At 53.8% G+C, this 47,270-nt stretch carries 38 protein-coding genes (1 of these 38 cut by a window edge); 17 read left to right on the plus strand and 21 right to left on the minus strand.

What is annotated here, in order from left to right; translation table 11 throughout:
• On the minus strand, positions 1-496 hold the 5' portion of the coding sequence (locus OHL21_RS13705; RefSeq protein WP_263417846.1) for an RNA polymerase sigma factor. Its footprint begins 212 nt before the window's first position; the window shows 496 of its 708 coding nt (coding positions 1-496); the start codon lies at positions 494-496; its stop codon lies beyond the left edge, outside the window.
• A 157-nt stretch (positions 497-653) separates the two neighbouring features.
• On the opposite strand from OHL21_RS13705, the gene OHL21_RS24485 reads away from it, so the two are divergent.
• Positions 654-869, plus strand: coding sequence for a helix-turn-helix domain-containing protein (locus OHL21_RS24485; protein WP_399258430.1), 216 nt, complete (start codon positions 654-656; stop codon positions 867-869).
• Positions 870-935: 66 nt separating this feature from the next.
• Here OHL21_RS24485 and mobF read toward each other — a convergent pair whose 3' ends face one another.
• The 7 genes from mobF to OHL21_RS13740 form a co-directional block, all read right to left on the minus strand.
• Entirely contained in the window at positions 936-3,677 is a 2,742-nt protein-coding gene (mobF, locus tag OHL21_RS13710) for a MobF family relaxase (RefSeq protein WP_263417847.1), read from the minus strand.
• A 617-nt stretch (positions 3,678-4,294) separates the two neighbouring features.
• Positions 4,295-4,636, minus strand: a complete 342-nt coding sequence (locus tag OHL21_RS13715) for a hypothetical protein (protein ID WP_263417848.1) — start codon at positions 4,634-4,636, stop codon at positions 4,295-4,297.
• Between the two features lie 86 nt (positions 4,637-4,722).
• Entirely contained in the window at positions 4,723-6,615 is a 1,893-nt protein-coding gene (locus OHL21_RS13720) for a type IV secretion system DNA-binding domain-containing protein (protein ID WP_263417849.1), read from the minus strand.
• Positions 6,616-6,692: 77 nt separating this feature from the next.
• A complete protein-coding gene (locus tag OHL21_RS13725; protein WP_263417850.1) occupies positions 6,693-7,118 on the minus strand; it encodes a plasmid mobilization protein in 426 nt (141 codons plus the stop codon).
• Between the two features lie 751 nt (positions 7,119-7,869).
• A complete protein-coding gene (locus OHL21_RS13730) occupies positions 7,870-8,151 on the minus strand; it encodes a hypothetical protein (protein ID WP_263417851.1) in 282 nt (93 codons plus the stop codon).
• A 13-nt stretch (positions 8,152-8,164) separates the two neighbouring features.
• Complete coding sequence (locus OHL21_RS13735) at positions 8,165-12,169, minus strand: RHS repeat-associated core domain-containing protein (RefSeq protein ID WP_263417852.1); 4,005 nt, start codon at positions 12,167-12,169, stop codon at positions 8,165-8,167.
• Between the two features lie 1,613 nt (positions 12,170-13,782).
• On the minus strand, positions 13,783-14,658 hold the full coding sequence (locus OHL21_RS13740; RefSeq protein ID WP_263417853.1) for a hypothetical protein: 876 nt from the start codon (positions 14,656-14,658) through the stop codon (positions 13,783-13,785).
• Positions 14,659-15,264: 606 nt separating this feature from the next.
• On the opposite strand from OHL21_RS13740, the gene OHL21_RS13745 reads away from it, so the two are divergent.
• The 8 genes from OHL21_RS13745 (at position 15,265) to OHL21_RS13780 (ending at position 24,789) form a co-directional block, all read left to right on the plus strand.
• Positions 15,265-15,531 carry a hypothetical protein gene (locus OHL21_RS13745; RefSeq protein ID WP_263417854.1) on the plus strand — a complete coding sequence of 89 codons (267 nt, stop codon included), beginning with the start codon at positions 15,265-15,267 and terminating at the stop codon, positions 15,529-15,531.
• Positions 15,532-15,538: 7 nt separating this feature from the next.
• Positions 15,539-15,859 (plus strand): hypothetical protein, encoded by a 321-nt coding sequence (locus OHL21_RS13750; RefSeq protein ID WP_263417855.1) that lies wholly within the window; start codon positions 15,539-15,541, stop codon positions 15,857-15,859.
• Between the two features lie 824 nt (positions 15,860-16,683).
• Positions 16,684-18,018, plus strand: a complete 1,335-nt coding sequence (locus OHL21_RS13755; RefSeq protein ID WP_263417856.1) for a metallophosphoesterase family protein — start codon at positions 16,684-16,686, stop codon at positions 18,016-18,018.
• Positions 18,019-18,021: 3 nt separating this feature from the next.
• On the plus strand, positions 18,022-19,086 hold the full coding sequence (locus tag OHL21_RS13760) for a GTPase-associated system all-helical protein GASH (RefSeq protein ID WP_263417857.1): 1,065 nt from the start codon (positions 18,022-18,024) through the stop codon (positions 19,084-19,086).
• A gap of 9 nt (positions 19,087-19,095) precedes the next feature.
• Positions 19,096-20,163 carry a TRAFAC clade GTPase domain-containing protein gene (locus tag OHL21_RS13765; protein WP_263417858.1) on the plus strand — a complete coding sequence of 356 codons (1,068 nt, stop codon included), beginning with the start codon at positions 19,096-19,098 and terminating at the stop codon, positions 20,161-20,163.
• Positions 20,160-21,005 carry a TRAFAC clade GTPase domain-containing protein gene (locus tag OHL21_RS13770; protein ID WP_263417859.1) on the plus strand — a complete coding sequence of 282 codons (846 nt, stop codon included), beginning with the start codon at positions 20,160-20,162 and terminating at the stop codon, positions 21,003-21,005. Before OHL21_RS13765 ends, OHL21_RS13770 begins: the two co-directional genes overlap by 4 nt.
• A gap of 5 nt (positions 21,006-21,010) precedes the next feature.
• On the plus strand, positions 21,011-23,041 hold the full coding sequence (locus OHL21_RS13775) for a GAP1-N1 domain-containing protein (RefSeq protein ID WP_263417860.1): 2,031 nt from the start codon (positions 21,011-21,013) through the stop codon (positions 23,039-23,041).
• Positions 23,042-23,805: 764 nt separating this feature from the next.
• Positions 23,806-24,789, plus strand: coding sequence for a YiiX/YebB-like N1pC/P60 family cysteine hydrolase (locus OHL21_RS13780; RefSeq protein WP_263417861.1), 984 nt, complete (start codon positions 23,806-23,808; stop codon positions 24,787-24,789).
• Positions 24,790-25,401: 612 nt separating this feature from the next.
• Here OHL21_RS13780 and OHL21_RS13785 read toward each other — a convergent pair.
• Entirely contained in the window at positions 25,402-25,587 is a 186-nt protein-coding gene (locus OHL21_RS13785; RefSeq protein WP_263417862.1) for a hypothetical protein, read from the minus strand.
• A gap of 978 nt (positions 25,588-26,565) precedes the next feature.
• On the opposite strand from OHL21_RS13785, the gene OHL21_RS13790 reads away from it, so the two are divergent.
• Positions 26,566-27,765: a helix-turn-helix transcriptional regulator gene (locus OHL21_RS13790; RefSeq protein WP_263417863.1), complete on the plus strand. Its 1,200-nt coding sequence runs from the start codon at positions 26,566-26,568 to the stop codon at positions 27,763-27,765.
• Between the two features lie 159 nt (positions 27,766-27,924).
• Here OHL21_RS13790 and OHL21_RS13795 read toward each other — a convergent pair whose 3' ends face one another.
• Both OHL21_RS13795 and OHL21_RS13800 read right to left on the minus strand, forming a co-directional pair.
• The gene (locus OHL21_RS13795) at positions 27,925-28,548 is read right to left on the minus strand and encodes a hypothetical protein (RefSeq protein ID WP_263417864.1); all 624 of its coding nucleotides are present in this window, start codon (positions 28,546-28,548) and stop codon (positions 27,925-27,927) included.
• Positions 28,549-28,578: 30 nt separating this feature from the next.
• The gene (locus tag OHL21_RS13800) at positions 28,579-30,654 is read right to left on the minus strand and encodes a P-loop ATPase, Sll1717 family (protein ID WP_263417865.1); all 2,076 of its coding nucleotides are present in this window, start codon (positions 30,652-30,654) and stop codon (positions 28,579-28,581) included.
• Between the two features lie 591 nt (positions 30,655-31,245).
• On the opposite strand from OHL21_RS13800, the gene OHL21_RS13805 reads away from it, so the two are divergent.
• A complete protein-coding gene (locus tag OHL21_RS13805) occupies positions 31,246-31,953 on the plus strand; it encodes a hypothetical protein (RefSeq protein WP_263417866.1) in 708 nt (235 codons plus the stop codon).
• Between the two features lie 335 nt (positions 31,954-32,288).
• Here OHL21_RS13805 and OHL21_RS13810 read toward each other — a convergent pair whose 3' ends face one another.
• The 3 genes from OHL21_RS13810 to OHL21_RS13820 form a co-directional block, all read right to left on the minus strand.
• Entirely contained in the window at positions 32,289-34,247 is a 1,959-nt protein-coding gene (locus tag OHL21_RS13810) for a DUF4238 domain-containing protein (RefSeq protein WP_263417867.1), read from the minus strand.
• A 201-nt stretch (positions 34,248-34,448) separates the two neighbouring features.
• Positions 34,449-34,673, minus strand: a complete 225-nt coding sequence (locus OHL21_RS13815) for a hypothetical protein (RefSeq protein WP_263417868.1) — start codon at positions 34,671-34,673, stop codon at positions 34,449-34,451.
• 397 nt (positions 34,674-35,070) lie between these two features.
• Complete coding sequence (locus tag OHL21_RS13820; RefSeq protein ID WP_263417869.1) at positions 35,071-36,489, minus strand: tyrosine-type recombinase/integrase; 1,419 nt, start codon at positions 36,487-36,489, stop codon at positions 35,071-35,073.
• Positions 36,490-36,821: 332 nt separating this feature from the next.
• Between OHL21_RS13820 and OHL21_RS13825 the strand changes: the two genes are divergently transcribed.
• The gene (locus OHL21_RS13825; RefSeq protein WP_263417870.1) at positions 36,822-38,531 is read left to right on the plus strand and encodes an alpha/beta hydrolase-fold protein; all 1,710 of its coding nucleotides are present in this window, start codon (positions 36,822-36,824) and stop codon (positions 38,529-38,531) included.
• A 69-nt stretch (positions 38,532-38,600) separates the two neighbouring features.
• Here OHL21_RS13825 and OHL21_RS13830 read toward each other — a convergent pair whose 3' ends face one another.
• Positions 38,601-39,593, minus strand: coding sequence for an aldo/keto reductase (locus OHL21_RS13830; protein ID WP_263417871.1), 993 nt, complete (start codon positions 39,591-39,593; stop codon positions 38,601-38,603).
• Between the two features lie 278 nt (positions 39,594-39,871).
• Between OHL21_RS13830 and OHL21_RS13835 the strand changes: the two genes are divergently transcribed.
• Positions 39,872-40,075 (plus strand): cold-shock protein, encoded by a 204-nt coding sequence (locus OHL21_RS13835; RefSeq protein ID WP_263417872.1) that lies wholly within the window; start codon positions 39,872-39,874, stop codon positions 40,073-40,075.
• 107 nt (positions 40,076-40,182) lie between these two features.
• On the plus strand, positions 40,183-40,452 hold the full coding sequence (locus OHL21_RS13840; protein ID WP_263417873.1) for a hypothetical protein: 270 nt from the start codon (positions 40,183-40,185) through the stop codon (positions 40,450-40,452).
• Between the two features lie 170 nt (positions 40,453-40,622).
• Here OHL21_RS13840 and OHL21_RS13845 read toward each other — a convergent pair whose 3' ends face one another.
• From OHL21_RS13845 to OHL21_RS13855, 3 genes are all read right to left on the minus strand, one after another.
• Positions 40,623-41,129: a carboxypeptidase-like regulatory domain-containing protein gene (locus tag OHL21_RS13845; protein WP_263417874.1), complete on the minus strand. Its 507-nt coding sequence runs from the start codon at positions 41,127-41,129 to the stop codon at positions 40,623-40,625.
• On the minus strand, positions 41,072-41,776 hold the full coding sequence (locus OHL21_RS13850; RefSeq protein ID WP_263417875.1) for a carboxypeptidase-like regulatory domain-containing protein: 705 nt from the start codon (positions 41,774-41,776) through the stop codon (positions 41,072-41,074). The genes OHL21_RS13845 and OHL21_RS13850 overlap by 58 nt, the downstream gene beginning before the upstream one ends.
• Before the next feature lie 155 nt (positions 41,777-41,931).
• Positions 41,932-43,170, minus strand: a complete 1,239-nt coding sequence (locus OHL21_RS13855) for a peptidase associated/transthyretin-like domain-containing protein (RefSeq protein ID WP_263417876.1) — start codon at positions 43,168-43,170, stop codon at positions 41,932-41,934.
• Between the two features lie 112 nt (positions 43,171-43,282).
• Between OHL21_RS13855 and OHL21_RS13860 the strand changes: the two genes are divergently transcribed.
• Positions 43,283-43,573: a Dabb family protein gene (locus tag OHL21_RS13860; protein ID WP_263417877.1), complete on the plus strand. Its 291-nt coding sequence runs from the start codon at positions 43,283-43,285 to the stop codon at positions 43,571-43,573.
• Between the two features lie 177 nt (positions 43,574-43,750).
• On the opposite strand, the gene OHL21_RS13865 is transcribed toward OHL21_RS13860, so the two are convergent.
• Both OHL21_RS13865 and OHL21_RS13870 read right to left on the minus strand, forming a co-directional pair.
• Positions 43,751-44,485, minus strand: a complete 735-nt coding sequence (locus OHL21_RS13865; RefSeq protein ID WP_263417878.1) for a PIG-L deacetylase family protein — start codon at positions 44,483-44,485, stop codon at positions 43,751-43,753.
• Positions 44,476-45,273 carry a ribonuclease HII gene (locus tag OHL21_RS13870; RefSeq protein WP_263417879.1) on the minus strand — a complete coding sequence of 266 codons (798 nt, stop codon included), beginning with the start codon at positions 45,271-45,273 and terminating at the stop codon, positions 44,476-44,478. Before OHL21_RS13870 ends, OHL21_RS13865 begins: the two co-directional genes overlap by 10 nt.
• A gap of 146 nt (positions 45,274-45,419) precedes the next feature.
• Between OHL21_RS13870 and OHL21_RS13875 the strand changes: the two genes are divergently transcribed.
• Positions 45,420-46,352, plus strand: coding sequence for a hypothetical protein (locus OHL21_RS13875; RefSeq protein ID WP_263417880.1), 933 nt, complete (start codon positions 45,420-45,422; stop codon positions 46,350-46,352).
• A 76-nt stretch (positions 46,353-46,428) separates the two neighbouring features.
• Here OHL21_RS13875 and rplS read toward each other — a convergent pair whose 3' ends face one another.
• Entirely contained in the window at positions 46,429-46,782 is a 354-nt protein-coding gene (gene rplS, locus OHL21_RS13880) for a 50S ribosomal protein L19 (RefSeq protein WP_147649411.1), read from the minus strand.
• A gap of 48 nt (positions 46,783-46,830) precedes the next feature.
• Here rplS and OHL21_RS13885 point away from each other — a divergent pair.
• A partial coding sequence (locus OHL21_RS13885) for a hypothetical protein (RefSeq protein ID WP_263417881.1) occupies positions 46,831-47,270 on the plus strand: 440 nt, incomplete at its 3' end.

Here is a 47,270-nt window from a genome sequence, read left to right on the forward strand (position 1 = left end):
GGGCATGACCGTCAACCGTGTCACCAAGATTGGGGCAAGGGTTCACAAATGTCCTGTCTTCAAGGAGCTCCTGCCGGTCGTAATAACACCGCGACTGCAAGTAGCGGCGTCTGTCGATGGCGCGGTGGTATGCCATCTGGATAATCCAGGACGCTGCCGTTCCCTTACTGCAATCGAATCGTGAGGCCTTCTGAAAAATGTAAATGAATATATCCTGACGCAAATCTTCAGCTTCAGATTCATCCTTTAGAATTCGCCGCGCAACGTTATAGACCGCTCGTCCATGCCTTCTTAGCAGCAGAGCAAGTGCGGCTCTCGCGCCGTTAGCCATCTGACCAACAAGAGCTTCGTCTGACATTTCGTCGGAGACTGGCGATTCTCTTTCGCTCGTGAGAGGCACACTTCCTACGGCTGCGCTTTCGTCCGAACGAACGCTCTTTGCCTGAGCGATTCCCACCATCGACCCCGAGAAGTATGCGGCATCTTTTGGAATCACAATGTCCTCGTTTCACCAACAACTGCATGGAGTAGGCGATTTGAATCGGTTTCGAGCCATCGTGCTTCCCATCGAAGGAACACGTGATGGCAATAGGGACCGCACGAGTTATCCGATAGGCTAACTTAGCCTTTAGCATAACCTCAAAACTAGAGAGGTGGCAATTGATGTTTCCATCCGACTCGGAAGAAGAATTCGAGAACTGCGGGATAAGCGCGGCTGGAGTCAGGCGTACCTATCGGAGCTTTCTGGGATTGGCAAAATCTACATAAGTCAGCTAGAAAACGGCCACAAAACACCCTCAATCCGAACAGTAGAGACGCTCGCGATCAGTTTCGAAATGACGATATCGGACTTCACCAAAGGCGTGTGAGTAGGAGCCTCCCGCATGAGGCATGCCCAAGATGATCCCAGTGTCTTCGCATAAATCGTCATGCGGCTACATTGAAATGCCGTGGCCGTATTCCTTTTGCTGCCTAGCCTCCGGCTGCGCCGCCAAGCCATTTTCCAAGTTGACTTTAGGCGTATGGGCGCTCTGGTGTGAAACTTCGTGGCCGAGCGCGGCGGGTAGTTTTTCGCGGTCGTTGGTAAATATTTGCGCGTCGTGCGCTCCTCGTGAAACGGCCACATAGGCCATGCGGTTATTAAGCAGGTCTTTGGCTCCGAGCTCGGTATCAACGTGGACTAGCACTCGCTCTGCGGTCTGTCCCTGGCTGGAGTGGCTGGTGACCGCATAACCATGATCTAGATGTGGATTGCGTACCGGGTCGATCTCCATGGAGCGACCACCGTCCATCCGTAAGCTCATCCGGCCTTCGTTGATCCGCTCTACTGTGCCCATTTCGCGGTTGGCGATCTTTAGATCGTTGTCAGGCGCAGTGAACTGGATGCGATCCCCTACGGAGAACGCCCGCTCCTCCTCGCGGTAGACCGACACACCCTGCTGGCGGCGCGGATCATAGCTCTGATTCCGGCCATCGAATAACGAAACCGTGATCCGGTTGCGCGCAGCATCGATGCAGATCACGCGAGCGTATTCGCCTTTCCGGATTCCGGTTTCCTTCGAGCCTCGGCTGTAACGCAAAACATCGCCGACCTCATACTTTTCTGCCCAGGTGCGGGCGGCTCCGGTAAGGTCCTGGCGCGGCACCAGCGTCCGCATCCGGTGTTCTTCTAGGTTCACAATGCCACGCTGTTGCAGCTCGGCATGGATACGGCCATTGATCTCCGTGCGGGAGCGGTTGTCAGGCGAGACCACCAACGTGCTCTCGGAAGTCTTTGCATACTCCTTCGCGATGGCGCCGATCCGCTCCTCGCGGCCTTTGAACTCATGCACGCGGCCCTGCTCGTCTAGCTTCTTGACCGCAGCGCCAACCTCTCCACGCGCGAGTTGCTCAACCACATGGCGCAGTTCCGGATCTTTCTGGCGCACAATCTGATCGAGCGAGATAGTCTTCATCCCCGCCTGCTGCAACTGCGCAAACGGCCTTCCGGCCTGTACCGCTTCATGCTGCCTGCGATCGCCCACCAGCAGAACCCGGTCGTTGGGATGCAGGCGAGTTAGGAACTCGTGCATCTGCTTGGTGGAAGCCAGGGAAGATTCGTCTAGCACGTACAGACGTCTCTCGCCGGTGTCAGGCTTCTGCCCACGCGCCAAATGCATTTGCAAGGTGGAAGTCTCAATTCCGGCTTCGCCCAGCTTCTGCGCTGATCGAGACGTAGGCGCGAAACCCTCCAAGGTATAGCCCTCACGTTCTGCGCCTTCGCGCACAACCGCGAGCGTCGTGGTCTTACCCGCGCCGGCAACGCCGTCCATGCCTACGATCTTCTCCCGCGCCGCAAAGATCTCCTCCACGGCCTGACGCTGGGAAGTATTCAGTTCGGGATGGCAGTCAATCGTATCGAACCGCTCGCGGCCCTCCAGCAGCATAGGACGGTTCTGTTCATTGCTCCGATGAAGGATGCTGACGATCTCTTTTTCCGTGCGGATCATCTCAGCGGTGGTGATCTCCGGGCCACGCACGGATTCCGGGGCCTGTCGAAACTCGCCGGACTCGAACCTCCGCTCGATCTCTCGCCGCACTTGGCTGTACGTTACTTCACCCATGCCACGCTGTAGGGCGGTTTCATAGAGAGCGCGCCGGTCCTGAACAGCAGACTTCTCGAACAGGTGATCGCGGGCGTACGTCACTGCCCGCTGAGCTGCGTTCTCCGGCTCATAACTTTGGCGCTGCTCATGTGCCTTAGCCTGAGCAATAACACGATCCGCCTGATCACCATACTGCGCAGCCAGTTCACGATGCTGTCGCAGTACCTCGTCAGGCGACAGCAGTTCCTTGCTGTCACGCGTGTGATGTGCCGCCACCTGTGCGGCTCCTGCTCCATCGAGTCCCTGCTCGCGGAGATGATCCTTGATTTGTTCGCGGCGCGGGCTTGAGGCTTCGAGATACTCCTTCGTATAGCCTTTGATCTCCGGCTGCCCGTACTTACCTGGTTCAATCTCGTAGCCCAGCCTCTGCAACCGAGACGCCAGTTCCGCTCGGTAGATCGATGTGGCGTAGTGTTGCGAGGCGTACAGCTCGTGGGATTGAACGGAGCGTGTCTGTCCATTGTCGCGCTCGGTGACATTGAAGATGACCGCGTGGGTGTGGAGTTGCGGTGCGGCGTAGCCGTCCACGGGCCGGGCGGTATCGTGTTCGAAGGTCGCGGCAACAAACCTGCCCGTCGTCTCCGGTGCATGGACGTTCCCAATCCGCGCCTGGGTGTACCGCTCCAGTTCCTCCAGAGCTACGCGCACACTCTCGCGGTGCGCAACCCGAACACGATTATCCCCACCCACAAGCGCAGTCAAAGAAACTGACTTCGGAGCAGAGAAAGTTGCATCCCATCCAGCACGGTGCTCGACGCTCGTGACTTCTTTACCGTTCTTGCCCTCGTAAGTCCGGGACACTTGATGGCGCACAAGTTGCGCCTCGGTGAACGGATGTTGGCCTTCGGTCAACCTCGCGAAGTGCTCAGAACCGACCTCACCTTGCAGTCCCCACTGATTGGCAAGCTTACCCAACCACTCGCTGTGCCCCTGCTGGTCCCGGCTCCAGTAGTTCTGCCGCTCGGACGCAAACTCTCGCTCATGGTACGTGCGTACCTGTCCGGCTGACAGCGGCTTGGAGAGCGTCAGCATAGTGAGAAAGCCTCGCCCGAATCACGTTTCTACGTCCCAACAAGAAGCTAGCTGGACAAGTATCGACGAAGCGAGGGCCTTTTTCGAACAAGAATGCGGAAACCAGGCCAATCGCTCGTTGCTACGTTGCGAGGCCGGTTTGCGTCCCAGTTCTGAAACTCTTCACGTTGAGGCGATTGAAGGCTTTCTGCCACATCGCAGATTTCGACATGCCAGCGCATCATATTGTTGGCCCATGCGAGCCGTGCTAAGTTTTGTCTGCGGGGATTGCGCGCCTTCATTAACGTAGCTCCTACTTCAGAGATTTCGAGGGGGGGAAATTTTGGACATCAGGCACTATCGCTGCCCGTCCAGAGAAGGCAATAGGCACCTCAAGGATTAAATGAGGTGCTTGGGTGTATGCCTTTTCCATAAGGAAGTCGAGAGCTTTCGAGACTTCAGTATCTGAAGCCTCGATCGAAAGCTCGTGAACGCTCCAGGCCTCCAACAGGCGTTTGGTTTCGAGTGGCGCTAAGGCGACCTCAACCGCACCTGCTTGTTCAGAGAAGAGCAATGCCGTTGCCGCCCCGAATCTGGGCAGCCGGGATTTTCCCGAAGGTCCGGCTGGAGGAAGCTCGTTATCCTCCGAGCCCGGTACTACCGCTTGATCCCTCGGTAGGAGAGTCCCACGGTTTGCGACGCGCATCAACTCCGGAAAAGGGCACATCCCATTGTCCATCCAGATTTAGGAGTTCTACACCATACTTATCGATCTCATAAGCACATGCTTCCTCCTCGGTTTCCATTTCCAGACCTCGGAACCGCTCTGCAAGCTGAGCGATCATCAAGGAAAGCTCCGATGGGTCCAGTGACTCCCGGAAGGAATGTACCATTTGCAAGACCGAAGCAGCTGCTTGAGACGCATTGCGCTCTTTTTGCTGCAAAATGCTCCGAAGTTCTTCTTTGCGTTCTTCTGTCATAAGCACCTTCAAGATAGTTGATGAGCCCGCTAATAACTTCTGATCGTTGCATAAATGCCTCTGCAAAAAACAAGTCCGCACTTAATTCATTCGATTCCCTTACTTTCATCCCAACTGAACCCCTCCCGCTTCCCGATAGGAGGCACTTCCTCCAGAGGCAAAACCGCCTGCGCCGGCTTCTTCTTTGTCTCTGGGGCCTTCACAGTAGCCGCAGTCTTCACTTCATCCACTTTGCGCGGCAGAGGCTGTTCTCTAATCCGTTCCAGGAACTCCGGCTCTTTGTTGTGTTTCTTTGCCAGCCGGAACCTTGCTTGGATAACCTGATTCTCCAACTTGATAAAACCTGTGAGCGGCAGGAGTCCCGCGATCTCGGACGCCATGACGAGCGGCTTGGTAGCAATCTCCATCGCAAAGCTCTTCCTGGAACCAAATATCCGCATGCTTCGAGACTCTTTCAAGCGCTCAACCTCGATCTCGCCGATAGCTTCGGAGACCCATTTGGCCGCACGCGGCTCGGAGGTCTTCAAAAAGATCTTCGTCGCAGGCTGGGAGAGCATGGCTTCTGCATCCTGGCCGTAACGCTTCTCCATTTGGCTGCGTCCCTGCACGGCTAGGACGACAGGATTTCCGTACTTGCGATTCTCGGTCACAGCGGTATGGAGTTGCGGCAGCTTGTTCAAGCTGGCCAACTCATCCAGCACAAACCAGACAGGCTTTACCGCAGGGTCTTCGCAGTAGCCCATCATGCGCAAGACGAACAAATCGAGCCATACCGAATGCAGCGGCAGCACCTTCTCCCGGTAGGCAGCAGAAGAGGTTAGGAAGACCCAGCGTTTACGCTCCTTATACCATTCCGCCGTCGCAAAGGTCGGCCTCGTGTGCTCCCACTCGGGCAACAGCTCCAGGCTGTCGGCCACCATGTTCAGGCTGGAGAGCACCCCCGCCCGCTGCGCAGGAGCGCCCGGATCGAGCAATGCCGCCAGTGGCGTTCCCTTGACTGCGGCCTCTATATAAGAAGGGTCAGCCATCATTCGTAGGATGTCCCTTGGCTGCAGCCTGTTCCTCAGCAAATGGGCCAACACCCGGCGCGGTGCATCAGTGAAAAACGCCTTCTCATATTCCTTTTCCGGCAGCATCGCTACGGCGATGGTGGTGGCCGTTTCGGGCCGGTCAATCTCCTTTCCCAAGCTCCAGTACGGGCATCGCCGGTCAAGCGGATTCAGAATCAGATCGCCTCGCTTTGGGTTGTAAAACTCACCTACGAAGTCCATTGCCGGGTCGTACACAATGGCACTCTCGCCGCGGTCTTCAACCTGGCGAAGCAGTTGCCGGATGGCGGAACTTTTGCCGGAGCCAGTGTCCCCCATCAGCAGGATGTGGCTGGCGTCCAGCCGGCGCGGGATGCGGAAACCACGAGCCGGAAGGAATCTGCCAAGTGTACCCTCGCGCTCCATCTGAAAGCGGATACCGCCATCTCGAGAGCTGCGCCGCGCCGCCATCAGTTGGGGGCCCTTGGTGCGGCGTCCATGGCGTTGTTCCTGCTGCTGGCTGACCCGAAGTTTATGGCCAAAGAAGAGCCATAGGCCATACAGAAACAACACTGCTGCCGTCAGATAAAGAATGGGCCGAAGGTAGATCAGCCATGGGCTGTCGCCGTCATAAACCGTCTCCCGCAGGTATGCTTCCAACTCCCTCGCACGAACCTTGCCGGGCGGCATCATCATCACACCGCGCCAGCCTTCTGCGAGCGCTTTCGGACTGAGAGCGATGGGATGTTGCGCATCCGGTCCCTTCACCGCATCATCGGGCAACAATGGTGCCGGCTTCCGTCCCGGAGCCGTTTTCTCGACGTAGCGAACGGTAGTCAGTGTTCCTGGGTAACGGCTCAACGTAGAGCAGGCGGCATAGGTTCCGAGGTAGTGGATCTGGACCGGATTCATGGTCCAGTTGAGCCAAAGCATACCCGGAAGAATCAGCAAAAATGGACCTACGGCGAAGAGCAAAATTAGCCAAAGAAACCATCGGCCCCGGCTGGGAAAACCCATCGGTTCCGCGCTCACTTCTGTCCTCCGGTTTCATCCTCCCCGGCGAGGAAATCGGTGAGCAGCTTCCGGGCGTCTGCCAGCTTCCGAGCCTCTGCCTTATCGCGGATTTTGACGACGGATTCCGGGAGCAGGTACTTGCCTTCGGCCTGCGCCGTGGCCGAGGCGTGGAAGAGATTTAGGAGGATGTACCGGAGCGCCAGGACCTCGGAAAGCATCAGTTCCGTTGGGTCGGCAGGCCTCGCCCGCGCGGCATTCAGGGCAAGTTCGCGCAGCCACACCGCGAGCGTTTTGCCGCTCTTTTCGGCAGCCGCCTCGACCTCCCGCAATTCCTCAGGAGTAATCCGTGTGGCGATGGTTTTGGTGCGGAAGCCAGGTTTCTCCTGTGTACTTTCAGGAGGACTGGAAACAGTCGATGTGCCGTTGACGAGTGTGCTCATCGTTGAACCTCGCCTTAGAAACAGCTTGCCCCCGTCCGTGCGACACGTCAATCTCCCGATTTCACCAAAACGACTGAAGCTTCTGCGAAATCAACGTGTTTACGCCGATGCAGATTCTTCGTTTACGCAGAGCGCCCTAAGCGCTCCCATCAAAGCGAACCATTCCGTGCAAAGCGGAACGCAACAGATTCTAAAGCTGTTTACCGGCGTAAACAGGAAGACCGCCGCGCGGGATTCCTGCAGATCCCAATTGGGGGTGACGTGTCGCAGCCACTTCCGATGCCGTAGGCAGCGTGCTCTTCAAACGCAGTAGCAACCAAACTGGACGGACACGATGTAGACCACACGAAGCCGGTAAGATGTAGCGAATGAAAGAGCCGTGCGGTGAGGGCCGAGCGAGCCATACCAGGTCCGAGTCATGCAGCACGGTCGCAAGGATGTGATCGGTGGGTCCAGGATCTGCGTGGGAACGGTGAAAAGCCGTAGGCCCATGGCGCCGTGATCTCCCCACCCGCAGCATAGGCTTGTACAGTCCGAGATGCGTAGATTACCAGGCTGATGAGAGCGGCGCTGGCAGATGTATCAGGGTGGCCGTTACCGGTCCGGCAGAGGCTTTATACTCCACCCCGATAGGCCGCCAAAAGGCGGCCTATAACGACAGACGCACAAGATGTTCTTTGGGTAAATAGCCGCCCCTTCGGAAAACTCGATGCGGGCCAGACCCCCCATACAAGCGGGAAATTTATTGTCATCAGACAATTGCACTCATTCTGGAAACGCAGTCATCGTCAACCCCCATAAGGGCATGAAGTTTGCCAATTTCTGCTAAAACATCACTCGATATTGGACGACGGACCTCGAAGAGGTAATCGCAGAGTGCATGCATCGCGATCTCAAATTCGTATTCCCTTATGTTTTCATCGAAATATGCTCTGGCCTGCTCCGCTTCTGGGTTGGTAGAAAAGAGGAAGCGCAATGCTGTTAGCCGCCCCCTCAATTCTTCATAGCGCGTCGATTGATCTGCGTGATTCATAGAGTTCTCTATCCTAGGGATTCCGTGGAACATTCGTTGGATATGCTGCCCAAGGTTCGCCGTTTCTTATAATCACACGGACGTCGACTCCATCACGCGTTCCAGTTACGACCGTATCTCGCCCCTGTGTCACACGTGGCGCATTCGGGTCAGTGGCAATATCCTCTATCACTTCTTCGATTTTGGCATCGCTCCATTCAGCGGGGAATTCACTCTTTCCGGGCATACCTGTACCCGCTCGGTGACCTCCACCTGTAGCGTCTCCGTCCAGAATGTGCTTCATTCGTCTAGCTGGGATGAGACCTGCTCCCCCATAAATAAACTTTAGGGCGTCAACCTTCCCCAATTGTTTACTTGGAGGCATTTGTGGCATCTGCTGATGCGGTTTCGCGGGTGTTACACGTTCGAACACCCATTGCCGAATGGTTTGCCTAACAGTCGGAATATCTGGAAGCGAATAACAAGTTCCCGCGATAAGCGTATTGGTGCTGGCGTCCCATCTATCGTTAGTACAAAGCGTTTCATGGCCGTCCTCGTCAACTCTCGATAGTGGGTTATTCCACACGTAGCCGTAAAGGTTCAATGATTGAGGATTGTCCAATTTGGAAAAGGGGATCGCATCCTGCCATTCCGACCAATCCGGGCTCATCCACCGTCCCATCGTTGGGCTGTAGTACCTGGCCCCGAAGTAGTCCAGCCCTGATTCAACGTCCCTTTCTTTGCCGGTAAATTTGTAGTGATTTGCGGAAGCTACCGGATTGATCTCCTGCCCATAGGGCTGGAACTCTGAGGTCTGAGTCGGCCAGCCTTCCACAGTCAGAGCCATACTGGTGGATCCGAGATGATCGGCCAAGTAGTGCGTTGTTGAAACGCTGGGATAGGTCGCCGTGTTGAAGCCCTGCAGGTTCCTTATGTTCCAGAAGTTGTTGGTAATCGCATTTCCTGACTGCACACCCTGCCAGATCTGCCATCCAGGCTGCCCCTGGCCACTCTGGTAGATCGGCAACACACTTCCATCTGCCCGCAGAATGGCCGCATTGTTGACCAAGACGATCGAGCGGCTTCCATTGGTGATGGAATTCGTCTCTCCGTCAACCACCACGCAGGCTCCCGTAAGAGTGTGTCCAGCCCAGGAATCGAGTGGAACTACACGGGTAAGCCAGGCGCCCGAAGTATCGTGCCAGCTATTGGTCAAGTCGCCATCGAGGGCATGCAAAGCCCAACTCGTGGAATTCCCATTGGAGTCGAAGAGGCACATCCCGCCGCGGGCATTGAACTGCTCCTGCTGCCAGACCAAACGGTCACCGGTACGGATGACTGCGTAGGATTGGCCGGTGTTCGGGTTAGTCCCTCCGGGGATCGAGATGGGAAGCGTCATGCCGATCCAGGAGACACCGTGGGGATCGAAGTCTCCACCTACCTGGATCTCGTTCTCGAAGGTATCCGCTTTGGCCACCTTCTTGCCATTGGCATAGATGTAGTCGGACCAGGAGCCGTCGCTATGCTTCTCCGAGAGCGGCTGCCCGTTCATATACACATACTCAGTCCAATCGCCACCGGCGTCCTTGTGGACGCGATTCCCTTCTGTGTCGTATTGATATCCCGCCAGAGAGGTGCTGCCGGAGTTGATCTGCGAGACCCGACTCTCAGCGTCATAGCTGTACTGGTGCAACGTGCCCCAGGCGGCTAACCCGTCGCACAGTTGATTGCCCGCGTCATCGAAGGCGGTCTGTGTAGCGGCGCAGGGCAGGCTGTTCACCCGGTTGTCACTGCCAAAGGTCATCGTGGCAGTGCCGTTCACCGAAGGAGAGCTGTTGCCGAAGCTGTCGATACTGAAATTCGTCGTAAAAGCGCCGTCGGACCGGCTAGCGTAGGTCAGCCGGTTGAGGCAGTCATACTGGAAGGTCTGCGTGTGGTAAGCGTTCAGCCCATCCACAATCGACCAGATGTTGCCGTTGTTCCCGGCAGTCATACACGTCCCCGTTGTAGAGGGGGCGAAGCTGTACTGCCGGTCCATCAAATTCTGGCTGAAACCGGAGGCCTGGATACGTGTTGTCTGTAACCGGCTGTTATAGCTGAAGCTCTGGCCCGCGTTGCCAACCTTCCAGGAACTGACTGCACCTGCGGGCGTATAGCAGATCGATGTACTGCTGGAGCAGTCTCCCTTAACGTAGGTGTAGGGGAAATCGACATTCGTGGGAGAGAAGGAGTTAAAGTTGGTTGCGTTTGCTACCCACCCCGTCATCGTGGCCGACTTTAGCCTTCCCGCCGAATCGAAACTTTGGGTGACGACGCGGCCACTTGGGTAGCCGATCGTGACCGGATTTCCGGCGAGGTCGTAGCGGTAGTGAATGCCATGTCCAGGCTGGTTCTGATCGGATGGAAGTTTTCCACCGATATCCCTTATACGGCCCATCTCGTCATAGGAGAAAACCCGGTCGGTCTGGTGGACGGCTCCGATCAGCGTCTCGGTTAGCCGGCCGATGCCATTCGAAGGAGTTCCCGCCCAGGTTGAGCTTTGATCGTAATAGAAGTAAGCCCACGGAGTTCCGTCTGTATACTCCTTCCGTGTCAAACGATTCAATGCGTCATAAAAGAAGTTTGTCCGAACGCCGCGAGCATCGGTCATGTAGAGAAGATTGCCGTTTGCGTCGTAACCATCCGCCGTGCAGCCTGACTCGGTGCCGTCTCCATGGCCGTAGCAGATCACGCCCGTTTCAGGATTGTGAGACCAGAGAAGGCGGGAAAATGAATCATATTTGAAACTCCGCGTCCGGCTTGTCTCAGCGGATTTTCCATGCTGCGTCACAGACGTGAGATTAGCTAAACCGTCATAGCCATATTCGGTATGAAGATTTGCGCCATCCGGGTCTTCATAGACATCCGTAAGACGACCCAGAGAATCCACGATCCGTTTCGTCTTGCGTTGCGATTCATCAACGATCACCGTACTGCTACCGTCGAAAGTCGTATCAATCTCAGAGCTATCCGGGTTGACCCGCTTGACTGTACGTCCCAGAACGTCGTACTGAAAAGAAGTCCATATAGCCGAGGCGGCGCCAGCCGCAGTGTGAGGGTTGGAGACTTGCTGTATTTGCCCCTCGGTGTTGTACTGCGTATTTTGATACGAGTCAGCCGATTCCGAACCTATCTGAATCGTTCTTCCCAGTCCGTCAATAAGCTCTGATTGAACATTCGCGCCGGAACTGGCAGGACACGCTGTAGAGGTAGACGGCACCGTCAACCCAGCGTTCATTGCAGAATAGGTCTTGATGGTTTTCGCATCTGGGTAGCAATAAACCGTAGTCGCACCAGATGCAGAACCAAGGTTGGGCGCTTTTACGCTCCACAAGCGGCCCGCGCTGTCATAGCTGTAGCTTGTCACCTGCTGATTCTGATCAGTGTACGATTGCAGGGCTCCGGTATTACCGTCATATTGATAATTTTCGATGTGAGTAATTGTCCCCGTTGTAGGGGACTGGATCTTTTGGGGGTAGAGTCCCGTACCGTCATATGTAACGGTCGTCGAGTTTAGATTGGAGTCTTTAATCTCTACCGGCATGCCGGCAGTGTTGTACTTAATTGATGTTACGAATGATGTATTTGCGGTGTCGAGCCATCGCTTAATGGATGTCTGGTTGCCAAGGACGCCCTGAGGGCTTCCGTTATTGTCGTCGTATGTATATTCCGTCTTCCCAACGACATTCCCTTCGGCATCCAGGACTTGCGTGTCGGCCACAAGATCGAGTTGATTCACGTTGTAGTACGACTGATGAGTTGAACTCCAATAATTCGTGACATTAGCCTTCAATAAATTGCTCGCGGAATCGCGGACGTCTTCTTCCTGCACTTGCCCCAAGTACACGGTTGGGTTCCATCCGGACACGGCGGTGCAGCCCGTTGGAGTTCCATTGGGTGTGCATACCAATTCGGCCGCGGTATAGAACGGTTGATAGTGGAGTTCATCGATGACAGAGGATGCACCCTTCAGCGTGGTAGTTACTCGACTAGCGAGCACATTGAAGGCGCCCTCTTCACCATAAGGCTGATTCGACTGGTATTCTGTACCAACTGTTTTGAGAACGGTCCCACTCTGGCACGTTCCTTGACAATATTTAGTTTCCACCTCGTAAAGAGGGGCGTTTGAGTAGGCGTTGGCAGGTCGAACAGATTGGAAAGTGTGTTTTATTTCATCGCCTGAGCCGTTGAAGTGTTCCAGCGTCGTGAACGAACTCGATGTTGGCGAAGCGTAGGAGTACGTGGTACTTGAGACGTTGCCCATCCCATCGTCTACGGTTCGAGAAGTTATGGCGTGAAAGACCGATGGCGATCCATAACCTGGATAGCGAACGATATTGCCATAACCGTAGCTGATTTTCCCGCCTGCTGGGGTCCTGATCTCCTTGATAGACCCGTAGGAGATTGGCACGCCCGTCTGGGCGACGTAAGATTGCAAGTCGGTACATTGACAATCGTAAGCGTCGTAAACAAATCCCCAATAAGTGCCATCGGGCAGCTTGATCGATTGAATTGCAAAACCGCCGGCTATCGTATTAATGGCACCGGTCAACGACCACGATCCCCCTCCAACTGGGACGTCCATAGGATTCACAAAATAGTTGCCAGACCAAGGCCAGACGCCGGTATTTGTCGGATCTTCATCTCCATAGAGTCCGGTGTGATATACCAGCTCCTTGGTATAGCAAATCAGATATTGAACTGGCTGTCCGTTGGGACCCGGTACACTCCATGGCACCGAAAATAGCGGGCTTTGACCAGTCACTCCGAGATTGGGGCACCCAGAGGTATCTGGAGGGGTTGTTCCATAAGCATACTGGTCAAATGCCCATTCAATGGCCGACTCAGGACTCGTAATCGATCTCCCCACTGAATCCTGAAAGGAGATGATGCCATTTGAGGCGGTGCTTTGGGTTATCTGATTCCCCTCGGGATCAGATGCATAAAAAGAATCGCCGTAGGCTTGAACCGAATATCTATTTCCGTGCTTGTCATAGACGACACGCAAACCATTGACTGAGGTATATGGGTTCGAAGGATTTGCATCAGTAACAAATGTATAGCCCTTACCTTCTGCATCGTGAAGGAGGCTCCAATTAGCAGAGTCTGGAAGCATAGGCACTTGGTGTCCAGTCGGATCGGTAAGGAGAAAATGTCGTCTTCCTTTCTGCACCGCCACGCCACAGTCGAATGGACCATTTCCGTCGCCAAAAAAATTGGCCAAGCAATCCGAGACAAAGGTGTCATACCGATCATCAGCTTGCAAGCTTGAGGGGGCCAAGCTCGAACTAATTCCAGGACCAAACTGGGCCAACTGCATATAGATAAAGCATCGTCCGCTGTCAATGTCACACGTCTCTTTTTCTTCAAATGCATTGCTATTCAGGTTGATCGCAAAAGAGAGGGGCTCCAGCTTTCCCTTTTGTTGATAAGAAAGCAATGGGATCGACGCGACCAGAGAACCATTTGATAGATCAACATGGTCAAAGTTCCCACCAGCATAACTGGCCGACGGTCGTATCCCAAGGGAGGCGTTTGACTGGTTAAACTGCGAGAATGACGTTCCTAAGACTGCGAAAAGGAGTGCGATTATGTAAAGAACCTTCGACTTCATTACTTGAGCTCCTCTTCGAACTTGGTCTTGTTGTATTCGGCGTTCGGAGTAAAAGAGATCAAGACTTGTTTTTGGGCAGGAAATCCTGGAGGCCCGGCATATACGACCGATGGTATTTTCAAGCCTTGGATCCCTTGCCAATCCGAGAAGTCGTATTTCCGCCAAGAAATTGAAGTCGACTGTGAGAAGCTGGGAGGTCGAAGGCTTACAGACAGAGGAAGGTGGGTTTCCGTCGAAATCGTCCAGAGCTGTTCCAGTACATATGGATCGCCGCTTTTGCGATGCCAATAGATGTCAACACATTGCCTAGCGCTGGCCTCACATTGTGATGCAGCCTCTTCACGCACAAGATAGTTCTCATTCTGCAAAACAATTTGCGCAGCAACGGAGGGGAGGTGCGTCGCGATTACGCGTGCTTGATCAAGTTCTGCGATATTAGCAGGCGCATCTCCACCTTGAAACGACCGCTGCGACGAACTGTCATGATCTTTAGGGGAATTCGACTGTCCTTTTATCCCTCTTAAATATTTGGTGTTGCCTGTATGCCAGTCATCGGTTAGCAGGAAATCCTTGGCGCTGTCTCCACTTCCTACGCGAAAATGGACTTCGGAACTCTTCACGTGTTGCCAGGCAGATTCCCCGCCGGTATATACGATCACCTCTTTTAGGGCCTTTTGTGCAGCCGGATCAGAAGTGGTGTCAGGCGGCAAAACTGCTTTGCCAGCAAGAGCTTTCGGGGGCCGTGGCGGGAAAACAATCACGTTTTGAGTCTGTCCACTAACGATTGATTGAGAGCAGAACGAAAGCAGGAATAAGGCAAGTGCGCTACAAGGCTTCAAGGTACATCTCCACTGATTGAAGACACGGAGGTTCATTAGTTCCAAAGCTCAAAAAGGGCGGTGGAACCACGGCGGAAAACAAACTTGTGTTGAAACTAGGCCATTCTTACAGAGCCCTTTTTCCCTGTCGAGTACCCAAGATTATTAGAAAAGTGGTTAACATCTTCAAATCCACTTCTCCATCCTTGCATCTTGCGGTGGAGTGTCGTAGGCGCCAACCCGATGCGCAAGCATCGTTGTTCTTCAACCGTAGTAGCAACCAGATTGGAGGGCCACGATGTAGACCGCATCAAGCCGGCAGGATGTAGCGGATGCAAGAGCCGTACGGTGAAGGCGTAGCGAGCCACACCGGCCCCGAGTCTTGCGGCCATGGTTGCAAAGCCATGAACGAAGCGTAGACAGGGGGAGTCACGGGCCAGGTTATCGAGCCGCGAAATACCCCGAACTTCAGGACGCCGACGCGTTGACACGACGCGGAAGGCAACTTCGGTGGAGCGCTAATGCGAGCTTCACTGGGGTCCTGCGCGGTCTGTGACCCTGGCACGTAGGGACACATCTTGCACGGAAGTTGGGAGGTCCCGGGTTCACCCGAGAGCGGCCAGCGCTCGCGGGACGCATCGGGAAGTTCAAGAACAGGAGCCGATGATGAACGAACACGGGAAGTCGGACAGACCCATAGTACCGGGGAAGTCTCCGAACAAAGCCAGAGTCTTGACGGCGGAGGAGATGGAGGGAAGGGGTCTGGCCAAGGGGAATCTGGGCCAGCAAAACGCGTCCCGGACTCAGGGCCGGGTTGACGTGCCAAGTGCGCTGGCGCAGATACGACAGACAGCAAGATCGAACAAGGATGTGAAGTTCACCGCTCTGATGCATCACATCTATCGGATCGACACTCTGCGGTTCGCCTAACTTCCAGTTGAAGAGGCAGGCGGCAGCCGGTGTAGACGGAGAGACGTGGCGGCACTACGGCGGTATGCACGACCCTGTTCCGGAAGTCGGTGAGTGGTTGAAGTCCGTTGTGGGTGGGCATATCCGATACTTCGGAGTGCCGGGCAACCGGTATGCCCTGGCCCACTTCCGCCTCACGGTCAGTCGCCTCTGGCACCACGTTCTCCAACGGCGGAGTCAAAAGGGACGCGTTCCGTGGGAGCGGATGCAACGGCTCATCCGCAAATGGCTCCCTCCGGCCCATATCTATCACCCTTATCCTTCACGCCGTCTGCGCGTCACCACCTGAGGCAAGAGCCGGATGCGGGAAATCCGCCCGTCCGGATCTGTGCGGGGGGTACGGCGTAAGCCGTATCCCTACCGCGACGAACCCGTAAACCCGATGCCGCAGGCAGCGTGCTCTTCGAGGGGCAGCAACAACTGGAGGGACATGACGTGTATCAAGCCGACATGAGGTAGCGGATGCAAGGGCGGTACGGTGAAGGCCTAGCGACCACACTGGCTCCGATGTTTTGCGGGCATGACCGCAACGTCAGATACGAAGCGTAAACAGGAGCAATTACGGGCCGTGAGATTGAGCTGCGAAAATACCCCGAACTTCAGGACGCCGAGGTGTCGACACGACGCGGAAGGCAACATCCTGCGGAGCGTTTTCCGCAAGCTCCAATGGAGTCCTCGCAGTCTTTAACCCTGGCACGTAACGACGGTCTTTGACCGACCGCCGCGTCGGGCCAATCCGCGAGAAGAAAGGATCGAGTTGCGGCGGGAGATGCATCGTCCTGTGTCGGAAATCGGTCCATATCCATAGCGCGCCGCTATCCGAGGCGAGCACCAATCCGGAAAACCTGCTTTGTCCCGATCTGTGTGGACATTAAAGGCAGGCTATTGCGAAAGCACAATCGCCTCGATAGAGCCGGGTAGCTCGTATCAAACTTGATACCAGGCAGCGAAGGACGAAGTTAGTTCAGGCTCACACATAAAGCATGTCGAATCAGGCAATTGGCATGCTACAATCTCTGTTCGTCAGCACCACAATCAAAAATATCGTTATGCCTAGATTGTCTAGCGACTGCCCCCTTTGCTCGTAATTCCAGACCAGATCGAGGATTTACTGTGATTACGCTGCTCCACCTTTCGGATATCCACTTTTCCCAACGCGACGACACATCACAGTTCGATCTCGATCAACAAATTCGACGTGCCTTGCTCGACGATCTTGAAGCTAGACCGGCGGATGGTGCAAATTATGATGCCGTTCTGATCACAGGTGATATAGCGTTTAGTGGCAAACTAGCGGACTATACGAAAGCCATTCAGTGGCTTGATGAGCTGTTTTCACGGACGGCTATCCCGGCTGCCAACGTCTATGTGATTCCTGGCAATCATGACGTGGATCGAGACTACGTCGCGCCGGACCTTCCCCTCTGGGAATCACATGTAAAGTTTCGACAAAATGCCGACCCTGTGAAGTGGCGCGACCTGATCTCGAAGCAACTCAAAAAAGATCCCTTACACAGCATGCTCGCGCCATTGAATGCATTTAATGACTTTGCCCAGCGCTATGACTGCAGAACTACTCCCGAGCAACTTGCATGGGAAAAATTGCTACCCAAAAAGTTCGATGACGGGAAAATGCTGCGCATTCATGGTCTCAATTCTGCTCTCATTTCAGACGGAGGAGATGCACCTGGCGGTCTCCTTGTGTCCGATTTTCAAACTTCCCACTTGAAACATACCGACGGTGTTGTCGATGTGGCATTATGCCATCATCCCCCCGATTGGCTCATGGATAAAGCCACGATTCGTGACGCGCTACGGACATTCGCTCCAGTTGCCCTTTTCGGACACGAGCACAGCACACGCATCGCTGCGGACAAGAAGCACGTGCAACTTTTTGCCGGGGCCGTTCAGCCTTCCCGCCGCGATCCAGACTGGCTTCCGACCTACCATATCGTTCAGTTGCACACCTTTGAAGAAAGTGATGGGCCACGACTCAAGATCCGAATTCATACACGCGAATTCAATAAGCAGAACTTTCAGTTTCGAGCCAGGCGCAATGACGAGGACCAGGCCGTCGATGAACACTTAATCAAACTCTATGATCGTCCGCGAAATAATGCTGTTGTAGTAGCCGCTCTACCGACGGTCGCTGCATCTCATGCGATCCCAGAGCCAGAACCCACGGAGGACACAATGCCTACAAATATTGATAGTGCGAAACGTGACCTCATTGTTCACTTCTTCAAGTTGCCAACACCAGATCGCTATGCCTCGGCAAACGAAGCCGGTTTACTCCGCGATGGTGACGACGCCCTTCAACCACAGGTCATGTGGTCGCAGGTCTTTCAGAGAGCGACCGAAGAACCCAATGGTCTTGCCAAATTCTGGACCGCGGTAGCGGTGAGAGACGCTGAACTCCAAGGTAGTCCAAATCCTTTCGAAGAGTAATCTATGCACGCACATTTGATTGACTGGTACCGTAATGTTCACATTCAACCTGATCCAAAGATCGTAGAGAAACGTTGGGACACCGCAGCCAAATACTCAAAGCGGGTCACAAAGGCATCGTTATGCGCGCTCCTTCGGTTGTTCCTCTTCAGTCAGACCGACCATAACGATAAAACCTTTTTTCAAGAGGCGCTCCTGGAAATAGATCCTGAGTTCCCAGTTGCGAACAACGAGCATGAGCTGCGCTTGATGGCCGGTGTCGTTATGGTGACCGCGTTCAAAGCAAAAGACGCAGTTGCTATCGGTTTCGCATTGGGATTGAAAGCGACCCTGGCCTTGAAAAGGGATCTAGACATCGCTCAACCCGCAATCCTCAAAGAGGCAGAGCATTTTTTGATGGTGGAAGCTGAAGCCAAGCGTCCTGATCGCTTTGGCGACGTCGGATCTGAGGAAGTACTGCTTGATCGATTGAAGAAGTTGAATTCAGCCACAGATGAAACTTTCACGGCCGCACAATCTGCCTTTTACAAGGAACTAATCAAAACGATCAAACAAGGCCGCCAAGCGACCAACTCCCAGCTTTTGCAACTCTCAGAGGAAACTGCTCTGCTCTGGTGGATCGTCAACGAATACAGCGACCGATTGAAGACGAGCACCGCGCTCCTCTCAAAACTCGAGTACGCCATCGCGGCCGCCATCGAAGCTGCGGAAAGAACACAAATCTTACCTCCATCAAATTCAATGAACGCACTTTTAGCGCGTTCATTGAAACATTGTGTCGACACCTCCGATGAACCGCAATCATTCCGACAATTGCTTGAGGCAACAAAGGAAAGATGGCAAGCAATAACAATTAGCCCACCGAACCCTCCTGAGACGAAAGGGCTGCTTCCCATCAGCACTGCGCTATCAAAGGTTGCCGAATTCGATAATGTCGCGGGCGCCGTTCAGGTTCTCTCACACCTTTGTCCAGGCCTGAATGTCGAGACCCCGATATCAGCTACTGAGGTAGCACAAGCGGCGTATGCAGAAATTACATTTTTGAAAGCTTTGTCCCTATTAGGCTGAGGTTAGCAAATGAAAGGTTGCAAGTTAGCTCTCTGTGGATTCGGAATCGACGGCAAATGTATCGAAGGCAGAGGCAGCGCATGCCCGAACCTGATAAACACACTTGAAGATACATCCGATGAGGTGACTGACCGGGCCGCGCTCGCATCGAATGGCGACGACGTGACAGAAATTGTCGCGGACAACGCCAACACCGGTCTATCCGAAACCGAAGTTCTTCATCACGGTACAGCGCTTGAGATTATCGACGCCAGAGAAGTTACTAGCCGGTCGCGCGCCATTTTAGTTTCAATTGCCGGAATGGTTGAGAGTGGCAAGACATCGCTCTTGGCTCGATTTCATCAGCAGTTTCAGATGGGCTCAGTTGGAGACTATGAATTCGCCGGAAGCCTAAGCCTTATGAGATTTGAGGAGCTGAATTGGCGAGCTACCGTGGAAAGCGGAGCTCACGCCCCATCAATGGAGCATACCTCGAGACGCTACGATAACAGCTGCCTCCACGTTGCGGTGAGCCACAAAGATGGCAATCAACCACACATTGACTTGTTACTGAATGATATTTCGGGCGACACTTATCCGGACGCAATCTCCGCACTCACGGTTTGCGAAAATTTGATGTGCACGCGACGCGCAGATCACTTGGCCGTTGTTGTTGATGGTGGTGCGATGGTCGATCGAACTCGTAGGCACGACCATGCCTCAAAGGCGCTGAACTTTGTGAACCGTCTTTTACAGACTGGGCAAATTGGTCCTCAGACAATTCTCCACCTAATAATTACTAAAGAGGACGAACTAAAGGCCGCGCCGAGGGACTCCGCTTGCCATCAGGCGGTCCATCACCTTGAAGAAAGCTTTGAACGCGACTTCAGTCACAGAGTCGGTGGTCTCCACAAATGGAGAGTCGCCGCCCGTCCAATGGATGGAACTTTGCCAACGGTAGATATAATCACCAGACTTTTTTCAACGTTTGTTAGCACCACCCAGCGATACCCTATGCCAACCCCGCTCCCGTCCTCAACTGTCTATGGAGAGAGAGATTTCTCGAGATATGGGCTTATACACGGAGACTCCGAATGAGTGAGGCGGATTACAATCTCCTAATTGTTGGGCTTCCGGATGCGGGGAAGACGTCATATATTCATGCGGTTGATGATTTACTTCAACACCCGCACACGCCGGATTCGTTACGCAGCCATGCCTTAGCTCCCGACCGCAGCTACCTTGAGCGGGATAAGGCTGACTTTCGTAGCGGCAAGAAGCTATTGCATACAGAGAGAAACCTGCAGGGTCCCGTTCCAGAACTCTGGTTCGAAGACCCCTCAACTGGCAAGAGAGGTAAATTGTTCCTCCCTGATGTGAGTGGGGAAGTATTTCAAGATCAATGGGTCGACAGGAAATGGGCCAAAAGCTACAGTGACAGTCTCCAAAAGTTGTCCGGAATACTGCTTTTTCTTCGCGCAGACCTACCCGCTTCGAATCAAGAATTGTTAGGTGAACTGGCAGCCCTTCCGGAAGTCGAGAGGACAGCCAAGCCGTTTGACCCCCGAAAGGCGTCTGCACAGGTGCAACTAGTAGACGTGCTTCAATTTATTGCTGAGCATAGTGCACTGCCGACATACCCATTGAAGCTCTGTGTGATGATCTCGGCATGGGATACTGTTTACCATCCGGGAAATATGCAGCCAAAGATTCCGTCGTCGTTTCTCGCAAGGGAATGGCCGTTACTCGACCAGTACCTTAAGACAAATCGTAGAAAATTCGAGTCCAGAATTTTTGGAGTTTCAGCTCTCGGAGGAACCCCAAAAGAACTGGAGGAACATTTGGGAGAACTGCCGCCTCAGCAACGCGTAAAAATTGTTTTTGGTGACATCGAATCCAAAGATCTAACTGCCCCGCTACGTTGGCTGCTCGGAGTCTAGATCGGATGGCTCCCAAGATCACATTTCACCAAGCGTTGTTCGGTTATGATTCCGGTCATCACCTTCTGGCTTCTTCCCTTAGTTTGTCTGCTGACGTCAAGCATCTTTTGGCAGTCGCGACCGACCTGTCTGGATCATCACCAAGTTCTGGATTTGAATTCAGCTACACGGGCATCCCCTTGGCGGGGTCAAAGTACTTCGCCTTATTTTGCACTTGGCAAGCTCACGAAATGCCTAGACCTGGGAGCGTCTGGAGCCAGGTGCTCTTCATAGAGCTGGGGGATTTGGCGCAGCTCGAAGATCTAGGCGTACTTCGCACTCTATTTCGTCGCCCTGTCGATCAAAACTTCGAGCTATATCGCCATCCCATTACTTTCTCATCTCACATTCGTAGCGAAAGAAAGCTTTTCGGGAATGGCCTCATCGCGGCACCACGCGTTTTGGACGCTCTATATAAGACGCCACATCGTTCGGTCGTAATTTTGGATACCGAGGAGACTTCCGCGGAGGAATTGATATTCACGCTGTGGTCGCAACAATGGCCGAAGCTACGCCGCAACTTTAGATTTTCTACTGGTTCCTTCGCTGACCGGGGGGCTCCGAAGTCGGCGTTCGACCTTCAAGTCGCGCCCATAATGAGTCGCCGGCTTTGGCAACGAGAAGACCAACACCTGGTTCTCGATCTATCGGACAAATCTGATCAGCACTCCGATCCTTCTTCAACTGGCGGTTGGATCCAACTCGCACTACAGGATTTGGTTTCTCCTGGTCGGACAGGTCTTCGCGACTTCCTTATTGTTTTCGGCTCCGACATAGAGCAGCCCAGAGCTGCTTTCGCAAAGCTAGCCTCAATTTATGATTCGCTCCGAACCGGTTCGAACACCAGCTGGAGAAGGAGCCTAGAGCTTATTGCGGAACTCTTTCCAAATGCCACCGAAGCTATTCGCCTGAAAGAATCGGCTTGCGAGATCTCTTTAGAAGACGAGTCAGAGCTATCGATCAATCATGCGCTTTCGACGGTATTGTTCCTTGTCACTTCTCCCGAAGCGGGTCCTTTCTCAAATGTGACAGTCAACCTCGAACACCTTGTGGAATTCCTCTGGAGCCACCGGAGGCAAGACGTCTTAACGCTTCTCTCTGAATCAATGCGGCGACCCGAAACGGCGCTAGCAGCTTCATTTGCGGAGTCGGTTGCTAGGGTCGTGCATTCGAGTGATTTAGCACTTATCGGCGATAGACAGCCGGAGCTCTTGAATCTCATGTTGAGATTGAATCCTCAACTTGCGTTCGATGAGCAATTGTGGAGCAGCTCGCCAGAAGTGCAATGGCGTGCCTTTGAGGTGCTTGACGCAATCCGGATGAGGCCTGAAGAGTGGGCGAGACTCATCGGGACGATGAGGCCCGGCTTCACGGCTATTCCTGCGCGAACCCTAGTTCAGAGGGCCAACTCATTCGCTCTCCAAGGTATATTCGAATGGCTTTCGAAACCGGACAACGGAGAATGGTTACCCACAGAACAATGGCGAGATGCTTTGTCTGAAGCCGCAGCTGATCAACTTCAGACCACGGAATTCCTCTCCCCACTTAGACTTGCCTTTTGTGCATGGCTGGCTCCGCCAGATATCGCACGAGCCCTTCTGCGAAGTTCGCGGCCAGATATTCAATTGCTGGCTAAACAAGCTCTTGAAGAATTGCCCACGTGGTTACGGTCGCACACAGCGTTTCTGCTTGTGACGCTCGGACTTACATCGACAGAGGAGTCAGGTGTGGAGTGCATAGTGCGATCCTTTTTTGATGTGCACGAACAACTTGCGCGAGGGCAGTATTCTGGCGAATCATGGCGTCTTTTGGCGCCATGTCTGCCCGATTTGGGCTTTTGGAAGGAATGGGATCGTTGCAAGAAACTGCGCAAAGCGGTGCGGGAATTACCCGATGGTTATCGACAACTCGTCGCAAATGCGCTACTTGAATCCTCTCAGTCTCCCGAACAGGAGAAGCTGGCCATCAGAATTTCCAAGAGGCATCTAAAGAAGTAGTGAACGATTCTCTAATGTTGTGGCATCCAACCCGTGGTCGATTAGTTTCGGCAGGGCTCGCTGCGGCCAAGCAGACCTGCAACTGCGGTATCCATCACATCAAACTGACAATGATCAGCGTCTAGCTTGTCTTTCGTAGCATTATGGGGGTCTCTCCCGGCAGCTGTTCATTGAATGACCTGACGCAAATATAGGGGACCACACGTGACGCTCAAATGTCGTAATAAAACCGCATGCCATTGCCTATAGTCGGTTCTACCGATTGTCTGGCGTTTCATTGCCTTCCACGTTGTAACAAAATCTGGAAACACGCTGACATACAAAACGTGCTAATCTTTTCGCCTAGCCCAAGCATTGAGAGTCTAGCCGCCCAACCGACTTCTCAGAGGAGAACTGGATGTCCATTACGAGTAGAGTCATCGCGTCGGGAGAGCTTTTCCTGGCAACCACAGATTTCGGCGACAATGAAGGAAATTGGAGAGATGCGCATACGCCCATAAATCCGGATCACATTTACGGCGGCAACTTGTTACCGAGCTCCTACTTCGTGACTACTCAAAATGTGGTGTTTACGGGGGCAATGTCAGCCGTATTCAAAGGTAATGAACTGGAAGAGGTTTTCCATGACATACGGCTTATACCTTATCGGTGATTTAGCGGTTTCTGCATCGGACTCATATAAGTGTCCTCGCCCCTCCAACTCACATCCGTTGGCGTTCTGTTCCAAGGATTCAATGTAAATCAACGTGCAATAAAAGCTGAACATGAATATTTTCGAGCCATCAAAATTGAATGTGGGAGATATCATCTTTACTCGTGATAAATCCTCTTCTAGCAGTTGGATGATTCGTATGGGAACGATTTCTGAATATTCACACGCAATTCTTTATGTAGGCGGTTCTTCCTTTATTGATTCTGATACCGATGGCGTTCACAGCAACAATCTTCAGCGGCTCATATTCAAAGGACACAAAGATGCGATTGTCAGACGTTACCGGAGTCCCCTCGCTTCTTCCAAACTAAAGAGCATCTGTGACGATGCCCGAGCGCAAATCGGTCAGAGATACTCGAAGCGAGAAGCCATTCAAACAGCTTTACCTGAAATGAATTGCAATGCATCCGAAAGGCAATTTTGTTCGCGGCTGGTTGCTCAAGCCTATGGACGATCCGGAATTGCTCTTGTCGAGAACGCTGATTTTTGCACTCCCAAGCAGCTCTTCGATTCACCCCTGCTCATAGATGTTCCCGACTCCACACGAAAAGCCTCAGAGATTGAAGTTAAATTCGCTTTGGATCAGTCGCGTAATCCGTTGAAGCGGCAGGAGGAGATAACAAATGCACTCCTCGCGGATATCCGAAGAGTATCGAACACGCAAATCTCTACGGTCTCTGAGGTGCTGTACTTGGCCGCCTCAAACCCAGTCCTAGATCCCTTGATTGCCGGTCTCCTTCAGAGTTCCGGCTATCTCACTATGTGGGAGTGGGATATGGCCCTCAATCCACACTGGTATGACGTCGAGGCTTACAACTCACATATTCCAATAGGCGGACAGTGGTCTCAGGCCGAATTAATGCTGCCATCCGCGCACGATGCACTGAATCGCCACCGCAACAATCTAAACGCAATATCTGAAGTAAACGGGAGTGATCGATCCCAAACAGGGGAACTGTTCGCCGAGCTTGAGCGAACCCTCTGCAGAATCACAATGCAGCGTATCGAGGTTTTAGAAGCCTTTTACCGACCGTAGTGGCCTTCTACAGTCCACATACTAGTTCGCAACCGTGGCCGTTGCCAGGTCCTCAGAGGAAGAATAGATTCTCCAGGAGGTTTATACGTTCACGTCCCTCCCAGCCCGAGGACTTAAAGGATCGAGCGACTTGCTGGGGCGCAAGCCGGCAGGATCTCGAAAGCAACTTTCTTCAAACGGGTAAGGTTGGTACTGCTAAGCGCAGAACCGATGTGACCCTTGGGTCAAGCTTCAGTAACAAACTGTTCCAGCCGATCCAAGAACGAAAAGCAATCGTTCTTCTCGTGTATGCGTGCATTCTGAAGCGAGTGCCGGTCAACCCGGACTGTTCCTAAGCCCCGACGTATTGGATAGATGTAGGCATCATCACCCGTCCGTGCCCCCATCGCCTCTGAGGCTTTCGCCACGGCAATGACCAGACAGACCCGATCATGGCCGTTGTCATCCGGTATGGATACACGTATACCGAAGTTGACTTTGGTTGAGTGTACGATAACGTCGAATGAAGTCCGACGAAAAGTGCTGGAATAGCCCAAAGCAAACGAGACTTCCGCAAAGGATTCCTCCATCGTTACATTGTGTGGGAGGAGGGAGAGTTGCTGCATTGACCTTCTATCTCTTGGACGGCTTCCCACGAGCGCCGAAGTAGACAGTCGTGCAGTTCGCCACAGTTGCTATTGCCGCGTTGGTCTGGCCTGGGTTCTGATAAAGTGCTGTATGGTCGTAGGGCGTGTCGTCATCTGCTTCAGCCGACCACCCATAGTCTACGTCGGCCATATAGTTGTGCTCGTTTCTCATCTGAATTTCCCAGTTACATTTGCCGTTGTATGGACCGCTAGAAAAGCGCCTACGCCAGCTGATTTGGTTGTCAGAAATAGAAGCCTGCCAACCTGTCCAAGCAGAAGAGGGTTGTGCAGCTACACGGGTTGGAGTTGAGATAAATGCAACTCCCAAGAGAAGAAGGCAGAGTGAAGCACAAAAGAACAACCGAGAAATTTTCATGGAAACCTCCGACGCGATCTTATGTAAAGTTGAGCTCAGCCCGTTCTAAAAGAGCTTAGGTTTTGAAGAGACATCTTCGCATGTCGCCGTGTAGCTTGACCACGTGCGGTCGCCAGTAACCCATACAGAGTGGACCAAGTGTCCAGTTACACGGCTAATCGTTTCTGTTTCTTGGAAGCCCCAGCCGGGATTTGATGGGTCTGTGCACTTCTGCGTGACACGATATTCAGCCTCTGTGACGGCAATCTTAGTCACACAGTTATCCTTTATTCCTTCTTTGAAATGATCCAAAGACCCATTCTTAACGTCAATCAGAATCTCCGATTCCCCAGTGGTCCAGTTGTTTCCAGTACAGTACAAGCGGATCGGCTTCTGCTCAGTGTCCAGCCTTGAAGATGATGCTGGGGACTGACTGGGTGTTGAGGTCGTCCTCCTGGGACCCGATTGCTGCGCGGCCGCATGCAATGCAGCCGCCAGGAAGGCCATGGCATATAAATGCTTCATTAACACCTTCATCTCTTATCCTTTTCTAAAGCCGGTGTGAAGATTGCGGTGTCTTACCGCCATCGCGAAACTGAAAATGGTTGTCAACGCACTTCTGAGCAAGCTGCCGGCAATTCTGACGGCCTTGAGAACTCCGCGTCGGCTGATAGTTAAATTAGGGTGCTGCCCGCACGGCGGCATCTCCCATTTGGGAGATATCTGTGGGACAATGAAGTCCTCCCCAATGGGTTTACCGCAATTTGCGTGATTTCCTGGTAGTCGAGGAACGCTTTGGTCAACGGCTCCGACTTGTCGCGCCTTCTGCTTCTCCTCTATGAAGGAGTATCAACGCCTGCCCGGATGCAGGTTTTCCTCCAGTCGCTGGTCAGTACTGTAGGAGCGAAAGGGGCGGTTCTCCGCGAGCATCTCTACAGCGCAGACGCCAAACTTCATGTCGATACGGTGGACCTTTCAGCAACAGTCGGGTACTCAGAAGAGTCGCTGCAAATCTATCGGGATTACTACTACAAAAACGACATCTACCTGAACAAGGTTCTTGAGAACTTCCGTGCTGCCGATTGCGGTTCGAGTCAGGTGCTTCTCCCTATGTCTGAACTGCGCCGGAGTGAACTCTTCGCGGGCTATATGACTCCATTCGATATCGGCCCAATGATGTGGGCAAAATTGGAAGAGCGGCACGGATATCATTCGTCCATCGGTATCGTCCGGAACAGGAATGGCAGTTTCTTCGATGAGCCCGAGCTTCAACTGCTTACAGCGTTGTCGCCTCACCTTCGCCAGGCATTCAGACTGAACAAAACGCTCAACGAGCTCAATGCTTCAAATGTCATGCTGTCTCAATGTTTGGATGAGTCAGAAATTGCGATCTGTATGCTCCGACAGGATGGCACTGTTCTCCGAATGACGGAAGGAGCACAAAGCCTTTTAGAAAAGCAGGACGGAATTTGGGTTTGCAACAAACGTCTTGAAGTGGCGGTCTCATCAGAGCGATCGGCATTGAACCGTCTGATCGCATCCGCAACAGAAACAGGGGTTAGCAGAGGCGGTGAGCATCCAATATCAATCGAATCAAATGCAGCGGGAGGTCGCAAAATAACCAGTTGGGCAGGAGGAGCGGGAGGTGCGCTTCTTGTTTCCAGAAAACCTCCTGCACGTTCACTCCAAGTTCTCGTTACTCCATTCTGTACAGGGTCGCGCTTGAGCGAGCCTGAGGCGGCTGCGCTTGTTAGCCTATCAGACCCGCAAGCCGTCCTTAAGTCACGAGCTGCCATTCTTCGTGCTCTCTACCGACTCACCCCAACAGAGGCACGAATCGCTGACCTGCTGTTTCAGGGATTGGAAGTTCGCGAAGTTGCTGACAAATTAGGCAATACTCTGGAGACGACTCGATTTCACATAAAGCGCATTCTCTCAAAGACCGGAACCAGTCGCCAGATTGAATTGTTCCGGTTGATGTTTTCGCTACGGTAAAAGCTTCTATTAATTGGGCGCTACGATCACCAAGCAACAGGAGTGCTTTTGCCTCCATTCTGATCGGCGATAACCATGACGATCTCTGTCTTTGACGTACGTACTCCGAGATTTGTGCTGTTGCTACAGCGAGAGCCGCCACATAATTCTTTGTATAAGTTAGATTTTGCAGTGGTATCCCAGCCAGATTGCAAAGCTAAGGCAGAAGACTCCACCGCAAAATGCAGCTGACTGACAAGCGAAGAATCTCCAGGTCCAGCGGCCAAAAGTGTCTGCCTTTTGCGCCATTGCGTGGTGATTCTCCTTGTTTCCGTTGCAGCGGGCAAGGGCAGCTCTGCGGGTAGTGGAGAAATCAACGCAGCGTGTTATGTTGGCCGCGATGCCAGTCATTATTGAGAAGCCAAGCAGCAGGAGAGATGAATGAAACAGATAGTGCCCCCAATGCCTTAGAACAAACGTAGAGCCCATCATTGTCTTTACCGCAAAGGCGAGTGTCGCACCGGCAAAGGTCAAGATCAAGTTGATGGTATAGCCGAGTTGCGTCAACGCAAATTCCTGCCACCGTTCAAATGCCTTTCGATCATTATCGTCAGTCTCGTCTGTGAATCTGGTTGTCACCATAATGAACACGTTGCCTTTCGAGGTGTGGTTACTAGTTTCTGCAAGCCCCATAATGGGGGCCAAGAAATAAAGGGCAATGCCAATTTTCGATGCTGCAAGCGTGATGCGGCGAGCCTCAGAGATCAGGACGTATGGGTGTAACCGAGCTGGCTGTGATTCCATGAGCCTGCCAATTCGGCGAAACACCATTTCTCAAGAGATCATGCGCTCGGTGTTATCAAATAGATCCTGAAGATGCTGCTCGCTATGCTTGCCATTCAATGCTTGGCGTAGAAATGTCTTTATGTCTGACTCTCTCAGAAGCAGAACCAGACCTTTCGACTTTTCGAAAACCCGTCTCACGTGGTCATACGTATGAGTGTTAAATGGGGATTGCGCGCGCGTTAGCATGATGAGGAAGCGACCTGCCTGGTTACCAATGTAGTAGTTGGCCTGGTGAAAATCATCCGAATGTAAGTCGTCGTAATTCTTGCATTCCCAAAGAATCTGCGTAGCAGCATACTTTTCTCGTACGATTGCCCAAAATCCTACTGCAGCGCGATTCGAAGCGATCCAGTCTCGAATTCCGGTGTTGTCGCCGTTCCTTACCCTCGGTTGGACATTCGATAGCGATCGGAAGAAGCATAGCTTAATCATCTCGCCCATGAGATTTTCAAATTGTCTCGCCGAATCGCGTCCGCGCGGCAGCGTCTGCAATTCCTCTGTGAGCTCTTGTAGCTTTGCGCGGTAGGTGATCACTGAGAATGACTCAGGCACGTCATAAATCAGGCCGGAAGTCTTGAGCGCCACAGATTCACTTAAGGAAGTGATCACCGTCTTTTGGAGGGACAAGCCATCAACATACGAAGGATGTATAACAATTCCGGAGTCGCTCCGAAGAGCGATCGAGCCGGGATTGTCTGCTTCAGACGCCTTGTACCGCGTAGGGCTTCCAGGTTGCCTCAGACCGACGAATCCAATGTTGTAGAGCAGTTGGACGAAGAGGTCAGGCTGCGTATAGTTATAAATCCAAGTCTTGCAGGCCGTTTGTACCTCCGAGTCCACTAGGAGCTTCTTGATGAAGTCTTCGATACTGCCTATGGTGTATTCCGTCCCTAATCCATAAAAGCGTCCCAACACCATGCTCAAGCTGGGATAGTTGTCGGCGTACTCGTCGGAGAGTTCTTTGAGCCTGTTCTCTGAAAAAGACCGCTGCGCCTCCTGAAGGTCATCAGGTTCGATCTGGCTGCGTTGATGGGATTGCGCAAGACTTAATGCAGTTGAAACGTATAGCAGAATGTCTCGCGGACGGTATTGGCAATAGCCGAACACGCGATTCTGGCTTTCGTTTACATCTCCCGCGAAGAAAGATTTCCAGGTGGATCCATCAAGTGCAAACTTCGATATCAGGCCTTCGTTCAAGCGCTTTTCTACAAGTTCCCGCAACAGTTCTTTTGTCCAATCGAGCGTCACGATAGAGGTTTCAAGGCGAGAGAACTCGCTGTCTAGTTCCCGGACGCGATCGAATACGTTTTCTCGAAGAAACACCATAGGTCTGATTGCTTCTGTAGCCGAACGTATCTCCACGCACGCGTGCATTAGAGCCATCACGAGAATCACTGCACTATCAGAATCATCCCATTCATCATCTAGACGATCAATAAGGATGTATTGCTGTAAACGTGGTCTGCTGTCGTACTCTGCAGCCACCTCTTGAAGCAGTTTCGCGGGACGATTTCGAAACCTCAGCCATTCTTTGTTATTGTCCTTGCCGAGATAATCAAAACCTTCTTCTACCAGGGTCAGTAATCGTAAATCGAACTCGTACTGTTCTATAAGAGGGCGCTCACGGGTGATATCGCTTCCGTCTGCCGCACGAAATGTAAAGTGGCCCTGCTTTTTCCATGAGAAAACAGTCTCATCAACAATTGCGCGGACAAAGCTTGAGACCAGAGTATTGAAGGGCTTCTGCCTAACCCGGCGATCCCAGTCTTTCGATACAAACGCGTCTGCCGAGGAAAGCAGTTTCGGAATGAGAAGTAGGGCATTCTTCTCAAACTTGTTTCTCAGGTAGTAGGTGATCGCGGTTTTGCCCGTTCCTCGTCGTCCAACAAAGAAGCTTTTGCCCGCCGACTGATCGAGAGCGGCCCTTATAGCCGGTGTCTCGACAAAGAGCTTCGGGTTGGCTCGAATGAGATCGTGCTCAGCGAACGATTGCCCTACTTTGGCCTTCGCAAACGCTTGACGGGATATACGCAGGTGCTGGTCTGACGTGCTTTCTTTAGCCATCGGTCGATCTATTCGAGGAGTGCCCGTTGGGCGGGCCCTCCCTGCAATACAAGTCATAACCGCCAAGACACGACGCCCAGCGGGGCTACAGTCCAAGCGTAGAGTTGATGCCACCGCTCGACGATTCGAGCGCATGCGTCATCTGTGTGCCACTCAGGCTCAGCTTGTGTTGGCCATTCCCATTATGGATGTGGGATCAATGATGCGTTCGTACCGCAAGGTCGTCAACCATTTTCCTAGATCTGAGCGGGATCGAACGCTACAGTCATTGTTGCGGAAATGCTTGTGGCCGTATTTTCAGCAACTTAGCCGAACAGGATAAAGGTTTTCCAAGCTGTTTGACCCGCTCGGAACCTTATTCTTCCCCTAAGAAGATCTCGCCAGCCCGGACCGCAACGCGGTACGAGAGCACTAGCGATTCATTTCGTGCTTGACTGAAGAGGGGATAGATCTACGGCAAAGCGAAACAAAAGCGGCGAAACAGGACAGAAGCCAATCGCCAAGTGTGCACTCTGTCATCGGATTGCAGAGCTTCAAAGAAGCCATTTGATACCCCAAGGGGTTTACAAGGCGCTACATGTACCTGGTCACGTGGTCCGCAATCCCATTTTGGTTACCGCCGAGACAACTGTAGAGACGAGCCAGCAGGTACGTGATTACCTCTTATGCCAACGCTGTGAGGTACGCTTTCAACAAAATGGCGAGGACTGGTTGATGAGGAACGGGCCATTTCGAAGAGATGGACGTTTTCCGCTGCGTGATGCTCTCCAACAATCTACGCCAGGAGAAACAATACCAATCGGCGTACTGTATACGGCTCCATTTGACCCAGGGTTCGATGTGCACAAGCTCATCTACTTCGGCGCCAGTGTTTTCTGGCGCTCGTCTGTTCATCACTGGAATGACTCAAAAAAATTGATGACGCCCGCGAAGCTCGCTGATGACCTAGAAGAAGATCTACGTTTGTATTTATTGGACAAGGCGGCATTTCCCAGCAGTGTTCTATTCCTGCTCAGTATCACGGCATCGAAGCCCCTTCAGCACTTCAATCATCCCGGTCCAATGACACCTAATACGCCTGCTAAGACTGATATCACGGGCGTTGCTTTCAACATCCCTGGTATTCAGTTCCGGATGTTTACCGGAGGTTTTCCTAGCCATATGAGAGCGAATTCCGCAGCCGTCCCTCCCCACAAAGTTCTTCTCACCGACAGAGTTGAGCAAGAGATTCATTCACGTGCGGCAGAAATGAGCACGGATAGTAAAGTCGTTGGAACCTTGGCGAGTAAGAAGTTTTAGCTCAGCACATCTCGTAGCCTAGGAGAGCCTAATGTCTTGTCCCAACTATAGCCAGCTAGAAACCGATCTCCACACTGCTCTTAGGGCTGTGATGCGTGTTAGATATGGCTCGTACTACAGCAAGAGGACTGAAGATGAGCACGCAGCTCGCCTCGCTCTAGGTAAAGTTGAGTACGAATTGAATCGCCATATCAAAGGCTGTGATGCTTGTGCGGCAGACAAGAGAATGCCAATAAACACGACGCTGGGAACAAGCTAGCTGAGGAAGGGGTGGCTCCACTTTGATTAGGTGTTCTGCAAACGTAGTCACGTAGTTCTTGGGGCCGTCGAACGGTTCACGCTAACGATAGTAGCCACTCATGTATTGGCGTCACATCGTCGTAGATCGACATCCTTACCTCGGACGGTAGTAGTAAAGATGCGTATTGCGCTTGCCCATCCTCAGCCGTCGCATAGACCTCGCAATAACATGCGTTCAGCATGTGGTACATATCGTTAACTAAATCTCTAGGATTCTGGCCGCCTTGCGCACACCGCCAATTGCCATAAAGGTCGGCGCGAACCACGCTCTTAGCCATCCGAAAGTGCGGAATTCTAATGAGCCGGTGAGCAACAGTCAGCGCCTCATCATCTGGAATGCCTGAGTACATCCGTTGCAAATGCTTGGCCAGCAATGCACTACCACGCAGGCTGGAAGACTCGGCGCGAAGCCACGATTCCAACTGATCCTTGGAGACTCGTTGGAGCTGTTGCCTAGCGTCGTCTTTACCCTCGAAATGCTCTTTCTGCCTGCTTCGGCTATCCTGAGAGAACTGCGATCTGCCTGCAACGAACTGCTGTACGTGTTCGTCATAGGTGCCCTCTGATAGTTTATCCACTTCCACTTTCATCTTGTGATACTCGGCCTCTTCGTAGGAGGCGATGATCTGAACGATTGATTTATTGCGAAACGCAACAACTTCGCGATGCAGTTGCTCCATATTGTCGTGCATGACGATGACGCCGCAATCGATCAGTTGCTTTAGGTATCTAAATAAAGCTTGGCCACGATCTGGTTTGTTTTTGAACGTCCGGGCGAGTTCGTACAGAACATGTCCGCTCAGTGAAAGCCGCATGTTCTTCCCGCTAAGGTGTTTGTGTAGTGACTGAGGATCAACATCCTGGTCGAGAAGTCTGTTCCAGAGCATTGTGTCCAAATAGATTGCCTTTGGCAGGCTAGGTGTATTATCTACGTTCGTTCCGGTTTGCCTTTGTATGGGAAGGCTAGATGGACGCGATTCAGCACGTTTTCCTCTACTCACTAAGGCATCGTAGATCGCACTGCTATAGTCCCGGTGCCACACTGTGAAGACGTTTTCGCCGATGCGAGAAGTCGATATGAATTTCTTGACCAAAACATCAATGTCATCCTTGCCAATGTTGGCAAAGCACTCTTTGTAGGCAAAAGCGGCTTGCGCGATATTGATTTCGTCTACAGTGGGTTCTAACGGTACAAGGGTTCTTTCGACATTGGGTAGGATATGAAGGCATGTAGTGGGCGAGACGGGAAGAAAAACCTCGATATTTCTGCGCCAGAATCCGCCTCCATGATAAAGAGTTCCCTGGGCGTCGCGTTGCCACGTAACAACTGGAGAATCCGAGATGATGAAGGGCTTATCAGGTGAAGTGCGGACGAGCCTCCAATCTCCTTGATACATCGGCTCATCCAGGTTCACCATTCCGTTTCTAAGGCCCACAAGGTACTGCTTTTGATGTGCATCAGGCTCCGCAAGATCCCCGAACCTTCTCAAGGTCTCCGTTGCAACCTCTTTTGCCGTGAACGGCTTTGGGAGAGGAATACCTCGACATATCAGATCGATATTCCAGCTTGTCGCTATTGTGAGGAGCTGAGATTCATTCTCTACGAAAAGTTTCAGAGCATGACGCTTCACGGCTTGTAGGTGCTTCGTGCCTTCTCGACGAGCCTTTGAGCGGAGAAATAGCAATGTGACATATTGCGTAAGCTGCTTACGTTGTTCGTCGGTTGCTAAGAAGGAGGGGTCACCGAGAAGATGAACAAATTGATTGACAGGATGTTCGTATTCGGTCGCAAGTCTGACTTCGGTCTGTGCCTCACCAGCAGGGTCTAACGGGTCTACAAAGTGTCCGTGGTACCTAGTTGCCGATTTCGGAGACTGTTTGTGATAGGGCGGTCGATCTTTTGTGTAACGCCACAACCACTGCGCCTTAGTGCCGGAGTGGTAGTAAGAAAACTTTCGAAGCAGACTTTCCGGAACAGTATGCGAACCGATCACTTGTGTAGCTTTCCTATCCTTGAATTTATCTTAGGCCGTAAAGCTCCATTCCTTCAGCACGAATATCTGGCAGCATTTCTAATCGTGACCTGAGCGGCAAGAAAATGTGCTACGACGCGTACGCGATACGTTTTCAATGGACGGCACGAGGGGAGAGAACTTCGTCTCTCCCCCTTCAGGTTGATCCAAGCTAAGCCAGCGTTATGTCAGCTCAAAGGGATTCCAAGGTTCTATATCGTCTAGGCTCTCTAAGAACTGGGCAATCTCCTCCAAGAGGTCTGCTATGGAAGGATGGCCGGCCGGAAGAATATCAATCTGACGCTCTAGTTCAGCGATTCGATCCCAAACCATGTCGGGAGTCGGGTTGGAGGTTTCGGCGTTGGCTTGTGAGGCCAGGGGGACGGTTGTTACTTCCTTTCTTCTCACGGAAGTCTCCTATCAGTCCGGCTCTGCCTAAGGGGTTGTTCCCTATAGGTCGATAAATTTGCCAGACTGTGGTGAATACTGAGGACCTTCTATCCGATCGAATATTGGGGCGAATCTATCCCTCTTTTATTGGCTAGGCCGATCACCAGCCAAAGGCCAGCGCAGACCGAGCTGGGCCCGAAAAATTCTCTCTTTTCCGAATGTGAGCCGCACTAAGAGCGGGCCGCCGCCGGTGGCACGTGCGCCGAGATTTGCCGCAAAGAACGCCCCAGCGGGGCTAGCAGCAAATCAGAAGCATCCCGCCCAAGAACGTCCGGACCGGACGGCGGGACAACTTCGCCCTACGCCAGCCTCCGCCAGCGGCTCCGGCCAAGGACGGCTTCGGTCGTTTCGCGGGTCAGCGCGGCTTGCGCTGACTTCTTTTAAATTTATCGCGGGTCTCTGATGCTTTCGATGCCTTGGCTTTGGCCTCGTCCGGTTGCGGCAGCTCCCATCCCGCCATACCTTGCAGTACCCGATCCGCGTGCTTGACGGTATTCACGTGCCCATAGTGGCTCTCAATCATCTGGACTGATGTCCCCATCTGCTCGGCGAGGAAGTACACGTCCACGCCTTCCTGCAATCTGAGCGTGGCGTAGGTATGCCGGAAGCAATAGGTCGAGCGCGGAACGCCCTGCGTGCCTTCGCGCAAACTCGCCTCATTCAGAAGATCAGCAATCAAAGTGCTGTAGAGAGTTTTTGCGGGAGTGCCTGTGACATTGGTAAAGACTCTGTCATCCGGTTCGGTGGCTTTGGAGATAACCCGGATGCGCTCCAAATAATCTCCGACACTTTTTGGAGCCACCAACCTGCGAGACTTGCCCTTGCCCTGCACGAACAGGACGACAATCTCGCGTCCTTCGCGGTCTTTGGCAGGCATAATGTCGCGCCAGCGCAGATTTTTCATCTCTGCCGGCCTCATACCTGTATTACAGGCAACCAGAATCATGTTGTAGGTAACTGTCCGATTCCAGACGCTTGAAGGCTTATCCGCCTGCGCGATCCACTTTCTTCCGACCGTATGGAGCTTACGGTATTCCTCCAGCGTGAACTCGTCGCGTCGCATGGTCTTGAGCTTGGGCCGTTCATCGAAACGCTGACTGGCTGGAACGTAGCGTTTCTTTATGGCGTAGTTCATCACCGCGCCAAAGATGGACATCTCAAAGCGAATGGTGGAATCGCTGATAAAAGGAACTGTCCGCCCCTCTGTAGGTTGGACTTCAATCGGCTTCAAAACCCTGATGCCTCGGGTGTGCTGAACTTTGGTCCGGCGTTCGGCTTCTTTATTCGCGAAGGATTGCGCCATGTCGGGAGTGATCTCCCGAACGCCGTTACGCTTGTTGCGCCCTGCACCGTTCGCCCGTCGCCATGCCGGATAGCCACCCCAGAGCTCATCGCCGATAAGGTGGACTTGGGTCGAACCGACATATCGATCTAAAGGGCCTTCGATAACGGCCCGGATTTTCTTGGGCCGGGCTGCGCTTATCTCTCCGTGTTGCGCCCGTGCCTCCTGTGTCAGCAGGTACTCTCTGCCTATCTCGCGGAAGGGATGGTTGAACACAGGGACATCATGCTTTAGACGAAATCGGATGTCTGCATCCTGATCGAAGGCGCGCTCACGCGCCGCCTCGATGTCGGTCGTTTTGAGTGAGACCGTTTTATAGCGGTCGGCCTTCGGGATCTTCATGCGGCAATACCACATGCGATGATCCACATCGCCACGCCGGAAGATAATCAAGCCCGGCTTGAGTTCTGCTTTGTCGGTGACGAATGCCACGTTCGCCCCTCCATCCGCTTGGCTCGTTCTGTGCAGATTCCGTGTAGATTTCTCTGCTAACTCTCTGATTCTTCGTAGTTGTGCAGGGGTTGTACGGGCAGATCGAGAACAATAACTATTTTATTTTTAGATATTTACGATATATCTCTCATCCCGAAGGGATCTGCTTTTACGGTATGGGTAGAGAAGCAGATTTCTCCGCTACGCTACGAAATGACAAAAGGAAGATCGAGCTTCGCTCGATACACCCAGATAAGCTTTGCGTATGTGGGGCACCCGTTCTGGGTAGTTTTTCTGCAACGAGAACCCTCCCGCGATACCATAGCTTGCACATGCGACACGCTGCCCTTTTCTGCTCACTCGTTGTCAGCTCCTTTGCCTTCGCTGCCCCTGCAAAACATGCTGCCGGACCACGCATTGAGGTCACCGTTACACCGGCGGCCGCTGGCAGTGCTCCGCTGACCGGGCGCGTTCTTGTCTCCATCTCCAAGGCAACTACAGGAGAGCCGCGCACTCAGATCGATGAGTCATATGAGTCGCAGCAGGTCTTCGGCATGGACGTCAGCGGTGCGGCGCCGGGCACGCCGATCGTGCTTGATGATGCGAGTGCGTATGGCTACCCCATTCGCCATCTCGCCGATCTGCCTGCAGGCGAATACACCGTGCAGGCCGTCTTCAATCGCTATGAAGAGTTTCACCTTGTCAACGGTAAGACCGTCCTACTGCCACCCGACAAGGGCGAAGGACAGCACTGGAATACCAAGCCCGGTAACCCGATGAGCAAGCCGGTCAAGCTGATCTTCGCGAAGAATGGGAATCTAACGATCACGGTGGACGCAACCATTCCCGAACCTCCGTCGCCTGCTCCGGATACGAAGTACATCCGTCACGTGCGCATTCGCAGTGAGCTGCTCTCAAAGTTCTGGGGACGTGAGATGTACGTCTCGGCTATTGTGCTTCTGCCCGAAGGCTTCGATTCCCACCCTGACGCGCACTATCCCACGGTCGTCTATCAGGACCACTTTCATCCCAACTTCAGCGCCATCGGCTGGCGAGAGACGCAGCCTCCTCCGGACCTGAAAGGACGCGAAGCCACTCGCGCCAAGTGGCAGTATGCCTTTTACCAGGCATGGACCAATGGCACCTTGCCGCACGTTCTGCTGATTGAACCGCAGCACGCCAATCCTTATTACGACGATTCGTATGCGGTGAACTCAACCAATGTTGGCCCCTACGGAGACGCGATCACGCAGGAGCTGATTCCGGCGGTGGAGAAGCAGTTTCGCGGTATCGGTCAGGGATGGGCTCGTGCGACCTACGGCGGATCGACCGGAGGCTGGGAGGCGCTGGCCTCGCAGGTCTTCTACCCGGAGTTCTACAACGGTACCTGGTCTTTCTGTCCGGATCCGGTCAGCTTCCACGCCTACCAGGGGGCGGACCTCTATACCGACACTAATGCCTACACGCGCTCCGGCCCGTTTGAGACGATCGACATTCCTTCCGACCGCCGCGGCGATTCGCACATTACCGCTCAGATGGCACAGGTGAATCATTACGAGCTCGCGCTTGGCACACATGGCCGCTCGGGCGAGCAGTATGACATCTGGCAGGCTGTCTTTTCGCCGCAGGGCGCAGACGGCTATCCTGCTCCGGTCTACGACAAGGACACCGGGGCTATCGACAAAGAGGTAGTGAAGTACTGGCACGATCACTACGATCTTGACGCCATTCTGATGCGTGACTGGACGACGTTAGGACCGAAGCTTGAAGGCAAGCTTCACATTGCAGTCGGAGACTCCGATACCTACTACCTGAACAACGCAGTCTATCTGCTGGAGACCGATCTGAAGAGCACGCGCAATCCGCATTCGGATGCGACCTTTGACTTCGGTCCGCGTAAGCCGCACTGCTATACCGGCGCCCTGCCGGAGTGGGATGAGAGTCAGGGCGCGGACCTCAACCAGCGTGTGCTGCCGTTGATGACTCGTCACATGCTGGAGACCGCGCCGAAGGATGGCGATACGAAGTCGTGGGTGTATTGAAGGCTTGAGAGCCCGATATCTCCTACCGATCCATCGCGACGGATCGGTAGGAGATATCGGGTCACCTTGTTATCTGTTGATGGTTTTCATGCCGATCGCGTTGTAGCGATCGCCGGCAACAGCGCCCCGTGGAACCGCTGCTTCAATCTCCGCAAGTTCTTCTGGAGAGAAATGAATCTGGACCGCAGCCGCATTCTCTTCCAGATACTTGCGGCGCTTCGTACCAGGAATGGGAACAAGGTCATTGCCCTGCGCCAGCACCCATGCAATCGCAAGCTGGCTGGGCTTTACACCTTTCTTCGCCGCGAGCTCTTCAAGCTTTGCGACCAGGATGAGGTTCTTGTCCAGATTCTCCCCGGAGAAGCGTGGATACCGCGCCACCCGTGAGTCGGAAGCATCAAGCGTCGAGGTGTCCTTGATGGTTCCGGTCAGAAAACCACGGCCGAGCGGAGAGTACGGTACGAAACCAATTCCAAGTTCGCGCGCGGTGGGTAGAATCTCATCTTCGACATCGCGCTCCCAAAGTGAGTACTCCGTCTGCAGCGCGGTGATGGGATGGACTTTGTGTGCACGGCGAATCGTCTCCGGACCCGCCTCTGACAGACCGAGATACTTTACCTTGCCCGCCGTGACCAGTTCGGCCATGGCGCCAACTGTCTCTTCGATCGGGACATTGGGATCGACACGGTGTTGATAGTAGAGATCGATATAGTCGACCCCGAGGCGCTGCAGCGAGGCGTCGATCGCCTGCCGCACATACTCGGGACGTCCTGAGACCTCCCAGTAGGCTGGATCTTCGCGCTTGCGCAGATTTGCGAATTTGGTCGCCAGGAAGACTTCATCGCGGCGGGGCTTGATCGTCTTGCCGACAAGAACCTCGTTATCGCCGAAGCCATAGACATCCGCAGTGTCGAGGAAGGTGATGCCGAGATCGAGCGATCGCCGCAGTGTTGCAGCGGATTCGGTATCGTTGCGATCGCCATAGAACTCGCTCATTCCCATGCAGCCGAGACCGATGCGAGAGACGATAGCACCCTGAGAGCCAAGCTTGACCTTTTCCATGCGGATAGGATGCGTTGAGACGTAAGCCGGTTCCAGGGATTATTCAGGGAATGCTTATCAACATCGCTAGCTGAGGCGACTATTGCCAGGACACGCAGATGCGAGCTTCCATAACATTTCGAGCAATTTAGGGAGGTCGCAGAACTCCACGGAGCAAGCGTGATATTCTATATCAGATCGAAGAATCCGATCTGGTCTACTTGCTTGTTCGGCTTGCCTCTACTCGCAAACACTCCACATTGTGTTCGGCGGTACTCAAAATCTACAAGGAATAAGTCATGGAACAAGGAATCGTGAAGTGGTTCAACGATGCAAAGGGATTCGGTTTTATTAGCCGTCAGAGTGGCGAGGATGTTTTCGTTCACCACAGGGCTATCAAAAGCAACGGATTCCGCAGCCTGCAGGAAGGCCAAGCTGTACGTTTCAACGTAGTGAAAGGCCAAAAAGGCTGGCAGGCGGAAGACGTTGAAGTCGTCTCGTAAAGCATGAGAAACAGGATCGATAGAAAGGGAGCGTCAGCTCCCTTTGTTTGCATGAACCTTATCGCAATTAATTGTCCCTCCAAGCCCCCCGTCCTAAGGAGACCCGAATGCAGAAACCCGCTAAAGTGCAAGACAAGTACTACCTGAAGTCTCTCCATGAGGAGATCGACCTCTTCGATCGCAAGCTGGCACATCTGGCAAAGTATGAGGCTTTTGCTTCAGAGGCGGAGCGAGAGACCGCAATCGGCAAGATGGAGACAAAACGCGCGACGTTGGCGCGGACAGCGCACAAGCTTGTAGAAGAAGGTGTCGAATTCCAACCATCCGACCTTCCTCGCTCATTTCGCTTGCAAGCAGAAGGCGCCAGTCTCGCCTGATGGTGACGAAAGGCTAGAGCATTTTCCCTGTAGGTGTAGAGTAAGGGTTTCCGCATCTATGGTGTTTTCCGCAATGAAAACGCCCCTGCACGCCCCTTCCGGAATACCAGCAACAGGGAAAATGCTCTAAAGAGCCTCTCTTCGCACACCGCCACAGGAACGTTACACATTCAGTGCCCGAAGGACAATGTCGTCTTCTTTTCCGCTACCTGAAGCGTGATACCGCTGATGTCGTTCGTGGATACAGTCACCTCTTCTTCTGCTGGACCATATTCATGAGAGACCTTTGGAGGTTGCGTGCCGGAGGCCTCCGTCGCATCGAACGCGCCATCCACCCGCAACCGGTACGTTCCCGAGGGCACGAAGGCGATCTCGAAGCTTCCATCGGGAGCGATATGACCGTTCCGGGTAAATGCACGGTCACTGGCATCGATCAAATGCACAGCACCGTGCGCCACCGGTATGCCATCTGCCTGCCGCACCACGCTGCCTCGCACAAGATGCATACCTCGCGTAGGAATTGTGATGGCAATACCTCCCATCTCCTCACTTCCGACAATTTTGAAGGTCGATGATTCTTTCTTGTGGAAGGTTCCCGGCGCATAGAGCTGTTGCGTGTTCAGGGAGAGGCTGACCTCCTGAGCCGTGTCTCTGGCGAAGACATTCGTCTGCACCATTCCGCCACCACGCGATATTCCCCGGGAGGGACACCCGCGATGCGAAACCTTCCCTGATCATCGGTGGACACTGCGGGCAAGCTATTCTCTCCTCTCCGTGTGCGATCGGCCGAGGTTTGCGATGAGACAGCCTGCACCCGGACATCTGCCGCGGGCGCTCCATCGTCGTAGAGAATCTGCCCGCTGATCACAGCCCCACGCATCAGCTCGACATCCAGAGCTGCCGCTTCCCCTCCGCGAATCGTTACACCTGTTGAGCGAAGATGCCGCTGTACCTCTGGCTCAAGACTCTCCCAATCGGAGAGGTCAACCCCTGACATGGGATCGAGATATCCCGTCAGCTCCACTTGGATCGCGTATGTCCCAGGTGAGACATGGTCAATGATGAAGGAGCCATTGAGATCGCTGAACCCTTCTCCACGTCCGCGTCCACGGCGAAGGAGATCCGCAGGCTTGCTGTTCTCCTCCGGAAGAGGTACCAGACTGATGCGCGCCTGACGTGCGGGCGCGTGGGTATCCGCACAGAAGACGTGCCCTGTCACGCGACCTGCAGGAAGAGCCGCACTCTCCCGTGGTACCGCCGGAGCAGGTGATTGGGCATGCAACGAGAGAACTGTCGTCAGAAAAAGAAAAGAGGCTCGATGCATCTGTCGACTCCCATCTACGGATTCACCGATTAGAGCATTTTCCCTGTAGGTGTAGCGTAGGAATTCCGCACCTATGAGCGTTTTCCGCAATGAAAACGCCCCTGCACGCCTCTTCCGGGACCCAGCAACAGGGAAAGTGCTCTAGACGATGAAACCTACCTCGAGTTGGCGGTAGAGCGTGCTGGAGTCATCATGGGGCGAGGCGGCTTCGTCGGATCATCGAGAGCAGGCACCTGCAGCGTGATTCCAGTGACATCTCCAGACGAGATCGTCAAAGGCTGCTCTGTCGTTCCGTAGTAGTGATTGATGCGCGGCCCCGGTCCAATCCCAACGGGTCCAGTCCCATTTTGCGGGCTCATGGATGGCATCTCGTATGCATTCATAACGCGTACGCGATAGTTCCCTGCGAAGACGAAATCAATCCGGAAACTGCCGTCCGGTGCGATCTGGCCATTGAGCATAAACGTCGGGTCATCTACGTCCACCATCTGGACGTAACCTCCGGTCACTGGCATTCCATTTGCTTGCTGTATGACGGTTCCCGTGACGAAATGCATGCCTCGCGTCGGAATGGTAATCGTGATCCCACTTTTCTCGTCTGTTCCTGAGACCTTGATGATGTCGGCGCCCGTTTTGCGAAAGGTGCCTGGCGCATAGACTGCCTGTGCATTGGAGATACTCTGAGCGATGCCCGCTCCGCTGGATCCAACAGCGAGTCGCTGAAGACTAATGGAAGTCGCCACCACGTACTCACCTGGCGGGAGACTCAGCACGCGAAAGGCTCCATGGTCATCCGTGTTGTATCCCCGGCCTGTCATCATTCGGCGAGGTCCCTTATTGACGGTACCGGGAAGGTTCAGAACGGATGCGTCGACAATCTGCATCATCACACCAGCCGCCGGTGACCCATCGTCAAACAGCACCTTGCCGGAAATGGCTGCTCCACGTTCCAGGCTCACGTCTATATTGGCGGTCTCGGAGCCGTTGACTGTGACTGTTGATAGGCTAGACCGCAGTCTGTCCTGTATTTGCGGATCGGAACTCGTCAAGTCCTGAGGATCAACGGAAGACATTGGGTCGAGGTATCCTGGCAGATCGACGCGCACTGCATAGGTTCCCGGAGCAACATGGGGAAGGACGAAGAAACCGTCCAGATCAGTCGTCTGTCCACCTCCGAAGAACATCGCGCCAGACTGACGGACACTACTCCCCGCGTCCCGCAGACGTGCAAGGCTGACGCGCGCCAGTCGAGCAGGAGCGTGCGTGTCTGCGCAAAGGATATGTCCGCTAACGCTTCCTGAAGGAGGCGGCTGTGTCTGTGGCGATTGAACCTGTGGCGCCTGCTGGGCAGGCAGAGAAACTCCGATTGCCAGAAGAAGAAAAACGCGGCGCATCTGTCGGCTCCGTTCGAGCCGATTATGGGCGAACGCACCCCGGAGCGCAATCTTCTTTTGAAGAAGCGATCTCAGATCTCCGGTATTCTGAGACCGAAACGTAAGGAGCCTCATGTTTATCCACGGATTTCTCTTCCACTGGAAGCCCGGCGCCACCGACGAGCAGAAGGCCCGCGCCCAGCGCGAGATTCTGGCCTTCCAGGGAGTGATTCCCGGTCTGCTGGAGACACACGTCGGCGAGAACATTGCCGCCAACAACCGGGACTACACCTTCGCCGGTGTGATGGTCTTCGAGAACAAAGAGGCGTACACAGCCTACTGGCCGCACCCGGCCCATCAGGCTTTGATTGCATGGCTGATGCCGATCATTGAGCCGATTGAGTTCGATTTTCAGCCGGAATAGTTCACGTACTCCCGACCGGCCCTGAAACTCTTTTGGTTTGTCATTTTGGAGCGTAAGCGGAGAAATCTGCTTCTCTACCGTTGCTTAATAGCCCAAACCCACCCTTCGCAATAAAGCCGCGAAGAATAGGGCAATGAGAGTAGTGGCTCAACCCAATTTATCGATATCCCCTAAGGGCTATTCGCGGATGCCGTCGAACATGTCATGTGTCACTGCGGCCGGTTGCGGCGTGGCGGCGGAGATCAGTGTGTAGAACTCCTGCCGTCCGAACTTGTCGAGATACGGACGCACGCTTTCCAGCACCGGCAACTGCGAGGTGTGTTTCTCGAAGGCCTGAATGCGCACCGGCAATACCTCCGCCGTATCCAGCACGCAGGTCCAGGGTGCCGGCATCAGGGGCTCGCGCTCTCCAAGGGTGAAGTTGGTGGTGATGTGATACAGCCGCTGTGCGAGATGCGGCTCGAGATCAAGTTCGGGATAGCGCTTTGCGCGCCCTGCCCAGTGATAGGCCGCCGAAGTAATCGCCGAAACCATGGTGTGATCGGGATGGACATTCAATCCGCCATCCAGACCGAAGGTCACGACGATATGAGGACGGAAGGTACGCATACGCTGCACCAGCTTTTTGGCGGCCTCATGCACGTTCGCATGCACCAGTTCGGCATCCTGGTAATCCAGCAGTTCATGATGCTGGATGCCCAGCACCTCGCAGCTGGCTACGAACTCTTCGCGGCGGATGCGGCCGAGCTCCTTGCCGTCTCTGGAGTCTCCGCGGTTGCTCGCTGCCTGTCCATCGGTCAGACAGATACAGTTCACCTCGACGCCACCCCGTGTTGCCAGAGCAATTGCTCCTCCAAAGGCAAAGCACTCGTCGTCAGGATGTGCGACGACGACCATCATCCTCAATCCCATGCTGCGTTTTCTCCAGCGGCGCTCTCGCTGAGCACCTCTTCGTCAAAGGGTAGATCGTCCATCTCCAACGCTGCTTCCAGCGCCGCATCCGGATCGACGCCAGCCACCGGCGCAAAGCTCCGCCGGTGCAGCGGCGTTGGCCCAAGTTCCTTCAAAGCTCTTCTGTGAGCCGGGGTCGCGTATCCCTTGTGCGACGCCAGCCCATACCCTGGATGAGTCTCATCGGCAGCGCGCATCAGAGCATCGCGGTGAACCTTTGCAACCACGGATGCCGCTGCAATCGAGAGCGACAATGAATCGCCATAGATCAGCTTTGTCTGTGGGCAAGGATGGTCGATGCGCATGGCATCGATCAGCAGATGATCCGGCGTTAGGGAGAGTCCTGCAACAGCATTCAACATTGCCAGCCGCGATGCCTGATAGATGTTGATGCGATCGATGGTCTCGGCATCGACCTCGGCGACACAGACGGCCAGGGCCATGGCGCGCACCTGCAGATCCAGGCGCTCGCGATCTTCGCGCTCCATTTGCTTGGAGTCCTTCAGACCTGCCTCGGCCAGCTCCGCGCAGGCTTCCGGCAGTATGACGGCGGCGGCAACTACGGGGCCGTACAACGCTCCCCTGCCAACCTCGTCCACGCCCGCGATCATTCGGTAGCCGTGGTAACGTAGCGCCTGTTCCGGAGCGTCGGAGCACACGAGCTGACGAAGCATCATCTGTTTGGCTGTTGAGGCAGCCAGCTCCTTCCCCGTACGGGCGGAGACGGCTTTGGGACGGGAGAAACGCATGGCGCTGCTTCTAAGTGTATCGTCTGGATTTTCTTTATGAAGTCGAATTGCAGTAGGTTATGCTTTCCTGCGAAGGGTCCCTCTCCGGAAAGGTTAGGTAAACCCATGACTCGGTCTCGGCCAGGCATGGGTAGGTACGCATTCCTATGTCTATGACACGGATCTTCTCCCTCATTGTGTGGGCCTCTACTCTGGCCATCGCTCAAGATGCCGCCCAACCTGCAGGCCAGGCCCCGCCCCCGGCCGCGCCGCAGAAGGAACAGAGTGTAGGCACGCTGCGCGGTATCTTCGGCAAAAAAGCCAAGCCGGTGCTCCATCCGGAAGAAGACGCCAAACGCAAGGCTGAAATCCAGAGCCAGATCGATGCGCTTCCTAAGCAGGGCACACCGATGCTCGACGAGGCCGGCAAGCAGATCCTCGACCCCGATGCCAGGCCGATGTTCAACCCGCCGCCGAAGCCCCTGCGCGACAAATACGGCGAGCCCAGACTGGACGAACACGGCAAGCTGCTTCTGCAAACCAAAGACAACCTCGGCTACGACGAGCACGGGAAGAAGCTTAAGCCAATCAAACAGAAAGAGCCGAAGAAGGTGCCGGTCACCATCGAACAGGGCACGCTTACCGTGGACGGGTGGACCGGCAAGGCGCGGCTGAATTACGACATTGCCGACCTGAAGTATCTTTACATCTACGCCCCAGGCATAGGCAATACCGTTATCTCCGGAGCGCCATTCGACGGCGCCATCGAGCAGAAGAACGCCTTTGACGGCAAAACGCTCACGGTCTCCGTCAGCGAGCACACGCTTCAGCTCGCCAGCGAAAAGCCGCTGCTGCATCAGAAACATCCCGCTTCAGCATATGTGCGTGTCGACCGGGAGTACACCATGAACTCGCGCTTCCCGGTCATGGGATACGGCACGCTCCGCCGTCCGCCCTATGCCTGGCCTGGAGCGAAAGCAGTCTCCACCAATGCTCCGGACCTGCCGAAAGAGGTCAAGCCCACGCTAGCCGTGCCTAAGCCGGCCATTCCTGGAACCAACCCACCCGCAGGAAACAAGCCTGGGGGACCTGGAAAATAGGAGCAAATTACAGAAGCACGAAAAAGCCGGCCGCGAGGCCGGCTTTTTGCGTCAGAGAAATTGACGCCGGAGACGCTTAAGCGCGTTCGACTTCCTTCAGACGGGCAGCCTTGCCACGCAGACCGCGCAGATAGAACAGCTTGGCGCGGCGAACCTGGTAGGAACGAACCTTTTCGACCTTGTCGACAACCTTGGAGTTGTACGGGAAGATGCGCTCAACACCCTGGCCGAAGCTCATCTTACGGACCGTGAAGCTGCCCTGCGGGCCCTGCTTGGTGGCGATCACAATGCCTTCAAACGCCTGGAGACGCTCTTTGTCGCCTTCTTTGATCTTAACCTGCACGCGCACAGTGTCTCCGGGGCCGAACTTCGGGAGATCGGTCCGCTGAAGCTTAGCGGCAAGTTTCTGCATGATGGGGTTGATTGACATGACACACTTTTCCTTCGAAGAGTCGAAGCCTCAGTTTACAGGAAAATCATGCAGATTGGAACCAGGCGAGATACCAGAGCATTTTCCCTGTTGCTCGGTATCCCGGAAGAGGAGTGTAGCGGCGTTTTCATTACGGAAAACGCCCATAGATGCGGAAGCCCTACGCTACACCTACAGGGAAATGCTCTAATCGCATTTTCCCTGTTGCTGGGTATCCCGGGAGAGGAGTGTAGCGGCGTTTTCATTGCGGAAAACGCCCATAGATGCGGAAGCCCTACGCTACACCTACAGGGAAATGCTCTAATCGCATTTTCCCTGTTGCTGGGTATCCCGGGAGAGGAGTGTAGCGGCGTTTTCATTGCGGAAAACGCCCATAGATGCGGAAGCCCTACGCTACACCTACAGGGAAATGCTCTAATCGCATTTTCCCTGTTGCTGGGTATCCCGGGAGAGGAGTGTAGCGGCGTTTTCATTGCGGAAAACGCCCA

The sequence above is a fragment of the Terriglobus albidus genome (assembly GCF_025685425.1).
Classification (GTDB): domain Bacteria; phylum Acidobacteriota; class Terriglobia; order Terriglobales; family Acidobacteriaceae; genus Terriglobus; species Terriglobus albidus.

What these genes read in the sequence shown, in the direction of transcription:
- mobF (WP_263417847.1), bottom strand. Translation starts at nt 3,677, where the DNA reads ATGCTGACGCTCTCCAAGCCGCTGTCAGCCGGACAGGTACGCACGTAC.
- OHL21_RS13715 (WP_263417848.1), bottom strand. Translation starts at nt 4,636, where the DNA reads ATGACAGAAGAACGCAAAGAAGAACTTCGGAGCATTTTGCAGCAAAAA.
- OHL21_RS13725 (WP_263417850.1), bottom strand. Translation starts at nt 7,118, where the DNA reads ATGAGCACACTCGTCAACGGCACATCGACTGTTTCCAGTCCTCCTGAA.
- OHL21_RS13730 (WP_263417851.1), bottom strand. Translation starts at nt 8,151, where the DNA reads ATGAATCACGCAGATCAATCGACGCGCTATGAAGAATTGAGGGGGCGG.
- OHL21_RS13740 (WP_263417853.1), bottom strand. Translation starts at nt 14,658, where the DNA reads ATGAACCTCCGTGTCTTCAATCAGTGGAGATGTACCTTGAAGCCTTGT.
- OHL21_RS13745 (WP_263417854.1), top strand. Translation starts at nt 15,265, where the DNA reads ATGATGAACGAACACGGGAAGTCGGACAGACCCATAGTACCGGGGAAG.
- OHL21_RS13760 (WP_263417857.1), top strand. Translation starts at nt 18,022, where the DNA reads ATGCACGCACATTTGATTGACTGGTACCGTAATGTTCACATTCAACCT.
- OHL21_RS13765 (WP_263417858.1), top strand. Translation starts at nt 19,096, where the DNA reads ATGAAAGGTTGCAAGTTAGCTCTCTGTGGATTCGGAATCGACGGCAAA.
- OHL21_RS13770 (WP_263417859.1), top strand. Translation starts at nt 20,160, where the DNA reads ATGAGTGAGGCGGATTACAATCTCCTAATTGTTGGGCTTCCGGATGCG.
- OHL21_RS13775 (WP_263417860.1), top strand. Translation starts at nt 21,011, where the DNA reads ATGGCTCCCAAGATCACATTTCACCAAGCGTTGTTCGGTTATGATTCC.
- OHL21_RS13780 (WP_263417861.1), top strand. Translation starts at nt 23,806, where the DNA reads ATGAATATTTTCGAGCCATCAAAATTGAATGTGGGAGATATCATCTTT.
- OHL21_RS13785 (WP_263417862.1), bottom strand. Translation starts at nt 25,587, where the DNA reads ATGAGAAACGAGCACAACTATATGGCCGACGTAGACTATGGGTGGTCG.
- OHL21_RS13795 (WP_263417864.1), bottom strand. Translation starts at nt 28,548, where the DNA reads ATGGAATCACAGCCAGCTCGGTTACACCCATACGTCCTGATCTCTGAG.
- OHL21_RS13800 (WP_263417865.1), bottom strand. Translation starts at nt 30,654, where the DNA reads ATGGCTAAAGAAAGCACGTCAGACCAGCACCTGCGTATATCCCGTCAA.
- OHL21_RS13825 (WP_263417870.1), top strand. Translation starts at nt 36,822, where the DNA reads ATGCGACACGCTGCCCTTTTCTGCTCACTCGTTGTCAGCTCCTTTGCC.
- OHL21_RS13830 (WP_263417871.1), bottom strand. Translation starts at nt 39,593, where the DNA reads ATGGAAAAGGTCAAGCTTGGCTCTCAGGGTGCTATCGTCTCTCGCATC.
- OHL21_RS13835 (WP_263417872.1), top strand. Translation starts at nt 39,872, where the DNA reads ATGGAACAAGGAATCGTGAAGTGGTTCAACGATGCAAAGGGATTCGGT.
- OHL21_RS13840 (WP_263417873.1), top strand. Translation starts at nt 40,183, where the DNA reads ATGCAGAAACCCGCTAAAGTGCAAGACAAGTACTACCTGAAGTCTCTC.
- OHL21_RS13845 (WP_263417874.1), bottom strand. Translation starts at nt 41,129, where the DNA reads ATGGTGCAGACGAATGTCTTCGCCAGAGACACGGCTCAGGAGGTCAGC.
- OHL21_RS13850 (WP_263417875.1), bottom strand. Translation starts at nt 41,776, where the DNA reads ATGCATCGAGCCTCTTTTCTTTTTCTGACGACAGTTCTCTCGTTGCAT.
- OHL21_RS13855 (WP_263417876.1), bottom strand. Translation starts at nt 43,170, where the DNA reads ATGCGCCGCGTTTTTCTTCTTCTGGCAATCGGAGTTTCTCTGCCTGCC.
- OHL21_RS13860 (WP_263417877.1), top strand. Translation starts at nt 43,283, where the DNA reads ATGTTTATCCACGGATTTCTCTTCCACTGGAAGCCCGGCGCCACCGAC.
- OHL21_RS13865 (WP_263417878.1), bottom strand. Translation starts at nt 44,485, where the DNA reads ATGGGATTGAGGATGATGGTCGTCGTCGCACATCCTGACGACGAGTGC.
- OHL21_RS13870 (WP_263417879.1), bottom strand. Translation starts at nt 45,273, where the DNA reads ATGCGTTTCTCCCGTCCCAAAGCCGTCTCCGCCCGTACGGGGAAGGAG.
- OHL21_RS13875 (WP_263417880.1), top strand. Translation starts at nt 45,420, where the DNA reads ATGTCTATGACACGGATCTTCTCCCTCATTGTGTGGGCCTCTACTCTG.
- rplS (WP_147649411.1), bottom strand. Translation starts at nt 46,782, where the DNA reads ATGTCAATCAACCCCATCATGCAGAAACTTGCCGCTAAGCTTCAGCGG.